The organism is Geobacillus sp. C56-T3 (genome assembly GCF_000092445.1).
Classification (GTDB): Bacteria; Bacillota; Bacilli; order Bacillales; family Anoxybacillaceae; genus Geobacillus; species Geobacillus thermoleovorans.
The window spans coordinates 3,421,994-3,479,664 of sequence record NC_014206.1; the positions used below are offsets into that span (position 1 = coordinate 3,421,994).

Annotated in this window: 51 protein-coding genes and 6 pseudogenes (1 of these 57 cut by a window edge); 11 read left to right on the plus strand and 46 right to left on the minus strand. The window is 51.0% G+C overall.

Annotation, left to right across the window (positions count from 1 at the left end):
* The 7 genes from GC56T3_RS16925 to GC56T3_RS16945 all read right to left on the minus strand — a co-directional run.
* Window positions 1–765 carry the 5' portion of a sugar ABC transporter ATP-binding protein gene (locus GC56T3_RS16925; protein WP_013146525.1) on the minus strand. 729 nt of this gene lie to the left of the window's left edge, so 765 of the gene's 1,494 nt are visible here — the first part of the coding sequence; its start codon is at window positions 763–765; its stop codon lies beyond the left edge, outside the window.
* 33 nt (window positions 766–798) lie between these two features.
* The gene (gene rbsD, locus GC56T3_RS16930) at window positions 799–1,197 is read right to left on the minus strand and encodes a D-ribose pyranase (protein ID WP_013146526.1); all 399 of its coding nucleotides are present in this window, start codon (window positions 1,195–1,197) and stop codon (window positions 799–801) included.
* Window positions 1,197–2,090: a ribokinase gene (rbsK, locus tag GC56T3_RS16935; RefSeq protein WP_013146527.1), complete on the minus strand. Its 894-nt coding sequence runs from the start codon at window positions 2,088–2,090 to the stop codon at window positions 1,197–1,199. The genes rbsD and rbsK overlap by 1 nt, the downstream gene beginning before the upstream one ends.
* Window positions 2,087–3,076, minus strand: coding sequence for a LacI family DNA-binding transcriptional regulator (locus GC56T3_RS16940; protein WP_013146528.1), 990 nt, complete (start codon window positions 3,074–3,076; stop codon window positions 2,087–2,089). The genes rbsK and GC56T3_RS16940 overlap by 4 nt, the downstream gene beginning before the upstream one ends.
* A 229-nt stretch (window positions 3,077–3,305) precedes the next feature.
* Complete coding sequence (locus GC56T3_RS19775; protein WP_013146529.1) at window positions 3,306–3,461, minus strand: putative holin-like toxin; 156 nt, start codon at window positions 3,459–3,461, stop codon at window positions 3,306–3,308.
* A gap of 149 nt (window positions 3,462–3,610) precedes the next feature.
* Entirely contained in the window at window positions 3,611–3,727 is a 117-nt protein-coding gene (locus tag GC56T3_RS20080; RefSeq protein ID WP_013146530.1) for a DUF3789 domain-containing protein, read from the minus strand.
* 86 nt (window positions 3,728–3,813) lie between these two features.
* Entirely contained in the window at window positions 3,814–4,266 is a 453-nt protein-coding gene (locus GC56T3_RS16945; protein ID WP_041468879.1) for a VanZ family protein, read from the minus strand.
* Window positions 4,267–4,791: 525 nt separating this feature from the next.
* Between GC56T3_RS16945 and GC56T3_RS16950 the strand changes: the two genes are divergently transcribed.
* The gene (locus GC56T3_RS16950) at window positions 4,792–5,061 is read left to right on the plus strand and encodes a hypothetical protein (protein WP_013146533.1); all 270 of its coding nucleotides are present in this window, start codon (window positions 4,792–4,794) and stop codon (window positions 5,059–5,061) included.
* 180 nt (window positions 5,062–5,241) lie between these two features.
* Here GC56T3_RS16950 and GC56T3_RS16955 read toward each other — a convergent pair whose 3' ends face one another.
* The 4 genes from GC56T3_RS16955 to GC56T3_RS19045 all read right to left on the minus strand — a co-directional run bounded on the left by GC56T3_RS16955 (window position 5,242) and on the right by GC56T3_RS19045 (window position 10,067).
* Window positions 5,242–6,426 (minus strand): M20 family metallopeptidase, encoded by a 1,185-nt coding sequence (locus tag GC56T3_RS16955; RefSeq protein WP_013146534.1) that lies wholly within the window; start codon window positions 6,424–6,426, stop codon window positions 5,242–5,244.
* A gap of 125 nt (window positions 6,427–6,551) precedes the next feature.
* Window positions 6,552–7,892, minus strand: a complete 1,341-nt coding sequence (locus GC56T3_RS16960) for a UDP-glucose/GDP-mannose dehydrogenase family protein (protein ID WP_013146535.1) — start codon at window positions 7,890–7,892, stop codon at window positions 6,552–6,554.
* 241 nt (window positions 7,893–8,133) lie between these two features.
* Window positions 8,134–9,480, minus strand: a complete 1,347-nt coding sequence (locus GC56T3_RS16965) for an N-acetylmuramoyl-L-alanine amidase (protein WP_013146536.1) — start codon at window positions 9,478–9,480, stop codon at window positions 8,134–8,136.
* 230 nt (window positions 9,481–9,710) lie between these two features.
* Window positions 9,711–10,067 (minus strand): hypothetical protein, encoded by a 357-nt coding sequence (locus GC56T3_RS19045; protein WP_255347872.1) that lies wholly within the window; start codon window positions 10,065–10,067, stop codon window positions 9,711–9,713.
* 183 nt (window positions 10,068–10,250) lie between these two features.
* On the opposite strand from GC56T3_RS19045, the gene GC56T3_RS16980 reads away from it, so the two are divergent.
* On the plus strand, window positions 10,251–10,961 hold the full coding sequence (locus tag GC56T3_RS16980; protein ID WP_013146538.1) for a plasmid pRiA4b ORF-3 family protein: 711 nt from the start codon (window positions 10,251–10,253) through the stop codon (window positions 10,959–10,961).
* A 184-nt stretch (window positions 10,962–11,145) separates the two neighbouring features.
* Here GC56T3_RS16980 and GC56T3_RS16985 read toward each other — a convergent pair whose 3' ends face one another.
* The 3 genes from GC56T3_RS16985 to GC56T3_RS16995 form a co-directional block, all read right to left on the minus strand.
* A complete protein-coding gene (locus GC56T3_RS16985; protein ID WP_013146539.1) occupies window positions 11,146–12,480 on the minus strand; it encodes an SEC-C domain-containing protein in 1,335 nt (444 codons plus the stop codon).
* Between the two features lie 597 nt (window positions 12,481–13,077).
* Entirely contained in the window at window positions 13,078–15,273 is a 2,196-nt protein-coding gene (locus GC56T3_RS16990) for a YecA family protein (protein WP_013146540.1), read from the minus strand.
* Window positions 15,274–15,572: 299 nt separating this feature from the next.
* A complete protein-coding gene (locus GC56T3_RS16995; protein ID WP_049775763.1) occupies window positions 15,573–16,889 on the minus strand; it encodes an SEC-C domain-containing protein in 1,317 nt (438 codons plus the stop codon).
* A 216-nt stretch (window positions 16,890–17,105) separates the two neighbouring features.
* On the opposite strand from GC56T3_RS16995, the gene GC56T3_RS17000 reads away from it, so the two are divergent.
* Window positions 17,106–18,749, plus strand: a complete 1,644-nt coding sequence (locus GC56T3_RS17000) for a hypothetical protein (RefSeq protein WP_013146542.1) — start codon at window positions 17,106–17,108, stop codon at window positions 18,747–18,749.
* Window positions 18,746–21,520, plus strand: a complete 2,775-nt coding sequence (locus GC56T3_RS17005; protein ID WP_013146543.1) for a DEAD/DEAH box helicase — start codon at window positions 18,746–18,748, stop codon at window positions 21,518–21,520. Before GC56T3_RS17000 ends, GC56T3_RS17005 begins: the two co-directional genes overlap by 4 nt.
* A gap of 372 nt (window positions 21,521–21,892) precedes the next feature.
* Here the strand turns inward: GC56T3_RS17005 and GC56T3_RS17010 are convergent.
* The 11 genes and pseudogenes from GC56T3_RS17010 to GC56T3_RS17060 form a co-directional block, all read right to left on the minus strand.
* A pseudogene (locus GC56T3_RS17010) lies at window positions 21,893–22,458 on the minus strand (Uma2 family endonuclease).
* Between the two features lie 533 nt (window positions 22,459–22,991).
* The gene (locus GC56T3_RS17015) at window positions 22,992–23,963 is read right to left on the minus strand and encodes a DUF1861 family protein (RefSeq protein ID WP_013146545.1); all 972 of its coding nucleotides are present in this window, start codon (window positions 23,961–23,963) and stop codon (window positions 22,992–22,994) included.
* 274 nt (window positions 23,964–24,237) lie between these two features.
* A complete protein-coding gene (locus GC56T3_RS17020; RefSeq protein WP_013146546.1) occupies window positions 24,238–24,726 on the minus strand; it encodes a macro domain-containing protein in 489 nt (162 codons plus the stop codon).
* Window positions 24,723–25,084: pseudogene (locus GC56T3_RS17025) on the minus strand (DUF488 domain-containing protein). Before GC56T3_RS17025 ends, GC56T3_RS17020 begins: the two are co-directional and overlap by 4 nt.
* A gap of 22 nt (window positions 25,085–25,106) precedes the next feature.
* On the minus strand, window positions 25,107–25,538 hold the full coding sequence (locus GC56T3_RS17030) for a hypothetical protein (protein ID WP_013146547.1): 432 nt from the start codon (window positions 25,536–25,538) through the stop codon (window positions 25,107–25,109).
* A 2-nt stretch (window positions 25,539–25,540) separates the two neighbouring features.
* Entirely contained in the window at window positions 25,541–26,854 is a 1,314-nt protein-coding gene (locus GC56T3_RS17035) for an AAA family ATPase (protein WP_013146548.1), read from the minus strand.
* An 85-nt stretch (window positions 26,855–26,939) separates the two neighbouring features.
* Window positions 26,940–27,827, minus strand: coding sequence for a UTP--glucose-1-phosphate uridylyltransferase GalU (galU, locus tag GC56T3_RS17040; RefSeq protein ID WP_013146549.1), 888 nt, complete (start codon window positions 27,825–27,827; stop codon window positions 26,940–26,942).
* Between the two features lie 281 nt (window positions 27,828–28,108).
* Window positions 28,109–29,167 (minus strand): glycoside hydrolase family 130 protein, encoded by a 1,059-nt coding sequence (locus GC56T3_RS17045; RefSeq protein WP_013146550.1) that lies wholly within the window; start codon window positions 29,165–29,167, stop codon window positions 28,109–28,111.
* 2 nt (window positions 29,168–29,169) lie between these two features.
* Window positions 29,170–30,117 carry a DUF1861 family protein gene (locus GC56T3_RS17050; protein ID WP_013146551.1) on the minus strand — a complete coding sequence of 316 codons (948 nt, stop codon included), beginning with the start codon at window positions 30,115–30,117 and terminating at the stop codon, window positions 29,170–29,172.
* Between the two features lie 40 nt (window positions 30,118–30,157).
* Entirely contained in the window at window positions 30,158–30,988 is an 831-nt protein-coding gene (locus tag GC56T3_RS17055; RefSeq protein WP_013146552.1) for a carbohydrate ABC transporter permease, read from the minus strand.
* Window positions 30,975–31,433: pseudogene (locus tag GC56T3_RS17060) on the minus strand (carbohydrate ABC transporter permease); the annotation flags it as partial. The pseudogene GC56T3_RS17060 and the gene GC56T3_RS17055, both read right to left, overlap by 14 nt.
* Between GC56T3_RS17060 and GC56T3_RS17065 the strand changes: the two are divergent.
* Window positions 31,422–31,973, plus strand: a pseudogene (locus tag GC56T3_RS17065) (substrate-binding domain-containing protein); the annotation flags it as partial. The pseudogenes GC56T3_RS17060 and GC56T3_RS17065 sit on opposite strands and share 12 nt — an antisense overlap.
* Before the next feature lie 60 nt (window positions 31,974–32,033).
* Here the strand turns inward: GC56T3_RS17065 and GC56T3_RS17070 are convergent.
* Both GC56T3_RS17070 and GC56T3_RS17075 read right to left on the minus strand, forming a co-directional pair.
* Window positions 32,034–32,345 (minus strand): annotated as a pseudogene (locus GC56T3_RS17070) (DUF4351 domain-containing protein); the annotation flags it as partial.
* A 169-nt stretch (window positions 32,346–32,514) separates the two neighbouring features.
* A complete protein-coding gene (locus GC56T3_RS17075; RefSeq protein ID WP_013146553.1) occupies window positions 32,515–33,447 on the minus strand; it encodes a DMT family transporter in 933 nt (310 codons plus the stop codon).
* Window positions 33,448–33,743: 296 nt separating this feature from the next.
* Here GC56T3_RS17075 and GC56T3_RS17080 point away from each other — a divergent pair, with 296 nt between their 5' ends.
* Entirely contained in the window at window positions 33,744–34,217 is a 474-nt protein-coding gene (locus tag GC56T3_RS17080; RefSeq protein WP_013146554.1) for a hypothetical protein, read from the plus strand.
* 43 nt (window positions 34,218–34,260) lie between these two features.
* Here GC56T3_RS17080 and GC56T3_RS17085 read toward each other — a convergent pair whose 3' ends face one another.
* On the minus strand, window positions 34,261–34,461 hold the full coding sequence (locus GC56T3_RS17085) for a hypothetical protein (protein WP_011232749.1): 201 nt from the start codon (window positions 34,459–34,461) through the stop codon (window positions 34,261–34,263).
* Between the two features lie 242 nt (window positions 34,462–34,703).
* Here GC56T3_RS17085 and GC56T3_RS17090 point away from each other — a divergent pair, with 242 nt between their 5' ends.
* A complete protein-coding gene (locus GC56T3_RS17090) occupies window positions 34,704–35,201 on the plus strand; it encodes a L,D-transpeptidase family protein (RefSeq protein WP_013146555.1) in 498 nt (165 codons plus the stop codon).
* 257 nt (window positions 35,202–35,458) lie between these two features.
* Here the strand turns inward: GC56T3_RS17090 and GC56T3_RS17095 are convergent, their stop codons facing one another.
* Window positions 35,459–36,784, minus strand: coding sequence for an ISLre2 family transposase (locus GC56T3_RS17095; protein ID WP_227456735.1), 1,326 nt, complete (start codon window positions 36,782–36,784; stop codon window positions 35,459–35,461).
* Between the two features lie 302 nt (window positions 36,785–37,086).
* On the opposite strand from GC56T3_RS17095, the gene GC56T3_RS17100 reads away from it, so the two are divergent.
* Entirely contained in the window at window positions 37,087–38,010 is a 924-nt protein-coding gene (locus GC56T3_RS17100; protein ID WP_013146556.1) for a hypothetical protein, read from the plus strand.
* A 357-nt stretch (window positions 38,011–38,367) separates the two neighbouring features.
* On the opposite strand, the gene GC56T3_RS17105 is transcribed toward GC56T3_RS17100, so the two are convergent.
* The 3 genes from GC56T3_RS17105 to GC56T3_RS17115 all read right to left on the minus strand — a co-directional run bounded on the left by GC56T3_RS17105 (window position 38,368) and on the right by GC56T3_RS17115 (window position 41,515).
* Window positions 38,368–39,246 (minus strand): IS982 family transposase, encoded by an 879-nt coding sequence (locus GC56T3_RS17105; protein WP_041468599.1) that lies wholly within the window; start codon window positions 39,244–39,246, stop codon window positions 38,368–38,370.
* A 91-nt stretch (window positions 39,247–39,337) separates the two neighbouring features.
* Window positions 39,338–39,592: a hypothetical protein gene (locus GC56T3_RS17110; RefSeq protein WP_013146557.1), complete on the minus strand. Its 255-nt coding sequence runs from the start codon at window positions 39,590–39,592 to the stop codon at window positions 39,338–39,340.
* Window positions 39,593–39,847: 255 nt separating this feature from the next.
* Window positions 39,848–41,515, minus strand: a complete 1,668-nt coding sequence (locus tag GC56T3_RS17115; protein ID WP_041468600.1) for an IS1634 family transposase — start codon at window positions 41,513–41,515, stop codon at window positions 39,848–39,850.
* 241 nt (window positions 41,516–41,756) lie between these two features.
* Here GC56T3_RS17115 and pdxA point away from each other — a divergent pair.
* Together pdxA and GC56T3_RS17125 are read left to right on the plus strand one after the other, a co-directional pair.
* A pseudogene (gene pdxA / locus GC56T3_RS17120) lies at window positions 41,757–42,572 on the plus strand (4-hydroxythreonine-4-phosphate dehydrogenase PdxA); the annotation flags it as partial.
* 112 nt (window positions 42,573–42,684) lie between these two features.
* On the plus strand, window positions 42,685–43,956 hold the full coding sequence (locus tag GC56T3_RS17125) for an MFS transporter (protein ID WP_013146558.1): 1,272 nt from the start codon (window positions 42,685–42,687) through the stop codon (window positions 43,954–43,956).
* A gap of 20 nt (window positions 43,957–43,976) precedes the next feature.
* Here the strand turns inward: GC56T3_RS17125 and GC56T3_RS20360 are convergent, their stop codons facing one another.
* The 3 genes from GC56T3_RS20360 to GC56T3_RS17140 form a co-directional block, all read right to left on the minus strand.
* Complete coding sequence (locus tag GC56T3_RS20360) at window positions 43,977–44,231, minus strand: hypothetical protein (protein WP_041468602.1); 255 nt, start codon at window positions 44,229–44,231, stop codon at window positions 43,977–43,979.
* A gap of 52 nt (window positions 44,232–44,283) precedes the next feature.
* On the minus strand, window positions 44,284–44,592 hold the full coding sequence (locus tag GC56T3_RS19785; RefSeq protein WP_013146559.1) for a hypothetical protein: 309 nt from the start codon (window positions 44,590–44,592) through the stop codon (window positions 44,284–44,286).
* 127 nt (window positions 44,593–44,719) lie between these two features.
* Window positions 44,720–46,486 (minus strand): DUF262 domain-containing protein, encoded by a 1,767-nt coding sequence (locus GC56T3_RS17140; protein WP_013146560.1) that lies wholly within the window; start codon window positions 46,484–46,486, stop codon window positions 44,720–44,722.
* Between the two features lie 289 nt (window positions 46,487–46,775).
* Between GC56T3_RS17140 and GC56T3_RS17145 the strand changes: the two genes are divergently transcribed.
* Entirely contained in the window at window positions 46,776–47,228 is a 453-nt protein-coding gene (locus tag GC56T3_RS17145) for an N-acetyltransferase (RefSeq protein WP_013146561.1), read from the plus strand.
* 16 nt (window positions 47,229–47,244) lie between these two features.
* Here GC56T3_RS17145 and GC56T3_RS19790 read toward each other — a convergent pair whose 3' ends face one another.
* The 11 genes from GC56T3_RS19790 to GC56T3_RS17190 form a co-directional block, all read right to left on the minus strand.
* The gene (locus GC56T3_RS19790) at window positions 47,245–47,409 is read right to left on the minus strand and encodes a hypothetical protein (protein ID WP_193568247.1); all 165 of its coding nucleotides are present in this window, start codon (window positions 47,407–47,409) and stop codon (window positions 47,245–47,247) included.
* 15 nt (window positions 47,410–47,424) lie between these two features.
* Complete coding sequence (locus tag GC56T3_RS19795) at window positions 47,425–47,580, minus strand: hypothetical protein (protein WP_013146562.1); 156 nt, start codon at window positions 47,578–47,580, stop codon at window positions 47,425–47,427.
* A 62-nt stretch (window positions 47,581–47,642) separates the two neighbouring features.
* Window positions 47,643–48,794 carry a DegT/DnrJ/EryC1/StrS aminotransferase family protein gene (locus tag GC56T3_RS17150; RefSeq protein ID WP_013146563.1) on the minus strand — a complete coding sequence of 384 codons (1,152 nt, stop codon included), beginning with the start codon at window positions 48,792–48,794 and terminating at the stop codon, window positions 47,643–47,645.
* Between the two features lie 40 nt (window positions 48,795–48,834).
* Window positions 48,835–49,467 (minus strand): acetyltransferase, encoded by a 633-nt coding sequence (locus GC56T3_RS17155; protein WP_013146564.1) that lies wholly within the window; start codon window positions 49,465–49,467, stop codon window positions 48,835–48,837.
* Window positions 49,467–50,096, minus strand: coding sequence for a sugar transferase (locus tag GC56T3_RS17160; protein ID WP_013146565.1), 630 nt, complete (start codon window positions 50,094–50,096; stop codon window positions 49,467–49,469). Before GC56T3_RS17160 ends, GC56T3_RS17155 begins: the two co-directional genes overlap by 1 nt.
* A gap of 14 nt (window positions 50,097–50,110) precedes the next feature.
* Window positions 50,111–51,133 carry a UDP-glucose 4-epimerase GalE gene (gene galE / locus GC56T3_RS17165; RefSeq protein WP_013146566.1) on the minus strand — a complete coding sequence of 341 codons (1,023 nt, stop codon included), beginning with the start codon at window positions 51,131–51,133 and terminating at the stop codon, window positions 50,111–50,113.
* A 301-nt stretch (window positions 51,134–51,434) separates the two neighbouring features.
* Window positions 51,435–52,763 carry a UDP-glucose/GDP-mannose dehydrogenase family protein gene (locus GC56T3_RS17170; RefSeq protein ID WP_013146567.1) on the minus strand — a complete coding sequence of 443 codons (1,329 nt, stop codon included), beginning with the start codon at window positions 52,761–52,763 and terminating at the stop codon, window positions 51,435–51,437.
* 53 nt (window positions 52,764–52,816) lie between these two features.
* Window positions 52,817–53,821: an NAD-dependent epimerase gene (locus GC56T3_RS17175; RefSeq protein ID WP_013146568.1), complete on the minus strand. Its 1,005-nt coding sequence runs from the start codon at window positions 53,819–53,821 to the stop codon at window positions 52,817–52,819.
* On the minus strand, window positions 53,818–54,978 hold the full coding sequence (locus GC56T3_RS17180) for a glycosyltransferase family 4 protein (RefSeq protein WP_013146569.1): 1,161 nt from the start codon (window positions 54,976–54,978) through the stop codon (window positions 53,818–53,820). The genes GC56T3_RS17175 and GC56T3_RS17180 overlap by 4 nt, the downstream gene beginning before the upstream one ends.
* A 25-nt stretch (window positions 54,979–55,003) precedes the next feature.
* Window positions 55,004–56,131 carry a glycosyltransferase gene (locus GC56T3_RS17185; protein WP_013146570.1) on the minus strand — a complete coding sequence of 376 codons (1,128 nt, stop codon included), beginning with the start codon at window positions 56,129–56,131 and terminating at the stop codon, window positions 55,004–55,006.
* A 46-nt stretch (window positions 56,132–56,177) separates the two neighbouring features.
* Window positions 56,178–57,659 (minus strand): O-antigen polymerase, encoded by a 1,482-nt coding sequence (locus tag GC56T3_RS17190; protein ID WP_013146571.1) that lies wholly within the window; start codon window positions 57,657–57,659, stop codon window positions 56,178–56,180.
* Window positions 57,660–57,671 lie beyond the last annotated feature (12 nt).

Genomic DNA, 57,671 nt, shown 5'->3' on the forward strand with positions numbered 1-57,671 from the left:
TCCAATGGTGACGCGCCGTTTTGGAAAACGTTCCCCAATTTGCCTGCCGACCATCATTTGAACAATTTCATCGAAGTTCGTTTCCTTTACTCGTTTCGTTCCGATGAACTGGCCATCGCGGAGAACCGAAATCCGGTCGCAAATGGTAAAAATCTCTTCCATCCGATGAGAAATGTACACGATCGCGACGCCTTGCTGCGTCAATGTGCGAATAACAGAAAATAAAGCCTGAATTTCCCGTTCCGTCAGCGCCGCTGTCGGTTCATCCATAATAAGGCACTTCGCATTCGTCGAAATGGCCCTGGCAATTTCGATCATTTGCTGTTTTCCGACAGACAACCGACCGGCGAATTCTCTCGGGTCAAGGTCCATCCCTAATCTCCGCAAATAGGAAGCGGCCTGTTGCTCCATTTCTTTATAACGAATGACACCCGTTCTCCCGATTTTCGGCTCGCGGCCAAGAAAAATGTTTTCGGCCACCGTCAATGTTGGAATGACGTTCAACTCTTGATGAATCACGACAATCCCGTCGCGTTCCGCCTCTTTCGGATGACGGTAATGCACTTCGCTCCCGTTGACAACAATCGTTCCCCCATCCCGCTCATAAATGCCGGTCAACACCTTGATGAGCGTCGATTTCCCCGCTCCGTTCTCTCCCATCAACGCATGCACTTCTCCAGGAAGCACTTCAAAATCAACGCCATTCAGAACGATATTGGCGCCAAACGATTTTTGAATCGACCGCATTTCAATCAAGGGCCTCATCGCTTCTGCCCTCCTTTTCCTTCAGAAATCTTTCTATGAAAAACTTACACCGGAACGCAGAATGATATTGGCATAGGGAGTTGCCTCCCCTGTGCGAATCACTGCTTTCGCCTGCTTCGTCATCGCTTTGAATTGTTCGTGGGGAACAAACTGCACAGGCACGCCATCCATCCTTTGTTTGATGCGTTCATATAGATCCGGATTCTCGTCTTTGATCTCCTCGGCTAGTACAACCGCTTCAGTTTCCAACTCATCCATAACCGCATCCAATACGGATAAAAAGGGAGGGAACCCTTTGACGAGAGACAAGTCGATGCGCGCCTGTTCATTCGGAATTGGCAGCCCGCAATCGGCAATCACGATCGTATCGGTGTGCCCGAGCGAGGCAAGCAGCGTGTTTAATTCTTTATTCAAAATCCCGCGTTTTTTCATCAGTGACTCTCCTTCTGTCTGGACAAAAATGATTCGACCTCTTGCCGTCTCGGCATCCCAGCTTGCGCCCCAAGTTTCGTCACCGACAAGGCCGCCGCCGCATTGGCAAACCGACACGCTTCATCAAGTGGCTTCCCTTCCGCCAGCGCCACGGCAAGCGCACCGTTAAACGTATCGCCCGCGCCCGTCGTATCCACGACGGGAACGTGAAAACTTGGAATGAGCCGTTCTTGTCCATCTTGCCAAATGCGCACCCCTTTTGCCCCTTCGGTGACAATCAGCTTATCGGCAAACGCTTCTTCGTCCATCTTGTCAAACAAAATGGCCCGTTCATGTTCATTCGGCGTCAAGAAACTCGCCTGCTCAAGCACCACGAGCGGCAGCGGCTGGGCTGGAGCTGGGTTCACGATGACGCGCACGCCGTGGCGATGAGCGATCGAAACCGCTCGTTCCACAACGGGAAGCGGAATCTCGAGCTGCAGTAAGCACACATCGCTTTCGGCGATCACGGATTCATATGGATCCAGATCCTCCGGCGTAAGCGCATGATTCGCCCCGGGGACGACAATAATGCGGTTGTCCTGTTGCGAAATCGTAATCGCAGCAATGCCGGTATGTTGATGTGTAACCGGTTTCACATAATCAACGGAAACGCCTTCATTTTGTAACGAACGGATGAGCTCTTGACCAAACGCATCATCCCCCACCGCGCCAATCATCCGTACATCGGCGCCGAGGCGGGCGGCGGCCACCGCCTGGTTCGCCCCTTTGCCGCCGGGAGTGGTGAGAAACTGTTCGCCTAAAATCGTCTCTCCTTGGTTTGGAAACCGCGCCGCCACGGTGACTAAGTCCATGTTGATGCTGCCGATCACCGTAATGGTTGGTTTGTTCAAGTCAATCCCCTCCTTGACGTCGACTGCCGCACCACAAGTTGAACCGAAAGTTGATAATGGAGCTTCTCAAGCGGCTTTCCCTCAATTTGTTTAATTAAAATTCTTGCCGCCATGGCCCCCATTTCGTAAATAGGCTGAGACACGGTCGATAGTTCGGGTGTTGTCATTTCCGTCAGCGGGATGCCGTCGTAGCCAATAATCGCAATATCATCCGGAACCCGCAGCCCGCATTGCTGAACCGCTTTCAAAGCACCGACCGCCATCGCGTCGTTGCCGGCAAAGATCCCGTCCATATCATGTTCAGCCAACGCGGCCATCACCGCTTCTTTCGCCTGCTTCAACTGGTAATTCCCTTGAATGACGAGCTGGCGATCCCCTAGCCCCAGCTCCTTCATTTCATCTTGATAGCCGCGGAAACGCTCCATGGCGTTCACCACATGGGTGGGCCCTTGAATATGGGCAATCCGCCGGCAGCCCACTTCATACAAATGCCGCGTCGCTAAACGAGCTCCTCCATAATTATCCGCGACCACCGATGGATAACGTTCATGCAACGGACGGTCGAGCACGACAATCGGAACATCCCATTCCTCGACTTCTTCCGGCGCGAACTGATTCGTGGTCAAAATGACGCCGTCCACATATTTTTGCTTTAACACTTCGATGTATTCTCGTTCTTTTTCTACTTTCTCATCGGAATTGCATAGAATGACCGTATAGTCATAAATATTCATCACATCTTCCACCGCGCGCACGAGCTCGGGAAAGAACGGGTTGGTAATATCAGGGACAATGAGTCCGACTGTTTTCGATGTCTTTTTAAACAGAGCTCTCGCCACTTCATTCGGTTTATAATTGAGCTCTTTCATCGCCTGTCTAACCCGTCTTTCCGTTTCCTCATTAACATATCCATTTTGATTTAACACCCGCGAAACGGTGGCGACGGAGACACCTGCACGCTTTGCCACATCACGAATCGTTGCCATGTTCGATTCCTTCTTTTCTGTCTATGTGTAACCGGTTACACATAGTATATCCTATTTTTTGTGCGCCATCAAGCTATTTTTTGCGCTGATCCTCCGTCATGTATACGCTCTTTTCCATGTGAGCCGTGTTGTGATTTCCCAAGAACATGGTTGTAATAAGAATAGAAAAGCATACGATACAAAACAGGACATTGGCAACCGCCAATGCCCTGACCAACACGCACGGTTGCTACAAGAAGTGCAGTGGCCCAGAAACAGGCAGAAGTAACCCACCCTCACCTAGGCCGAGCAAGGTGGGTTGCTTTTCTTTTGATACCGCAATGAATGCCACGACCAGCGGCGCAAACGAAATCATTAGCGACAACGCCTCCGCAACAGTCATCATCCAGCAGCCCCCTTTCATCAAGGGAGTGGCCACTGCCCACCCTGCATCAAACCGTGCATCTTTATTCGATCATTTTTGTTCCTAGCAACCAATATGTCTTGGAAAATTTAGGACGTTCGGTCATTGCCTAACGTCCCTCTGCAAGCTTCTCACTTTTCCCTCCACCGTTCGCTCGCTTCATCCGCCCGTTTCGCGGCCACCATCATGCTCATGATGACGAGCATCACGAACGAGCCGACAAACATTCCCGCGATAAACGCGACCATGACTCTCTCTCCCTTTTCTCGCAAACTTGTTATTTGCCATTCTTTCCTTTTACATCTAAGCCGATACATCGGGAGAGCTTATTCTATTATACGCCGCGTTTGACCGCACGATGCTTTGTTCTTACCCAACAGCGGCAAACAAAGACGATCAAAAGCGCAATCAGCGCCCCGCACGAATCAATCGCCACATCTTTTGGCGTCGCCGTCCGCCCTGGTTCAAACGATTGGTGCCACTCATCGGTCGCCGCGTAGGCGGTCGCAAACAGCCAAGCGCCCGCATACGCAAACCGCTTGGGCAACAGCGCTCGCCACACAAGCGCGGCCAAAATGCCAAACTCGGTCAAATGCGCCGCTTTGCGAATCAAAAAGTTCAAAAATGACGACCCCTCTTCATCCCCGCCGCCAAACGGCAAGTACGATAAAATCATCTGCAGCACATGTGCCGTATTCGTCCCAGTGAACCAGGAAGACTCGCTGAAGCTGTAAATGACGAGGCACCAGAGAATGACAGGAAGCCAGCGGGAAAGGAAAGCTCTCATCGTTTCACCTGCCAACAACCTTTTGGCCAACAAAACAAGGTACCTAAACAACAAACGAAAGTAGACACCTTGTTCGCTAAACCCTTTACCATCATAACAGGGAGGGTGATATTTTTCCATTTTCTTTTTTGAAAGCTGCTTCACCATTGTTTTAAAATCGTTCGCTCACAGGCTGGAAAGAAGACTTCTTTTCCGTTCCCCCCTTTTCTTTCACCCATTCCCCTTTTAAGGGAGATTCTCTCCCTAGTTTATGTTTTCATGAACAAGGGTATGGGTATAGTAGTAAAAGGAAAATCTGTACATTTTTTTCGTTCAGCATTATAATTTTTAGAAAGGAGAATCAATGAGGTGATCAATATGCCCTCCGCTTTGGAAACGAAAATGAGGGTGACACTGTCTTGCACGGAACAGGCCAACAAACCGGACAAGGATCTTTCATTTGCCGAATTACGGAAAAAAATAGCCAAACCTTCTCCCTTTGGCAAAAAATTAGTGGACATCTACAAACAAGGACGGTAGCCGATTATGTCGTTTGTGATGACATATGAAGATGCCATAGATGAACATTTTGGGCAAGCGTCTATACACAACACATCGATGCTTGTCAACATTCAAGATCTAGCCTTGGCTCAAATGCGACTCCTTCAGCTCGAAGCCTATGATGCCTTGCACTACGCCATTGCAACATACCATCATTATGACTACTTCGCTACGCTTGACGGCGATTTTGTCCATACTCTTTACAACCAAGACCCCGACCCAGCGTCCATTACAAAAATTATAAAAATCGCCTAGCCTTGACGTCTTGATCGAGTCGGGGCTGAAAAAGTAAGGGAGGCAGAGAACTCCATGCCCTCCTTCATTTCTTCTCCACTCACGTGAGCTGCACCAAGTTCAACCATGTGAATTGGTGACAAAGAAAGAGTAAGCAATATATCGATCCGCCTTTATGATGTACAAAAAAGCGGAAGCATCCTACTCTACTTCCACCAACAGTTTCAACGTCGCGGCGACAAACATTTGCACGCCAATCTCAAGCGCGTCTTCGTCAATCGTAAAGCGCGGGTGGTGGTGCGGATAAACGATGCCTTTTTCCACATTGCCCGCGCCGACGTAGAAAAAGCTGCCGGGCGCTTTTTGCAAAAAGGCGGAGAAATCTTCGCCGCCCATGTTCGGTTTCAAGCGGACCACTGCCTCTTCGCCGAACAGCTCGCGCGCCGTTTCTTCCAGAACGCGGGTCACTTCATCGTAGTTAATGACCGGGCGGTAGCCGTAGTCAAATTGAAACTCATACGAGGCGCCGTGCGCTTCGGTGATCCCTTTGACAATGCGCTCCATCCATTGCGGCACCGTGCGCCGCAGCGTCTCATCGAACGTGCGCACTGTCCCTTGAATTTCGACTTCCCCAGGCAGGACGTTATGCGCCGTACCCGCCACAAATTGCGTCACGGACACAACGAGCGGCTCGAGCGGGTCGACATAGCGCGAGACGATGTGCTGCAAGTTCGTCACGACTTGCGCCCCGATGGCGATCGCATCGATCGTTTGGTGCGGCATCGCTCCATGGCCGCCTTTGCCGATGATGCGGATGAAAAAGCGGTCGGGTGCGGCCATCATCGGCCCATACACAATGCCGATTTTTCCGCGCTCAAGCGGCGACCAAAGGTGAGTGCCGATGACGACGTCCACCCCGTCCATGACGCCGGCTTGCACCATCTCCTCGGCCCCGCCGGGGAACAATTCTTCCGCGTGTTGGAACAAAAAGCGAATCTCGCCATGAATTTGATCGCGAAGCTGGGCGAAAATTTTCGCTGCCCCCAAAAGCATCGCCGTATGGCCGTCATGCCCGCACGCATGCATGACGCCTGGGTTTTTGGAGGCAAATTCAAACGTGTTTTCCTCTTGAATCGGCAATGCGTCCATATCCGCGCGAATGGCGACGACTCGGCCTGGCTGTTGGCCAATGAGCCGCGCCATGACGCTCGTTTTCGTCGGCCGCGACAACTCAAGATGGCCGAATGATTGCAGCGTCTCGTACACAAATTGCGCCGTTTTCTCTTCCTGGAACGACAATTCGGGATGGGCATGCAAGTGGCGGCGCCAGGCGATGACGTCCGTTTTCACTTCATCGACGAGCCGTTTGATTTCTTCCTTTGTCATCACGTTTCCCCCTCTTTTCCGCTTTCCTAGTATTATAAACGGAAATTTTGAAATTTTCATTCCTCCATATTCATGAAGAAAGGCAGCCCGCTGCACGTTTAGTGAGTGAGCTGCTGTCCCAAACGTCATTCGTGATGCTCCACCGTTTCCTTCATCGCGCTTTGCCATCCGACCACCACCGGCCGCCCGATCGACTCGTAGATTAAGCCGGCGGCTTCTGCCGCCTTCGGGTCGTAGCAATTCCGCCCATCCACCACAACCGGTGTTTTCATCAGCGTCTTGTAGCGGTGAAGGTCAAATTGCAGCACAGCCGGCCATTCGGTGAAAATGAAACAAACATCCGCGCCGCGAATGGCTTCCTCTATTGTCTCGCAACAAACAACCGCATCGCCAAAACGGCGGGCGACATGTTCGAGAGCGGCCGGATCCCAGACGCGCACGGCGGCCCCTTCAGCAATGAGCCGTTCGATGTTCGCCAATGCCGGCGATTCGCGCACATCATCGGTGCCCGGCTTGAATGCGGCGCCAAGCACGGCCGCTGTTCGATCGCTGAACACACCAAGGTGGGCGCGCGCTTTCTCGAACAGTTTCCATTTCTGTTTTTCATTGACGTCCATTGCCGCCCATACCGTTTTGAGCGAATAGCCGTGGGAAGCCGCCAACGAATAAAGCGCGCTCGCATCTTTCGGCAGGCATGAGCCTCCATACCCGACGCCTGCGCGCAAAAAGCGGCGGCCGATGCGCGGATCCATGCCGATTCCTTCCGCCACCGCCTGAATATCAGCGCCTACCAACTCGCATACATTGGCGATCTCGTTGATGTAGGAAATTTTCAACGCCAAAAACACATTGGCCGCGTACTTGATCATCTCAGCGCTTCTCCGGTCCGTCACGACGTACGGGAGCGCAAACGGGGCGTAGAGGTCCTTCATCATCCGCTCAGCTCTCTCCGATTCGACGCCTAACACAATGCGCGGCGCTTGCAATGTGTCGCGCACCGCCGTTCCTTGTGACAAAAACTCCGGGTTGGACACAATGTCGATACGCACCCCGCCGCGTCCGTGTTCCGCCAAAAAGCGAGCCGCTTCGTCTCCCGTACCGACTGGCACGGTCGATTTGATGGCCACAAGGCAGTCGCGCTCCACCGCCATCGCAATGCGGCCGAGCGCCTTCCAAACGGCGTCAAGCTGCACAGAACCATCCGGCAGCGGCGGGGTGCCGACCGCGACCATGATCACTTCCGCCCATCGATACGCTTCCGCATCGTCTGTGGTAAAGCGAAGGCGGGCGCTGTTCCGTTGGATGAGCGGTTCGAGCCCCGGTTCATAAATGGGGACGATTCCTTCATTCAACCGCCGAATTTTTTCCTCATTGACATCCACGCATATGACATCATGACCTTTATCAGCCAGGCAGGCGGCGGTCACAAGCCCAACATACCCCGCCCCGGCGATCGTGATTTTCATCGTTCCTCACACCTTTTTGATCCATTGCGGCTATTGTCGCTTGTTCTCATTATAGCGAATCGCCTGGGGATTTTCATTGTTTTCGCCTAGCCGCTGAGTCCACCGGTTGTGCTCTGCAAACAAAAGAAAACCGGGAGGAGCCACCCCCCGGTTGCACGGCGTGTTTCCGTTTGCTTGATGACGGCCGATTGATCACAAAAACGAACAGACCGCCGATCAACGATTTCTCCACGATCATTTCTTATTCAAAATAATGCCGAACCGCATCCGCGATCGCGGTCGTCACTGCTTCTTGATAGCCGTCTGTTGTCACCGTCGCCGCATCTGTGCGGTTGCTTACATAGCCGAGCTCAAGCAATACAGACGGTCTGTCGTTTTCCCGCAACACGTAATAGTCGCCAAACGCAACGCCGCGGAAAGGCAGTGCGGCCAATCGGGAAAGCGGGTCTTCGAATGATTGCGCTAAGCCGTAATCGGCAAAACGGTCATAATAATAAACGGTGATGCCGCTCGCCTGTTGGTCGTCTGCGCTGTCATAATGCAGGCTGATAAACGCATCCGCTTGATACAGGCGCGCCATCGCCACGCGCGCGGACAGCGGCACATACTCATCGCTGGAGCGCGTCAGCACGACGCGGGCGCCGTAAGATTGCAGCTTGTTTTTCAGAAGCTTGGCGGTTTCCAACGTCAACTCCTTTTCCTTGATGCCATCGGCACTTTGGGCCCCGCCGTCTTTGCCTCCGTGGCCAGCGTCAAGAACGATCGTTTTTCCGGCCAGCGCCTGAACAGGACCGCGCGTCCAGCTGTCTACATAAAGGCGCGAGTCGCTAGGCGCGATGATGGAAAGCAGCGAGCGGTCAGCCGACTGGGGCGCTTCCGCTTCCTTTTCATTGGCTTGTCCACCCTTTACCTGCACATACGCGGACGAAACCCAGCCATCAAGCCCTGTTGGGGAGGCAATTTTGTACCATCCCGGTTTCTTTTCTACAATCTCGACCTCTTCACCACGGACAAGGCGGCCGATCCGCAGGGCGTGAAGCGACGGTTCAGCTCGCACGTTGAGCAAATCGGCGGCCACCGTTCCAGTCTGTTGTGAAATAGAGCGGGCCTCAGCTGGCGCCAAATACGATGCAGCGGCCCAACCGATGGCGTCTTCCGTCACGACCTGTTTCCAGCCGCCTTCTTCCCCAATCACAAACACCGTTTCCCCTTGCGCCAAATGCCCAATAATTCGCCCATCTCGGCTCGGTTCTTGTCGAAGGCGGAGTTGGTTTTCTTGCACGACGGCCGTCTCTTTTGCCAACGCGACGTACCGCGCAGCGAGCCACCCGGTTCGATTTTTCTCCCATTCAATTTTCACCCAACCATCTTTCATGTCCACCAACCGGTACACTTCGCCCCGGTGGACGTTCGCCAATGGACGATACGGCACTCCCGGCCCTTGGCGGACATTCACGCGATCCGCCGTCACCACAGCCAGACGCTTCGTTTCCTCCATTTCCTTTTCCCCTTTCGCCCCCACCGGCCAAGCAGCCGCAGCCAGCCATAGCAAACAAAACGACAGGGCGAGCCATGTCCCACGCCTCATGCGCATTCCCTCCCCCGTTGTCCCCAATTTGTCTACTATAATCGTTCGCGCACAACGGGGCATTTCCTGTCTGCCGCTTCGGAAAACCGCTCGACAAAACTAGCGAGGCGGCATCCATCAACCGACAACGGCTCTCCTTTTTCTGCATGATGTCTCTTCATACGACAGCAGCTACAACGCGCAACCTAGTCGAACCATCCAGCTACGGCCGACATACCACCATCGCTTCTCTAACCGATGTCCGAATGGATAAGCCGTCCCCATGAAGAAACACGCAGAAGCGCCAAAAGCGCTCCGTGCTCCAACGGGAGACGGTGTCTTTTGTCGCGCTGGAACCATTCAATGCCGCGCATTCCATTTGGAAAACGGTGAATGAACAAGTACCAAAGTGTTTCAAACCATTCCAGCTCTTGCCGATGCTTCATTTGCCCTATTTTTTGGCGAAACGACCGTCTCACTGCTGTTTGTTCGTTGTAAGACAGCGATTCATCCAAAAACCGCTGCACCATTTGCGACAGCTCATATTTTTGGTCAAAAAAGCGGCACTGCCGCACCCGTTTGATTTCATGCTTTTGCTGTTTGTTCATGCAACACTTCTTATACTTTTTCCCACTTCCACACGGGCATGGGTCATTCCGGCCGATCGACATGCGTCATCCTCCCCTCCCATCTTTCTTTTTTCAATATTTCCATCAATAATGTTTAAATTCTACTATGGACAGGATAAACTACTATTATACAAAACGTTTATCCGAAAGGAGACGAGGGCTATGAACCCCGACAATCTTGCTAAACTGATCGACGAATTGTCTGCCATGTTCCATCCGACAGAGCGGGACCGTCCACACGGCAGATGGGTTGAGGCGCCAAAGAGCGCATCCCCTTCCAAACGGCGGCGGTCCAAAACAGCCTACCAGCTGAAAATCACATTAAACGGCATCCGCCCGCCGATTTGGCGGCGCGTCCTTGTTCCCGGACATGCGACATTTCACGAGCTTCATCTCATCATCCAAGAAGCGATGGGATGGGAACAAGCCCATTTATACGAATTCGATTTCGGAAGCGTTCTCATCGGCATCCCTGACGGCTGGGATTCGTTTCAGCTGGAAAAAGAACTGATGGACGCCCGCCGCATCCCATTACAGCAATGGCTGACGGAAGAAAAACAAAAGTTTCTATATATTTACGATTTTGGCGACTACTGGCGCCATACCGTCACCGTTGAAAAGATTGAAACACTCCCAAAACCGTTGGAACGCGCCGCTTGCCTGAAAGGAAAACGGGCGTGCCCTCCCGAGGATTGCGGCGGCGTCTATGGCTACCTGGAGCTGCTGGAAGCGGCGGCGCAAAAAGACTCTCTTGCCGACCCCGAATTGCGCGAGCTGGTGGACTGGATGTACGACATGAAAGGTGAAGATTTTGACCCTGATGCCTTTGACGTCGAGGAAGCGAACGAGCGGCTGGCCTATATCCGATTGTAACGATCCAACCGCCACAATCCGGCCTCCGCGATGCCGGTTCCAATCCATTCAGCAACCGTCGCGGCACCCGGAAGCAGCAACAGCCAGACATGTATATGTGCACGCGAAAGAAGGGTTCTGGCATCTCTCAAGGGCACCTTCTTTCGCACCCATCTGCGCTTCGTTGCCTGCTTTGTCCGCCGCCTTACAAAAATCCCCGTTCGGCAAACGTCTCCCAGACGAGCTCCTCGAGCTCCTTGCGCAACTCAGCTGCATCGACTCCTTCAAGCAACCCGTCCTTTTTCCATGTTCGGACCGCTTTGTCGATCAAGCGATGGACTTGATCAACGTCCCAGCCCTCGCGATCAAACAACTCCTCAACTTGGTCAAGCCATTCCTCAATCGCACGGTCCAGCTCATCCCCATCCTCCATCCCACCGTCGTCGAACCAGATCTCATCACCGTCATCCCCATCGTCAAAGAGCCACTCATCATCATTCTCGCCCTCATCATCTCCATCATCGAGCAACTCTGTTCCAAATAAAAACAATTCCATCACAGTGGCTTCCACTTCCTCTACAGGAACACCGTAGCGTTTGGCAACATCCTCCATATTGACAAATTCTCTTCCAGCCATTTCACTCGCCAAATAACGGAGTGCAGCCGCATACACAGCAGGATTCTCGATGACCGTTTCATTCATTTCGCAGTATGCGCGCCAGAGGAACGCAGCCTCGCTGAGCACTAGGGAGGAGGTTGTTTCTTCCTTTTTCTTTAATTCGCGAAAAACATCATCTTGATCTCGATCCCCCCAGTCTTTTTCGCTCAGCAGCTGCCACAACAACTCATGGACCGCTATTTCAAGCAATTCCGGAAACGACTCGCGCAAAAACACTTCACACGTTTTCGTATCCGGATTCCATTCCGCTTGAAGCGCCCGCGCAAGCCGATCCTTCCCGCTCTTTGGAATTGGCAGCACCTTCATGAAGTACGCCCACTCGTCCCCATGCGGAACGAGGCATCCTACTAACACGTCCCCCTCCCTAGCAGACGGAAGCTCCTCCGGCGTCAAAAAACGGACGTATTTTTCTTTTCTGGTCAACAGATCGCGCACAAGGAAACGCCGCTCATCCTCGATATGAATGATCTCGTCAAACGACGGAACCACCTCGGCCCATCGCTTCAAATGAGTTTGCACCGCTGGACGCCATCGCGTGCGGCGCCGACTTCTCATATAGGCCGAAAAAATTGTCATCCCTTTGTCATCAACGTGCCGGTGAAAAATCGCCCAGTTCGTCAGCAATAAATTGGCGCTGGTCTCCAGCTCGTTAGGAAGCCCTTGAAATGGAGAACCAGACATCATGAATGCAAGCTCTTCCTCATATCGCTCTAACGCAAACGAAAACACATCTTGCATACATTTGGCCACTTCACGGTCAATTAGAGACTCTATCGGTACTGCTTCTTTCTTCCCACAACAATGCTTGTACGTTTTCCCACTGCCGCATGGACAAAGATTGTTTCGCGATGCCTTCGCCATATAGCTACCTACTTTCTTTGTATCATAGTCATTGAACGTTCTCCCCATCTACGCTAACGCTCGGGCCAGCCAAACACTTTGGGGAGACATTAACGATCAACGTGTGATGGAACTGCTTTCAGCAATACATATCACAAGCACTTTGGGACTTCCGCCGCTCGTGTCGAGAACATCGATTCGCATTCCATTTTTTATGCCTAACCCAAAATCCTGGTTCTTCACCAAACGTTGTACTTGACCATTTCAAAACATGTCATATTTCCTTCTCCCAAGAAGGCTGGTGATTTCGTGAAAAGTCGCGGAAAACGGACTCTCTTCTCAAATGGAGAAGTCCTGTAAAATCAACGCTTCTCTTTCAACCGAAAGCAACGGGTTCGGCGAAATCGGTCGTTTTTCACCAGCCCTCAAGAGAAATCAGCCAATCAATGATTTTCATACGGGGTAAAACGAGAAAAACCTTGCTTGTCAAGCACACGTTGTGGTGATGGACCAAAATCCTAAGAATATGACTGGCTCTTACCATTGGTCTTGCCTGCATAATGGAGAATCATAGAGGCCGAGCCGACAGAAAAAGCGCCCCGTCATCCGTCGGGACACCTACGGCCGGCGAATCAAACGGGACAACGAGGCAAGCAGGCGCTCTTGAAGCGCAGCCCATTCTGTCTCCGCCTTGTCTGGCCACTCTTGCAGCGCCTGAAGCCACGGCTCTACGTACGGAGAGAAAGACGGCGGATACACGCGGGCAAGATCGTCCATCTTGCCATTGCGATCGGTCGAGGCGACGATATACATGCCCGGCAACAGATGCGGCTCTGCCCGCTTCGGAATGTCCCATGTCACCGTTCGGTTATGGGAAAGCCAATCCAGCACCGCCTTCCCCTGTTCCACACGCTTGACGCGGAAAAACGAGAAACCGACGGAAAGGGGAATAGGCAAGCCAAACAAATGAGCAAGCTGCCAAGCCATCAGTTCCTCATCCGCCTTTCCTCTCTCGCCCCCCCATTCATCCAGCAGAGCAAAGCAATGTTCCAATTCGCTTCTGACCTCTTCCAGCACGGCGCAAACGACAGTTCGATGATTCGTTCCATAACGGCGGTCCAGCCAATCGGCCCACTCAAGCAGCATATCGAGCGCTCGGCTCACCACTTCCCATGGAAACGAACTCCATCTTGACGGGATTTGCTCGACGATGCATTGTTTCCAGTCTTCTTCTCCTACGTCCTCCCACGATGAAAACGTCCGCCCGTTCATATATTCACACACGAGCAAAACCACGGCCCAAAACGCCTCTTTGGCTTCTTTTTCTCCGCTCACGATGACCTCGTTATAAAACGCCAATGCGTCATCGGTGAAATACATCCCTTCCCATTCCGCGCGGATCAACAATGTCTCGGTTCTTTCCGGCCCCATCCATTTTATTTTCCATAAGTCCGAAAGACGATGTGATGAGCTAAACGGAGATGGGGGCAATCCATAACGGGAGCGAATGGGATTCACTCCGATGAGCACCGGCAAATTGGCTCGTTCTTGCATGTTAAACAAATGGAATTCATACTCTTTCAGCCACTCATCCACTTCCTGAACACGCCCCTCGCGCGCCATTTCGTGAGGGGTTTTTCCATTCCATTTCTCAAGCGGGGTGTGAAGGGCTTTTTCCATTTGAACATCCAATCCGGCCAGCGTTGCCACCCAAGGGGGAGAGTCTGGGTCTGAATCAATATGAAGCGAAACGTTTTCGATCCATTTTCGGCGCAAAACGGCTTCTGTCCGCCGTTTTCGTTCTTTTGGGGAATACCCGAACGCTTGCAGCAGCGACACGAGCTGTTCGGCCGTTCCTTCCTCCTCGGTAGACAACACGAGACGCGACCGATGAGCCGATAATGACCCGCCTAATTCAAATACACGAATCAGCTTGGGGGAAATCATCCCGACATAATGGTACACATTGGTGCACCATGAACCTTCCACCTTCTCCCCATCGTCATGATCAATGTGAGCGCGTCCAATCGAAGCAAGCTTCCTCATCGCCTCAGCGGCTTCTTGGCATTCGTATTCATACGTCCAACGCGTGCGCTCCTCTTGTACATCGTCCACCTTCGGAGGATAGCCTGCATCGACGATATCGAGAAAATGTTCAACGGCTACCTTGTCATACGGCCAATCGGTTTGCGTCAACAAGACGCGAATGTTCTCTTCCGCCCGTTCCACACCCTTCGGATCCACAATCGATGATACACCGCAAACGTAATAGCCGCCGTCAAATGGCTCCAAAAAGGCAAACATGCCGCCCCATGGGCGCACAACCTCCAATGTCTCGCAATACGGCATGAGAAATTTCTCGCCCGTCAGCCGGTCGACCGCCACTCCTCCTTCATCATGCAAATCGACAAATTGCACAAGGCGCGGCACAAGCCGAACCCAGCGGTCCAACATTTCCTTAAGCTCTGGAGACAGACGACGTCCTTTTTCCTGTTGAAACCATTCAACGCCGCGCAATCCATTCGGATAACGATGGAGGAAAAAACGCCAAAGCGTCTCAAACACCTTCAACTCTTCACGATGATCCTTTTGTTCGATCATTTGGCGAAATGTACGGTTGACCGCTTCGCGTTCATCATAAGACAGCGCTTCATCCAAAAACCGCTGCACCATTTGCGACAGCTCATATTTTTGGTCAAAAAAGCGACGCTGCCGCACCCGCTTGATTTCATGCTTTTGCTGTTTGTTCATGCAGCACTTCTTATACTTTTTCCCGCTTCCGCACGGGCACGGGTCATTCCGACCGATTGCCATGCAAAATCCTCCCTTCTAATCTTTCCTTTCCAAAACGGCGACCAAGATGTTAAAAAACTGGCGGAATCGCGCACAAAGCCATTTTTCCCAATCCATCATGGATTCGGTCAAAACCGATCGTTCCCCGCCGCCTTTTTCGGAGTTTCACGAATGGAACGCATTCCATTCCCTGTTTCTGCTTATAGAGGGCTTGGGTTGAGCCCAATGATGTTTGAATGAGAGAGCCCTTGTGGAACCGGCTTTCCTTTCTGACGAAATGCCGCTGACTTGGGCGCAGCGCCCGTTTTTCCGCCAGCCTTTTAGATGAATCCCCGATCGGTGAAGATCTCCCACGCTACATCGCGGAGTTCTTTACGCAATTCTTTTTCATTCACTTCCTCAAGCAGGCCTTCATTCCTCCACGAACGGATGGCGCGGTCAATATGACGGTTGACTCGCTTCTCGTCCCATCCTTCACGCATCAACATAAGATCCATGTCATCGATCCATTCATTGATGCGCGCATCAAGCTCATCCCCTTCCTCTTCGAACCAGTCTTCCTCCCAGTCATCGAGCCATTCCTCGTCGTCTTCATCATCAACAGCCATCAGGAAAAAATCCAACGCCGCCGATCGCACATCTTCTGGCATCACGTCATACCGATCGGCGATGTCTTCCACCTCCGATCCTTCCGCCTTCATCAAATGTCCAGCCACATAGCGGAGCGCCGCCGCGTAGACGGGAACCGAATAAGGGAGACGGGATGTTTTTCCGCAATAGATCGCCCATATGGCGAACGCTTGATTGAGCAGCGCCGCTGGCGCCTCCGGCTCGTTTTCATCGAGCTCGCGAATGACGGCCGCTTGTTTCGGATCATTCCATTTGAACTGTTTGGCGAACTGCCAAAGCCACTCCAAAACCACGTCGGAAAGCACAGCGACGAACCGATCGCGCATCCATGAAGCTGCTGGCTGACCGCTCCACTCCCCTTCTTGTTGAATCGCCCGAAGCAATCGCTCTTTCCCTGACGCGGGGAGCGGAAACACCGCCGTGAAATACGTGAACACGTCCTGGTACGGCACAAGGAAGCCGAACACCACATCTCCTGTTTCGATCACGCTCGGCCATTGATAGGGAGCCAATAAATGGACGATCTTTTCCTCTCCCGTCAACAAATCCCGGACAACGGGGCGATTGTCGTCATCATAGCTGATGAACTCGCCAAGCGACGGAACGGCTCCTTCCCACCTCTCGATGTGAGCCTGAACGGACGGGCGCCACCGCTCCCAATGACGGCTTTTCCGGTAAGCGGAAAAGATCGTTTGTCCTGTTTCATCAAGCGGCCAACAAAACAACATCCAGTTCACCGCCATGATCTGCACGCCAAGCTCGAGTTCCTCCGGCATCTCATCAAGCGGGAACTGGTCTAAAAGCTCCTCCGCCTCCCTCTCATACCGCTGCAAGACAAACTGACGCATATCATTCATGCATTCGATCAACTCGCGGTCAATCAATGACGAAATCGAAACCGCCTCTTTTTTTCCGCAACAATGCTTGTACTTTTTCCCGCTTCCGCACGGGCATAACGCGTTCCGCGGCGTTTCTGCCATATTCGATGCACCTGCTTTCTTTTCCATTTGGACTTTTCTTATTACTATTATACCATCATCGATAGACGTTCAACCATCACCAGCTTTCTTTCTATCAAAACGCGTACACGTTCAAAAGCTCGCAATGTCCTTTCATGCCGGCTCGAGAACAGACGCGTTTTGTCACATTGCCCCTCTTTTTTCGACACGCTATCACATGCTATAATAGGATGATAAGGAATGGATCGGAAAGGACGGACCGACATGTTGCAGACCACGATCTCCAAACCGCTTTTGCGGCAAGCGGCAGAAGAATTGGTGAAAGAATTGCCGTATCCCATTTTCCACAATCTCATTCAAAAAGGACGCGATTTGTCCAGATACGGGTTCGTCTATAACGTGATGGTCATCAACAGCCATGAAGTGGAAGGGGTCGTTTCCGACATCACCCCCCATGATGTCATGCTTGATTTGGCCAACATCACCCGCCGCCATCGCTGCCCGTGCGGGACGGAAGGGCTGTGTCCACACGTTTTGGCGCTGTTCTTTTATATATACGGCAACGTGTTCGACGTTGGCGAACTGTTCCGCCTTTGGAAAAAAGGGCAAATCGGCGCGTTGCGGAAAGAATCCGCTGTCCATGAACCAAAAACGCCTGCTCCAAAACGCGGGGGGAAAACGGCGGGCCTTTCGATCATAGCCAATGAAACGGTTGAAGATTGGCGGGGCCAGTTCGAGAAACAGTATGAAGACTTTTTCTCCCGCCATCAAAACGGCCAAAACTGGCCGTATCGTTTAGCCTTCCAACTCCTCCCGAAGCTGGGCAAAAACGAAGGAAAGCAAGCCGGCGCCCGCCCGCTGCGGGAGCTTCATGCCGCTCTATTTTTATTGGAGAAGCTTCGGCAGTACGGGGAGGCGCAAGGGTGGAATGACGTCGTATTCGCCTCTTACGGACAGTTTTCCTGGCAGCAGGACGTCAACTATGTCGCCGACCGCGCCTTTGACGCCTTGGAAAAATTGTCTGATCAATCGCTGCCGCGGTCGCTCAACGCGTTGATTGAACAGACGATTCCGTATGTTCGTGATGTATTGTTTTTGGACGGGGCGCTGTCATCATTCGGCTATGACTTTTACACAACCGCGTGGGAATCGCTGTTCACCAAGCCAGCATGGCGGCAAGAGGAACGGGCCGAACTCCTTCGGCTCGCCAAAGACCGAGACGACATCCGCGCCGCTATGGCGGCGGCTCATCTTTCCTTTTTGCTTGGCGAAGACGACGAAGCGATGGCGCTTTACCGCGCGTTCCCCGATCAGGCAGGCTTGTTTTTGGTGGAATGGATCGGGCGATTCATTCAAAACGGCCTCTTGAAACGGTTTGAAGCCGTTTGGGAAAAAGCAAAAGACGATTGGCCGCTTTATCTTTCGCATATACCCGCTCCCATCCGAAGCAGTTTTTTGGACGAAACGGCGCACTGGTTTGAAATGTACGCCCGCCAACGAAACCGCTCGGACGCATGGGAAGATTTTTTGCAGCGAAGCCTTCCGTACAGCGTCAACTATTATACCAACTTTTTGTATCGGCAAGGACGCTACCGGGAAGTCGTGGATCTATTCTTATGGGCAAACATCACCGCCGATGAATTGCATCCACAGCTGCTTAAAACATTGCAAGCGCGCAATCCAGAACTCGTGATGCCGTTATATCACCGGGCCGTGATGAGGCGGCTGGAAGAAAAAAACAGGGCGAGCTACCAAAGGGCGGTCCGCCATTTGAAAACGCTGCGGACCCACTACCGTTCGATGAAGCGGCTCGACCAATGGGAAGCCTATCTCGAACAACTGCTCGCCAAAACGGCGCGCATGCGCGCGTTTCATGAAGAATTGAAGAAAGGAAAATTGCTCTCATGAACGTGTTGCAGACGATTCGGCTTTCGTGCAAGTGGGACGAAGAAGATCAATGCTTCGAACTCTCAAGCTCCACGCCTGTCTCGTCATGGGCATCGACTTTGTTCGCTTGGCACGAAGAGACGTTTTACGGCACCTTGCTCGATATCGACCATGACGGTGAAAACGGGACCGTGCGGCTGTCGCCGTGGCAGACGCTCACCCTGTTCGCGTTGCGTCTGCACTCGCGCTTTTCCGCCATTGAATGGGCAGACGAGTTCACCGCCCGATTGGAAGAGTGGGCGAAGCACATTTGGAACGGTTTGCGCGAACGCCGCTTCCTTCCAGATGCTTCCTTATGGAAAAACACAGGCGGCGCATGGAGCGAAGCGAAGCGCACCCGCTGGCGCGGCGCGGATGACGATCCCGATCCGTTCGTCGCCACATGGCGGTCGCTGGCGATTGCCGACTGGCTCTCCCGCGATCCGGAGCTTCGCGGCATTTGGGGCGAAATCGTTCGCGCTTATCCATTGATCGCCTCCCCCAGCGGCCAATGGACCGGAACGGAAGACGATTGGCTTGAACAAATCGGCTGGCTCGGCGACCGGCCGCCGTTTACGGTCGGGCTTCGCCTCGTCGAGCCGCCCGAGGACGGCGACGTATGGACGCTTGAAGCGGTGTTAATCGCCATCGACGACAGCGTCATCACACCTGCGAGCGACATTCCGCGCGCCTGGCGCCCGTATGAACCATCGATCCAGCGCGCCATTCGCCGCATTTGCACGATCGTGCCGTGGCTTGGCAATGGAAGCGAGTCGTTGCTTCATGAACTGTCTGACGAACAAGCGTGGCGCTTTTTGTCCGAAGAAAGCTTAAAGCTGACGGAAGCGGGCGTGCGCCTCTTGCTTCCCGACTGGTGGCACGACATCCGCCAGGCGCAGCTGTCGATCAAAGCGAAACTGTCGCCTTCCGTCAACGCGGAATCATTATTCGGCCTTGAGCGCCTCGCTGATTTCGATTGGCGCGTCGCGACCAACGGGGTTGAGCTGACGGAAGAGGAGTTTGCCGCTTTGGCGGAACAAAAGCGGCGCCTCATCCGCCTGCGCGGCCAATGGCTCATCCTTGATCCCGCCCTTGTCCGCCGTGCGCAGGCGCTCATGGAAAAGGCGAAAAAAGAAGGCGTGCCGATCCACGATATCGTGGCGCAAACGCTGCTTTCAGAAGCAGAGGAGCGCGAAGAGGCAACGGATGAATCGATCCCGATCCACATTGACGTCCACGACCAATTCCGGGCGTTTATCCGCCAGCTCCAGCAGCTTGATGGATTGCCGAAAGCGAATGTGCCGCCGTCTTTTCACGGCACGCTCCGCCCGTATCAGCAGCGCGGCGTCGATTGGCTCGTCTTTTTGCGCCGATTCGGCTTTGGCGCCTGCTTGGCCGATGACATGGGGCTTGGCAAAACGGTGCAGCTGCTCGCCTATTTGACCTATGTAAAAGAAATGGAACGGCCGGACACGCCGGCCTTGCTCATCTGCCCGACCAGCGTGATCGGCAACTGGCAAAAGGAATGCGCCCGCTTCACCCCAGACTTGCGCGTCTACGTGCACCATGGACCGAACCGGGCGAAAAACGATGCGTTCGTGCAAACGGCAGGCGAGGCCGATCTCGTCATTACGTCTTACAACCTTGCTCATTTGGACCAAGACGATTTAAAACAGATGCACTGGCACGTCATTTGCTTGGATGAAGCGCAAAACATTAAAAACGCGCAAACGAAACAAGCGCGCGCCATCCGCCGCTTGAGCGGAAAACATAAAATCGCCTTATCCGGCACGCCGGTTGAAAACCGTCTCGGCGAACTTTGGAGCATCTTCCACTTCCTCAACCCGGGCTACCTCGGCAGTGCGGCCGAGTTTGAACGCCGATTTGCCGGACCGATCGAAAAAGAAGGAGATGCCCGCAAAAAAGCGGCGCTGCAGGCGCTCATCCGCCCATTTCTCTTGCGGCGGACGAAAACGGATGAAGCGGTTGCGCTCAACTTGCCGGATAAGCTTGAACAAAAAGAATATTGCCCGCTCACGGCCGAACAGGCTGCCTTGTACGAGCAGCTCGTCAACGACACACTCGAACGGGCAAAGGAAGCCAGTCCGTTTGCGCGGCGCGGCTTGATTTTGCAAATGCTAAACGGTGTGAAGCAAATTTGCGACCATCCGGCGCTGTATTTAAAAGAACGCCGCCCCCGCCAGCTCGTTGAACGGTCGCACAAGCTCGAAAAGCTCATCGAACTGATCGAGCAAATTCGCACCAACGACGAATCGTGCCTCATCTTCACGCAATACGTGCGAATGGGCGAGATGATCCAAGAGCTGCTTTCCGACTTGTTTGATGAGCGGGTGTTGTTTTTGCACGGAGGCGTCCCAAAACAAACGCGCGACCGGATGGTGGATGAGTTCCAAGCGAAAAAAGCGCCGATTTTCCTTTTGTCGCTCAAAGCGGGCGGCACCGGGCTCAACTTAACAGCGGCCAACCACGTCATCCATTTCGATCGCTGGTGGAACCCGGCTGTGGAAAACCAAGCGACCGACCGCGCCTACCGCATCGGACAGACGAAATTCGTCCACGTCCATAAATTGATCACCATCGGGACAATCGAAGAAAAAATCGACGAGATGCTCGAACAAAAACAAGCGCTCGCCGACATCATCACCGGAGGCGAGGCGTGGATCACCGAACTGTCCGATGACGAACTGCGCAACTTGCTCGCCTTATCGGCCGCGGCGAAAGGAGGCGCTTAAGCATGGCGGGAGAAAAACCGAAGCGCAAGAAAAAAACGGCGGAAAACCCGTGGGAAAAGCTGCTGAAGCGGATGGAAGAAAAGTTGAAAGAGCGGGAAAAGCGGCAAAAGCAACCGTAAAGGGGCATCACCCGGGCGATGAACATCCTGTTGGACACAGAAAAACTCCATAAGCAAGTGTTGCTCTTTGTCCAGCCATGAAAATGAAAAGGGCCAATTCAGGCGCGCGTATTTTCATCGAAAAGTCTCATGGGCAACGTTTTGCCCTTCATCCGGGCATGAAAATGACCCATCAAGACGCGTGCATTTTCACGGAAACAGCGTGGGATTGATCCCACGCTGTTCGCTTTCAAGCAGTCCTCTCGGCATCTTGTCAACGAAACAATTCGGCCATGTCGATTGCAACCCCCGAAAAATACACGGAGCGAGCCATTCCCATTTTCACTTGAACATCCGCCTGCTCATACAGCCGTTCCTCATTGAGCACATACACCGTCACAGCCTGCTTCATCGGATTGACAATCCAATATTCATGGACGCCGCACGCCATGTACAAATTGAACTTGGTGACAAGATCATGCGCCTGGTTCGACGGACTTACAATCTCGACGATCAGCGGCGGCACTCCGATATACTTCGTTCCATCCAGCCCTTTTTCGCCGCCAATGACCATCAAGTCGGGAACGACCACATGTCGTTCCTCTGTTTGCTCATCGACAAGCTCCACATCAAGCGGCGCCGCCAACACATATAGCACGGCTTTCCTCGAAAAAACAAACTGAACTGAAAATGAAGCCGGCTCGAGATGAGCTGATGCCGAACGCTTGGCGACGGGGCCATATACACGGCTCCATCAATATACTCTAAACGATCATCACTTTGTTCACACAGGACCCCATAGCGCTCATACGACACACCAGAAGCAAGCGGCAAAGACAACGAAGGCCCCTCCCCATTCCCTTTTTTCTCAGTATACCGGATGGCTTGCTTCGGAAGGGGCAATGGGAGGAGGAAAATGGTCTTCCCTAGAAGGCTGTTGATTTATTGAAAAGTCGCGGAAAACGGATTCGTTTCTCAAATTGAGAAATCCTTTAAAATCAACGCTTCTCTTCCATCAGAAAGCAACGGGTTCGGCGAAATCGGTCGTTTTTCACCAGCCTCCTAGGAGTCTGTCCAATGGATTGAAGCCAGCGAATATGGATGCAAAATCTTCCGTTTTATACAATTCGAACATTCGTTTATTTCACTGTTTTGGATCCATATCCGCCAAAATGGTTTCGTCCGACCGACTCCTAGGAGAGCAACGCAGCTCCGACTGCTGCTGGCTATTGTGCTCTATCGAGCAAACAAGTCACGTTTATGTCAAACCGAAGCCCTTCGCACAAGGCAAGAAACATGGCCGGCCAAATGTGAAAAAGGACCGGCCGCCAACCTTCCCCATCAAGAGAAGGTCTATCGCACCGATCCTTTCGCTAAACGGAAGCATACATCCGATCGAGCTCTTGCGCTTCGTATTTCGCAAACGGGTCGATGAGCGAAATTTTTTGCGCTTCGGCATCGCCAACGCCGGCGTACAGCTCAGCCGTGCCGTCGCCTTTGCGGATGAGTCCGCCGCTGAAAACGACGTTCGCCAAATCCGGCCGTTTCGCCGGCCCGTCTAAAAAGTGGGAGCGAAGCGCAAGCAATTCCAGCTCCGAACGCTCCATCGTCTCGGGATTCAACACGAACACCATCGGGTAGTAATGGCGGTTGCCTTGCTCATCAAAGCAAGCGATATGGCCGAGCGCCCCAACAAGCCCGTTTGCAAGCAAATGCGCCTCGTTCACGCCGCCCCATTCTTCATCCGTAAATTGGGCATCCAAAATCGGCGCGGCCTCGATCACGTCCGGCGTCAACTCATCGAGCGAGAAAATGCGGGTGAACCCGATTTTCCCGCGGCCGCCTTTTTCCCCTTGCGGCCGGGTGAACACGCCGATCGAGCCATCTTTCAGCTCGACGAGGCGAATGTCTTTCATCCCATCCGGCCCTTCGGCAAACTTTTCTAAGCGGCGAATGTTCGGTCCACGGTAAAAGACCGTCCGCCAGCTATGCTCGCCAACAAACACCGGATGCGGAAACGTCTCCACGCCGCCAAACACAAGCTGACCGTGAATCCGCGACACGAACGGGTCTTGCAAGGCGAACACCGGCGCCCCTTCACGAGGAACCCAAACGCCGTCGCGCTCGACGAAAAAGTACACTTCCGATTGCTCGCTGTCGCGCGCCTCGACGCGCCCAGCGATCACCCATTCTCCTTCATCCACAAACGGTGCGGAAATATTATAAACGTCCCGGTCCCCGACACCCGCAAAGCGGAGCTTTTCCGGCTCAAACGGCTGTGGGGCCAGGCGGAATTCATCGACTAATACTTGACATGTCTTTAATGTTGGCGTTTGGAATAACATAATCATCCCTCCGGATGGCGCCCAAAACGCTTGCATAAGCGTTTTGGCCGTTTTTCCTGGTCGCGGTTCGAACAGGAAACCCCACTCCCTTTTCACACCGGCTTCGTCATTCGGACACCAACGATGATGCCACCCCCCGTCGCCGGATCAGGAAGTCAATGAAACTCATTCATTCGTGTGTTCCTATTATAATATGATATGAGAAAGAAGGAAACACGTTATTCATTGCCAAAAAAAGAAGGACCAAGACGAAGTCAAGGCCCTTTTTCTCCCTTTATTGGCGCTGTTGGACAAAATCGATAAACGCTTGATCAATATCCACCACCACAAACTCCACATCCTCGACCGGACCAAGCACCTTGACAAACAACTGCGCCACTTTTTCTTTGTCAAGCCTTCCGACGCCTGTCCCCAACGCCGGCAGCGCCACCTTCTTGATTCCGTGCTCCCGACAGTGCGCGACAAGCCGCTCAAGACACGCCCGGACGATGTCATACGACGTCGCCCCTGCAGGTTGCTTCATCGTCACTAAGTGAATCACCCCACGAAACGGCAGCGAGCCTGCCCCTGTCACGTACAAATCGCCGGGCTTAGGGTCTTGCGCTTGACAGACGCGGATCGCTTCCTCTTCAATCACGCGCCCGCCTGCCCGACGGATCGCCGCTGCCACCCCACCGCCCATCGGCCCGATGCCGTTGGCGGCATTGCAAATGTACTCGACCCCTTCGATTTTTGTCAAATCGCCGACGATCGCACGAATCATCCCAACCCCTCCTTAGCGGTTTTGCGCAAAAACTCCCTAAGAACGACGGCATGGTTATGCTGCTCGTCTTTTGTCGCATACAACAGCGTCACCGTTCCCGAAAGCAGCTCTGTCACGAGCGCTTGCTTCGTGGCATCCGTCGCCAGCTCCTGTTCATACATTCGCGAAAACTCGGCAAATCGCTCGGGCTGATGGCCAAACCATTTCCGCAATTCAGGGCTTGGCGCGATATCCTTCATCCAGCGGTCGATGCGCGCCCCGGCCTTTGACACCCCGCGCGGCCAAAGGGGGGGGCGATGAGAATGCGAAGGCCGTCATCCCGCTCCACTGGAAGGTAAATTCGCTTTGTTTGGAACACAGGTCCGTTTCCCTACTTCCCTTTACACCTCTACCTCGTCCCAGTTCACTTTCACCACTAACGAACCGCCCGTTTTTCTCAACATTTTTTCCAGCTTGATCCTATAGGTCGATTTTACAGCGGGCGTCCTCACACGCGTCATGATAATTCGTCCTTCAAACCGATATCCAGACAACTTCTTGCCCAATTGTTCTACCGTTCGCGTTATTTGTCGCACAGCTTCCTCGAGATCAGACCCTTTTAACTCGACAAAAAACGCTCGGCTTTCTTCTAACACCAAAAATAAGAAATCACAACGCTTTCCCTCCATGAGCAAACAATCATCCACACGGTACAAAGCGACGTGCTTTTGCTGCTTGTTGACGAAACGGACTCCCCTCCCATTTTCTTCAACAACAGCCAACCTTCGATGATCACAGTATTGCAAACAATGTTCCCACTCTGCAAAGGCCATGTTTATTTTCCCTCTTCCTCCGCCTCCATAAGCTCATCCAGCACACGATTGATAGAAGATGATGCTTCATCGATCGCTTCGGCCTGTATGAACTGTAATTCATTATCAATAATGCTTCGATAGCGGAATCTCCCTCCTTCACTCTCCAGCATGTAGGCCTTTACCCGCTCTGGAGAAAGGCGCAGCTTTCGGTCCACAATTGGATGCGCACGTTGATCCAGTTTGTTTCCGATTTTGGCAGCGTACAAATAAATATTAAAAGCAGACAAAATGTACGGGCTATGAGTCGTAATCACTAGCGTACTATTCGTCACATTTAGCAACAACGCAAATAAGGCAACCATTTCTTTTTGTGCGTTCGGATATAAGTGTGCCTCGGGTTCTTCAATCACCATAAACACTCGCTGCCGTTCCAGGATGATTGTAAAGATCAGCAGCAAAATCCAAACGACTTCCTGTTGTCCAGAAGATGAAAATTTCAGTTTTGTATACTCTCTTTCATTAAAAAAAATCCTTTCCCCATAATCAGAGAACATGTATTTCCCTTTCATCACGCCTTCGATCATCTTGATGGCCAGTCGGATTGCCTCAAAGTCAATTTTTTCTGTCGAGAATTTTTTTCGATCTTCGATGATTTCCTCAAACGAATGCGAAAACATCTTCTTTAGCAGATTAATTCGCTCGATAAACTGTTCTGTCAACACATCGAGTTGCTGCGGGTTAATATCCTGAAGCTGATCCGACAATGTGGCAACTAAACTCCTCCCTGCAGGGATAAAAATGGGTGTTTTGGAATCGCCGAATACCTCAGCGATCGCTGCTTTGACCTTTTCCAACACATTTTGTTGACGCACTTTCCACGAGGAGACATTCCAAAAATCATCCAACTGTTGTTCTTCGTATTGCATTTCCTTTTTCATCTGCACAACATGTTTAAAATTTTCCTGAATCTCCCGTTTTAGCGGATCGCTGAAATGGATTTGTACATAACCGTCCTTTAAATCAAGACGGACAAACTTTTCAACATCATACTCATAACGTATATGAAACGGTTTCATATGTTTGGTTGTGCCAAAGTACCCAACAAATTTTCTCCGAAGACGTTTATTGAACTCAAAAAATGGGTTGTTTTCTTCCGTTTGACGTACTGAAAGCAAATAGTTTACCCACTCATCAGGAATCGATTGAAAGAAAAAAATCAATTTGCTGATCGTACTTTTTCCGCTCGCTTGGGGGCCAATCAAAACGGTAACATCCGTGATCTCCTCATCAAACAGCTTCACAGGACCAAAATGTTCAATCCGTATGCGCGCCACATCCTACCCTCCTTTTTTGTCTCCATCCTCTAAAAAACGACTAACAGTCATTAAGAGCATTTCAACACGAACGACTTATCTTTGATTAGCTGCTCTTCGATCCCTTCGCCTCTGCCACCACCCGCTCCAAAAACGAAAGCAAGTCATCCCGCAACTCCTCGTTTTGCAAGGCAAACTCAATCGTCGTTTCGATAAAGCCGAGCTTTTCGCCGACATCGTACCGCTTTCCTTCAAATTCATAGGCAAACACGCGCTGAATTTCATTCAGCCGCCCGATCGCATCGGTGAGCTGAATCTCCCCGCCCGCGCCGGCTTCCTGTTTCTCTAAAAACAAGAAAATTTCCGGCGTCAACACGTAGCGGCCGACGATCGCCAAGTTCGACGGCGCCGTTCCTGGAGCTGGTTTTTCCACGAAGCGGCGCACTTGGTAGCGCCGGCCTTGCTGCTCGAGCGGGTCGATGATCCCGTAGCGATGCGTTTCTTCCTCCGGCACGCGCTTGACGCCGATCACCGAGCTGAACGTTTGTTCATACTGCTCAATGAGCTGCTTTAAACAAGGCTTTTCCGCCTGGACGATATCATCGCCCAACAACACCGCAAACGGCTCGTCTCCAATGAAATTGCGCGCGCACCAAACCGCATGCCCCAGCCCTTTCGGCTCTTTTTGGCGAATGTAGTGGATGTCCACTTTTGATGGCTCTTTTACTTTCTCAAGCAAGTCCAATTTTCCTTTTTGCTTCAGCAGCTGCTCGAGCTCAAACGCGTAGTCAAAATGGTCTTCAATCGCCCGCTTCCCTTTCCCGGTGACGATGATGATGTCCTCAATGCCTGATGCCATCGCCTCTTCAACAATATATTGAATCGTCGGCTTATCAACGATCGGAAGCATCTCCTTCGGCATTGCCTTCGTCGCCGGCAAAAACCGCGTCCCAAGCCCGGCCGCCGGAATGATCGCTTTGCGTACTTTTTTCATCTCCGATGGTTCCTCCTCTATCCGATGATCATCTGTTCTTTCGAGTCATGGCCAGTGTCTTTCATTGCCCAGCCGCAAACCGCTCTGCCAACCTGACCGATGAATCGGCGTTGTTTTTATTATACCAAATCCTGTTGAACGGAAAAGAAACGAAACGACGCAATGAACGTTGAACGCTCTCCCACCTGCGCTCACGGTATGTTCGCGGCAAACCAAAAAAGAAACGCCCGGCCATCCAGGCGTTTCCGTTCTTACACCGCAACGTGCGGGCAATTTCGCTTTCATACTTTCACAAGCGAATCCAAAATCTCGTCCAGCTTCAGCTCGACGCACGCCATCGACGTATCGGCGGCGCCGTAATACATTTTCACAATATCACCGTCAACAATCGCCCCGCATGAAAACACGACGCGGCCGAAAAAGCCGTTCACCTCATAGTCCGCTTCCGGCTCAACAAGCGGCCGCTCCGAGCGGGCGATGACTTTTGCCGGATCGTTCAAATCGAGCAGCACCGCCCCCATGCAATAGCGGTGGTCATCCGACGCGCCGTGGTACAACTCAAGCCAGCCGTGCTCCGTTTTGATCGGCACCGCCCCGCCGCCGATGCGGGCGCTGTCCCACTTTCCTTCGCGCAGACCGAACAAAAAGCGGTGATTCCCCCAATGAAGCAGATTCTCCGACTCCGCGATCCACACCTCGGGGCGGCCGTTGCTTCGCGGCACTGGGCGATGGAGAGCATAATATTTGCCGTTGATCTTCTCCGGAAAAATGAGCACATCTTTGTTTTCCGGCGCGAAAATCATACCGTGGTGCGTCACCGTCCGGAAATCCGTTGTTGACACCATCGCCTCGCCGACTCCTTTTGGTGAGACGGCGCTGAAATAAATGTAATACGTGCCGTCAATGTACGTAATGCGCGGATCTTCAATACCGAATGTCTCGAGCTCATTCGATGGATAGACGAACGGGCGGTCGTCGATCGTAAACCGCCGCCCGTCTTGACTCCGGGCGAGGCGCAAATAGGAGAGCGACGTCAAATAGGCGAACCGCTCCGCCCCCGCCTCTTTAATAACGCGCGGGTCGGAAAAATCGTAGCGCGGATCGTCTTGGCGAAATTCGTAAACCTCGACCTTCCCCGTCTTTGGATTCCATACCGGCGCTTTCACGATATTCGGGTCATCCGACACGGGGCGCTCCGCCACCCGAAGCAGCAGCAACACCTCCCCTTGGAACGTCGCCACCCCGGCGTTAAACGCCCCGATCACTTCAAACCCGTCGTGATACGGCGGCACATCGTTCGGCGTAATGAGCGGGTTCTCTTCATAGCGGTAAAGGTGCATCGTCACCCCTGCCTTTCGTATTTCGTAAATGGATCAACGATTGTTAGTTTTTGCGCTTCTGCGTCACTTGTTCCAGCGTAAAAATCGGCCGTGCCGTCCCCTTTGCGAATCAGTCCGCCGCTAAACACGACATCCGCCAAATCCGGACGCTTCGCCGGGCCATCGAGGAAATGGGCTCTTGTGGCGATCAACTCCATGTCCGACGCTTCCCCCGTATCTGGATTGAACGCAAACACCATCGGATAATAATGACGGTTCCGCTCCTGATCGAAACAAGCGATATGGCCCAAGACGCCGACGAGCCCATTGCCAAGCAAATGCACTTCGTTGGCGCCTCCCCATTCTTCATCGGCAAATTGGCCGTCAATCAATGGGGCATTCTCAATCGCCTCCACCGTCAACTCATCGAGCGCACCGATGCGGGTGAAGCCGATTTTTCCGCGTCCGCCTTTTTCCCCTTGCGGACGGGTGAAGACCCCAACCGACCCATCCCGCAGCTCGACAAGACGAATGTCTTTCATCCCGTCGGGACCGGTGAAAAAATGCGCCAATTCATTGATCGTTTTTCCGCGGTAAAACACCGTCCGCCAATACAGCTTCCCGTGAAGCACAGGATGCGGAAACGTCTCCACGCCGCCAAACACGAGATGCCCGTGCACCCGCGAAACAAACGGATCCTGCAAAGCAAACACCGGCGCCCCTTCCCGCGGCACCCATGTCCCTTCACGCTCGACGAAAAAGTATACTTCTGATTGCTCGCTGTCTCTTGCCTCCACCCGTCCGGCAATGACCCACTCGCCATCGTCTTCAAACGGCGCGGAAATGTTGTACACGTCCCGCCCCCCAACGCCGGCAAACACGAGCTTCTCCACCCGAAGCGGCTGAGGAGCACGCTGAAATTCCTCAAGCAGTGTCTGGCATGTTTTCATCGTCGGCGTCCTTGTCTGCATAACGTCTCTCCCTGCTCCCTCTTCCATCATGATGTTTTTATTATTTTAATATGAACTGCATGCCTTCTTTAAAATTCTTGCTAAACAAAATGAACAAAATCAAAATCGGCAGCGTGAGAAGCACTGAGGCTGCGTACATCGGCCCCGGATATCCGCCGTACGGTCCAAACATTTGCGCCAACAACACGTTTAACGTCAACATCTTTTCGTTATTCACAACAAGCATATCCCAAAGCAGTTCCACCCATCGTTCCATAAAAAGGAACAAGAAAATGATCGTCGTAATCGAGCGCGACATCGGCCAGACAATGCGGCGAATGATGGTGAAATGGCCCGCTCCATCCATCTTTGCCGCTTCGATCAATTCATCGGGAATGCTGCGGAAAAAGTTCGTGTACATAAAGATGGCCCACAAGTTGACGGCCTTCGGCAAGATCATCGCCCAATACGTGTTGTACCAGCCGAAATACCGGACGATCAGGAACAGTGGAATAAGCAAAATGATCGATGGATAAAACATTTGAAACAAAATCGCGTTGTTGACCCATTGTCTCCCTTTAAATTTCACTTTCGACAACGCATATCCAACCATCACGGCCGTCACAAGCATGAGCAGCGTTGACGCCGACGTGACGAGCAAACTGTTGAAAAACGCCCGAAGCCACGGCCGCGGCACGACATCTTCGCCGCCTTGAAACAGCCATTCATACGAGCGAAGCGTCAATGACGACGGGATGAGCTTTCGGTCGACCTCATTCCATGGGGCAAGAGAGCCTAACACCATATACAAATACGGAAACACCATGACGAACAAAACAGCAAACGCCAAAACATAAAGCAGTCCGACCTTCCATGTTTTACTCCCAGCCATGTTTGCCACCCCATTTTTCCAACACCTTGCGAAAGACGAAAATCGACGCAAAGGTGACGATCGAATTAATGATCGCGACCGCGGTTCCGTAACCCGCATTCAATTTTTCAAACGCTTGGTTGTAAATCTCGAGCTGCCACGTATGGGTCGCATACTCCGGCCCGCCGCCCGTCAGCACATACGGTTCGGTGAAAATGCCAAACATCAAGCCGACCGCCAAAATCGTCACGGTATAAAACGAAGGATACAGCATCGGAATCGTCACGTGCCAAACCCGCTTCCAGCCGACCGCCCCGTCAATTTCCGCCGCTTCATACACTTCTTTCGGGATGCTTTCCAAGCCGGACAAAAACAGCAGCGCATAATATCCGACAAACTTCCACGCCATCATGAGCGCAATGACGAGCGGGGCTAAGATGGGCGAGCCGAGCCAGTCAATACCGATGCGGTGCTGACCAACAATCGGTTCGGGGCGTATGTGGCCGTCCAGCATTTGTTGGAGCTCCACCATACCGACATCGCGTTTGTCGGCGACGTCCACTATTCGCCGAGCTATCAAGAGCGGTATGAAGGGTACTTATTGGCGCTGAAAGACTACGGAGTGAAACCGAACGAGGAGTGGATGTTCTGCCAGGCGCAAGAGGACGAAACGGTCATCGCAGGCTACATCCGCGAGCTGAAGCGGCAGCCGACCGCCTGGTTTTGCGTCAATGACGGGCTTGGCTTTTTCGTCAGCACCGGCCTGCAGCAATACGGGCTAAAAGTGCCCGATGACGTTTCCGTCTGCAGCTTTGACAACGGGCAGCTGTCGCAAATCGCGACGCCGAAAATCACAACCGTCGACATCGACCTGAAGCGCTACGGCAAACGAGCGGTGGAATTGCTGCGATGGCGGTGGGACAACCCGAACGAACCGTTCCAAGAGGTGCTGCTGTCCACAAAACTGATCAAACGGGAATCAACCGCAGCGAAACAGAAGCGCTAGGGCGGGGCTGGCCTTTTGCCCCGCCTGTTTTATGAGCGGCGTGTGGCGATTCATTTCCATTCACTTGAAGCCGCCTTGTTTCATTTCCTCAATCTCCGTCACAGGCAATCCGGTCAGTTCGTGAATCGTCTGCGCATCAAACCCTTTCATCAACATCCGTTTCGCAATGTGCCGTTTTTCTTGTTCCGCTCCCTCTTTGCGCCCTTCCTCCCGTCCTTCCTTTCGGCCTTGAATTTTTCCCTTTTGCTCGTACGAAATGATCAATTCCAGCACGCGTTCTTTTTCTTTCGTCTCCATTTGTTCCACCTCGCTTCGGAGCTGTTGTTCTTCTTCATCGGACAGCTTCACATACGTTTCAAAAAAGCCCATCAACTTTTCGACATCATCAGGCAAAATCCTGTCCATGGTAAAAAAAATGGCCGTCCCTCTTCAAAAAAGAGACAGCCAAGACGCCGACCGCAATGTGAAGCCCCCTCCATTCCTGTATATGAATGTTTCGCCACTTGCACGCAAGGCCTAGAAGTAGGGGATTCCAAGGCTACTACATCCCCACCTTCCTTCCCCCAGCCGCCACTTTCGCCCGGCGGAAACGGGCGATCACGTCATCCATCCCCCCGCTGCCGAACATCACGCCCGCGACGATGAAGAGAAAACCAGCCAGCTGCATCCATGAAATCGGCTCACCAAGCAGCCAATGCGCCCCAAGCAACGAAAAGAGCGGATTCAAATTAATGAACACCGCTGACTCGGCGGGCCCGAGATGCTGCACAGCCTGATTGTAAAACATATGGCCAAGTGCCGTCGCGACGACCGCCGAAGCAAGGAAAATCATCCAAAGCGGAAGCGTGCCCTCTTTCAAACTCGATAGGCCGCTCGGCTCGAGCACAAGGCTTAAGACAAACAGCCAAAGCGACCCGAAGACGAGCATCCACCCTGTCATCACCCGCGCCTCGACCGTCGCCTTTTTGATCATAATGAAGCTGATCCCTTGCGCCAAGACGGCCAAAAAGATGTACACATCCCCGATTGACAAATGGCCGAGGCCGCCGTCGCCGTTCGCGACGACAAACACGACGCCAAAAAACCCGAGCGCGATGCCAAGCAAACGAAACAACGTCGGCCGCTGCCCCAAAAACACGATCGCCAACAGCGCCGTCACAAGCGGGACGAGCCCCAGCACAAGACCCGCATTCACCGCCGTTGTTCTGGTCAGTCCTACTGCCAAAAAGAAATGATGGGCCACAACACTGAACAATGCGGCCACGCCAATCTGTTTCGCCTCCTTCCAACTGACTCTTTCCAGCTTGCCGATCCCCCATAAAAACAAAAGCACGACCAACCCGGCCGTTAAAATGCGCAACGCCGTCAACGCGACGGGCGAAAAATGCTCGACCAAAATTTTCAACGCCGTCACATTCAATCCCCACGCCACCATAATCGCCACTAACAGCACATACGTAAATGACTTCCTCATCTTTCTCTACCTCTCCTGCCTGTTCGATTTTCAGCGGAACGGCAAAGGAAAAACGGAGCCGATTGACGCTCCGCCTTTCCATCCTCCTCCAAATAGGACAAACCACCGTTTCTCACGCTAGTGCATCATTTCCAACAACCCCTGCCATCCATTTTACTACACTCTGATGAATTTTTTGACTAAAAAATGCGGCCGTATGTCTATCCTGTGACACATGCCACGGCGCTTCCGCCCTTTCCCTGCCCATATCCGCCGCCCATCGTGCATATGGTATAACAGAGAGGAGAGGAGACCCCATGTTCCCACGCTACCGCCAAAAGACGATCCGAGCCAGGACTGGGGTGGCGGTTCTCACTGCCGTCGCCGTGTTGGTGGCGATCTTGTCTCTGTTTCTTTCGAACGAACGGAACGAGGCAAAGGAAATCGTGGACACGTTTTACCGCTACGAGCAGGCAGGGGATTTTGGCAGCTCTTGGGAGCTGTTTCACCCGCTTATGAAAAAGAAATTCCCAAAAGACGTCTACATCCAGCGCCGCGCCCACGTCTTTATGCAAGACTTCGGCGTCGAGACGTTCGACTACCGCATCGATGAGGTGGAAAAACTGTCGTCATGGTCGATGTCTGATGAGGACAAACCGCTTCACGACGTGTATCGCGTCCGCGTCATTCAGACGTTCCATAGCGTTTTTGGCGTGTTCGAAATCCATCAAGACGTCTTCGTCGCCAAAGAAAAAGGGGAAAAGAACATTTTGTTCCCTTACCGCCCGTAACCCCCAACATCGATGCGGCCCCGATATCGAATGGGCGCCGCTTTCACCGCTCCTTCCATTCCTCGATGATCTCAAGCGTCCGATTAATGCCGACATTGTATATCAACAGCTTAAGCAAGTTTTCCCGCTCCTCTTTCGTAAAAAAGAGATCGCCGTCAATGATCTCAAGCGGGACAGGGGAGAGCTCGGCATACAGCTCATAATCAACCTTCTGTCCTTCCGGTTTTAGGACAAACGTTCTCATTCGCGCCATCCTCCTTTTTCACCTACACGTTTTGACAAGAAACACCCGTTAGGCAACGCTCCCTGTCAAGTATAGACTAACGCACAGCGCGTTCATGCGACTGGCGGCCGCACCGTATTCACATGCCATGCGCATGAGACTCTCTTCCTATTTGAGCAACCTTATTCGAATCTTCTCATACACTAATGTATCATCAATCGGAGCTGTTTTCTCCATCCAGCGAAAAAAAGGAGCGAAATGCCATGTACAAACATATCGTCAAACGCGGGGAAACGATCGCCTCCATCGCCCGCGACTACCGCACATCTGTTGAGGCGCTCCTTCGCGCCAATGGTTTGACCGCCGCGTCCGTCATCTTTCCCGGGCAGGAGATCGTCATCCCCCACCTTCCGCCGAAAGGATCGATTCCCTACACGATCCACATCTCGATCAGCCGCCGCCAGCTGACGTTAAAACACCGGGGACGAACGATCCGCACGTATCCGATCGGCGTCGGCAAAATGGTCACCGCCACACCCGTCGGCGACTTTGTCATCGTCAACCGCCAGCCGAACCCAGGCGGGCCGTTCGGCGCGATGTGGCTCAGTTTATCCAAAATCCATTACGGCATCCACGGCACGAACGATCCGTCCTCGATCGGCAAATACGTATCCAAAGGCTGCATCCGCATGCATAACAAAGACGTGCTCGAGCTCGCCTCCATCGTCCCGAACGGAACGGAAGTGTTTATCCGGCCGTGAGGGCAAAACAGCGCCATTCATCCATCTGTTCCGGGTCGCAACCCGTTTGATTTTTCAGGAAGATGTCATTCACTCCCATCGAACGAACACCGTGTTTCCGCTCACGGAGTCAGTCAAGACTTTGTGGAGAACATTTTTTCGGTTCACTACGGGCGTTGTCAATCACTAGTTAGCGAACCATTTTCAGGAATTAATATCGTAAGCGCTTTCGGACTCTCATCCCTCATCTTGAGGCGATGATACGATATTCCATTTTTTTACACCCAACCACCATCCCGGAGCGCCGACAACGCTTGATGGATCGGCGTCCCGGATGACCGCTGCAGACACGGTAGATTCTGACGCACCACATCTGCCCATAACCGTCCGGCCTTCCGTTTGGCCTGTTCGATCCGCTTGGACTTTGTTGAGGCCGAGACGGCCGACTGGGGCTCTTGCTCCTCCCACCGTCCCTTTCTCCACCCGATCCCGTCGATTCGGGCCGCCATCGCCCTCAGAAACGCCCGAAGCCCTTGGTCTTTCCAGCTGCGGCGGGATTTCACCCGATGCGCAAACCGGCTCATCACGCTCTCGGCGTGGCCCATCGGACGCATGCCGGTCGTCTCCACCCCTTGCTCCGACAGCCACTCCCGATAGTCCCGGATGCATCCCGGCATCGACTCGATCCGGCGGATCATGGCAGCCATCTGCTTCTCTTTCGCTTCGTCCTCCAACGTGCCGACCGCGCTGTTCAGCTCCACCAGAAGCCCCTCTTCGTCTTGTTTCGCCAGCTTCTTCCGCACCTCCCGCCAACGCGGATGGCCGGACAGACACTGACGCAGCTCCCGCGCCACATGAAATCGATCCAGCTGAAAGCACGCCCGCTTCCCAAAATACTCCCGGCAGGCCGTGATCCACGACGCCGCGTCGCCGTTGATGATCAAAAGGTCCCGGCACGGATCATAGGCATATTCGTTCATCAGCCACTCTTCAAACCGTTCCCACACGTCTCCCGCCCCTTCATGGAGGTAGTGGCGCCGGTTTACCAGCTCAAGCTGCGAACCGTTTCGTTTCCATCCCTCGTGAATCGCCAGGATTTTCTCTTCTTTCGCCCGTTTCCCTTTCCCCTGGCGGGAAATGAACAGCCCATCCGCCTCCACAAACAGCACTCGGCCGTGCCGTTTGGAAACAGGGTGGTGCAGCGAGACAGGGGCCTCCAGCACCAGTTGGCGAATCGCCTCGTGGCTCATGACCGCATACCCTACGATCGACTCGAGTGTGCGAGCCGCTTTGCGGTAGGAAGAGCACTCTACGGCCAACTCGACCGCCGTTTCCTCGAGGCAAGGACTGATCGATCGGGCCCCATCAAAGCCTAATTCGGCATCCAGCAAGAAGGTATAGTTCCCCGTTTGCCGGTCATAGTAGTAGTTCCGTCGAAACGTCACTTCTCCAAACAGCGTTTGGATCGTAGTCGGCCGTTTGTCTTTCAGCTGATGCCGGCGCTTGTCCCGCGCTTCCGCCAGTTGTGGATCGATCTCCTCCAAAAGAGCGGCCAACAAGACAGCGAACACCTTTTGAAGAGTTCTGACGAATTGCTCCTCCAGCTCTTTTAATAAAGGCTATTCTGTGGTAAGATGTTTCATGGACTCTCTCCCTCCTGTTTTCGGTTGGTTTGCCAATCACCATCATAGCAGGGAGAGAGTCCTTTTTTCACGACATTTGCTTTTTCTACCGCGCTTCGCTTGGTGGCCCCGACGAGCGTCGCGAACAAAAGTTCGCAACCCTCGTCGGGGATCATTTCGGAATGTCACCCACAAATATTTTACTCACACCCGCTCACGATGGCAGCTGACAACCGATCGGGCAAGTAGTATAATTGAGATAAAAAGCGAATGGAGTGGAGACGATGCCAGGCGAGATCTCGCATCACGCCAAAGACATTTTGTTCAAGTCGCTGAGCGCATTGTACCAAAACCAAGCCCTCGATGTATACGGACTTCACGGACTCCCGCGGATCAAAGCACTGCTTCCAACCGAATTTCCGTCTGTACGGGCGGATGAACGGCGCGCCGACACTGTGTTTCTTCTCGAAGACGATTCCATTTTGCTTCTGGAGTACGAAAGCAACGACCGATTTCTCGACAACCATTTAAAGTATCTTGATTATGCCTGCCGCATCCTTCACACATACTATCAACAGGAAAAACGAATCCATCCGGTTCGCATTGTGGTTATTTACACAAGCGATGTCACGAGTGCCCGCGAACAACTTGACGCCGGCGATGTGTTTCTTTCATCCAAAGCGGTGCTGCTTGGCGAATTCAACGGCGATGCGATTTTCCATGCCATTGAAGAAAAAGTCCACAACGGCGAACCGCTCACTCCGGAAGAAACGATGAAACTCATCCTCGTGCCGCTCATGCACACCCGCTTCGACCGGCAAACGATGATCGAAAAAACGATCGAACTGGCCAAAACAATCGGCGACGAACCGAAACAGCTGCACATTATCGCCGGCGTTCTGACCGCCACAGACAAATTCATCGATCGGCCATATGCCGAAAAAGTAAAGGAGTGGATCAAAATGAACAAAGTGTTTCGCCTGTTAGTCGAAGAACTTGAACAAGAAAGAGAAGAAATGTTGAAGAAAGTGATGCAGGAAAAAGAGCAAGCGGTTAAGCAAGCCGAAAAACAGAAAGCCATTGAAATCGCCAAAAACTTCCTTGATGTCTTGCCCATCCACGAAGTGGCGAAACGGACCGGCCTGACCGTCGCCGAAGTCGCCGACCTTGCAAAGGAAATGGACAACCATCAGACGCCCTCCTCATAACGTCAAAGAGCCGCCACTGTGCGGCTCTTTTTCCCCGTAACTGATCTCAGCGCCCAAAGCAAACAAGAGCGAAACAGCCATGCGAACACACGTCACCCCGCTACTGGTCACTTTCCAGTTGCTGGCGAGCCTCATCCGTTAACACCAAATACGGACGGCGCTTTCCATCCTCGTGACGTTCCACTTTCTATGTCCATGAGTGAAACCACTTTACTCAAACAGTGTCCTGCTCCCCTCCGTCATCTCATGCCAGGACTTACATGCACCGCAAACTCTGACTGCATCTTGTTAATATCGCCTTAATCTCGGAAACTCCTTTCCGTTCACAAACAAATAACCCGTGGTGCTAGTTGAGCGTCAGCGCTCAACCAGCCCTAGTGTGACCAGGGAATAAGCCACCAAGATGCCATCGAGTGCCACTTCAAACCCGGCAATGGAATTCGCCCGAATGTCGGTGATCCGGTATTGGTCCACGAGAATCGAAAACACCGTCTCGATGACTTTGCGTTTTTTCCTGATCCATTCTTCCCATGCCTTGGATGGGCCGTGCTTTTGATTGTGTCGAGACGGTGTCCAGAACGCGGCTTGGTGTTCTTCATACAGCTTTTCTCGAAGAGCGCGGCTGATGTACCCTTTGTCTCCAAAGTTGTCAGGATGAGGGATTTGAGTCATCACCGTTTCAGCCGCTTTGACGTCGTGGCAGGACGCTTCCGTCACGACATAGCCCATGGCCAGCCCTTGATTGGTCACTTGAAGATGCAGCTTGAAACCGTAGTACCATTGCTTTTTGGAAGCACAATACCCCATATCCGCGATCCCTCGAAATCGCTTGACGCGCTGCATTCTCGCGGGATGGCACAACGGAAGAGGCAAACTGTCAACAACGGCATAAGCATGGTGTTGGCCACGTTTGGCTAGTTCATGACGAATCCATTTGACCGCGAAGCCAAGCGCTCGGCAGCGGCGGTTGTATCGGGAGCGTTCAAGAAACGAGCCGTTTGTGAACAAATTTCCCGTGACAAAGCGATGCCAGGCTCGTTCAGAAGAAAAGCCCAGCAGCTTCCCCAAAAGGTGAACCGCCATGACCACTTCGTCTTTTTGCTTGACCAAGTGACGGTTGCGGCGATGAAGATACATTTGAATCAACGACAGTTGAGCAGAAACAAAACAGAAAATAGCGGCATATTGTTTTTGAAGTTTGGCTCGATCTGTAGGAAAATGAAAGTGCTCTTGCATGGGGGATCTCTCCTTTCGAATGTTGGGTGACACTTTCATTCTACTGGAGATCCGCCAGCAAGGGCTATTTTTATGCTTGTCTGAGTTTTATCTAGCACCACGGGTACAAATAATATTTTCGCACCGCATTTTGATAAGCATTATGGTATAGCTTATCATTAAGCCTTTCTTGAATTTGCAGCAACAAATGATACATGGCTTCATCATTTTTCACAATATCATCTAAATTGACGTTCAGCTCTCGTTCGACCCTTAAAGCCTTTGCTACTCTTGAATGAACTGCTTTCACTTTGCTTTTTATATTGCTGTCGTTCATTAAGAATCTTCGAAACTCTTCTTCTCTCATTCTATACTCCTCCCTTCTTTATTTAGAATATTATCACAAAAAACAGCAGCCTGATTTAGCAAATTGCTGCTTAAACATTTCTCTTTATTAAGGTGGGTCAAACGCAATGGCATTTTCTCTTTTCAGCAATATATCAATCACTGATTTTCTTGCCCATTTCAATCCCGAGTTCGACAGTCACTAGGCAAACAAAATGCCTCTCGCCCCTTGAGGCAAAAGGGACGAGAGACATTTGGGCACACTTTGGGCGTGTATCTAGGCGCGAGGATGGATGCCTAGGATCTTCGGAGGAGGCTCCAGCCCTAGAGCCGCAAAGAATTGAGCCTGTTTGGCCGTCAGTTCGGTTCGTTGATAAAGGTCGCCGTTTTTGGAAGAAAAATGTCCAAGCATAAGACGCTCACATTCATCCCTTACTTTCGGCCACGATTCATGGGTTCGGATCTCCACGATCCGAACTAACAAGAGAGCAAGCCAACTGAGTAGCACATGCGCCCGAATGCGGTCTTCCAAGCGATGATACATAGGTCGCAATTCCAATGTAGACTTCAATGTTCGGAAGGCCTGCTCAATATCCACCAGCTGCTTATACCCGATGGCGACATCTTCGGCAGACAAGGTGTCATCGGATGTCCGGATGAGATATTTGCCGTCGTACTTTTCCGCGTCACGAACCGCTTGCTTGTCGATGCGAAGGGTTCCGTCCTTCAACTGGCGCAAGTATTTTCCGTAGGACGGATGGGAACGCAACCGGCAGGTCGCCTTATGATGGGCTTCGTTTGGGAGTTGGCGAAGCCCTTCTAACTCCTCTTTCAGCGATTCGAGCAGCTTTTCTCGCTCCTTGCGTTGGCGTTCGGCTTCGCTGGGATTGTACACGAGAACATAGCGCTGACGCGCTTCTCCGTCGCCCACGATGATTTCTTTGATGTGCAAATTCTCGTCCACTTCATGATAACGTCCGCGACGGCTTAAGGCCTCTTCGACGGCGGCTTTGCCGGATCGCATTTTTTCGCCGACAATGTAGTGTCCCCCGGCCTGTTGCAAGATTCGCAAATTCTCTTCAGAGGAAAAGCCGCGGTCCATGACGCTGATCACACGTCCAAGCTTCCAGCCAATCAAGTCTTGTTTCACCTGTTTGATGACCGTCATGTCCATGGTATTGCCAGGCCATACCCAAGCGCGAATCGGGATTCCTTCCCGGGTGACAGCCAGCCCAATGACGATTTGAACCAAGTCTGGGCGTTTGTCTTTCGAGAATCCTTGTTTTCGAAGCGATTCTCCTTCCGGTGTTTCAGAGGGATCCACTTCGAAGTACGACGAAGTCGTATCGAAGTAAATCAAGTCGACTTCCAAATTCAATAAATCGGCCACGGCATGGAACACTTGGCGCTCCAATTCCGGCTGTACGGCCATCAGCTCATCCATCGCCCGGTACAACTGGTGGCTGGCGACTTGAGGAAGGTGAGGGATATACACGTCTTTCTCCACCCACTCCTCCATCGCCAACTTGCTTGACGGATGAAGGGTGCGATTGGCCACCATGGCAAAAATCAGCCGTTCCAGCGAAATCTGGTGATGTCGGGAGGTAAACAAGGAGTGGAGAATCTCTCCCAACCCCAGTTGTCTCCAGAGCTGATCCAAGAGCCAAACGCCGCCGAGGTGTTTGCATGACTGGAATTGAAAGTCATCGGAAGCTTCTCCTGTCAACGTTTCGACTTCCCAAGCCTGCTCAGGAGAAAGGAATCGCGAAATGCTTTTGGCCAGACGTTCCAAGACGGCGCGATCCACTTCATCTTCGCGCCCGAATGAATAAATCACCTTCGCTTTCGCATATTTGGCCTTTGGATCCCATTCATTGTGAGCAAGCTGGAGATAAGCAACGGTTGTTCCATTCTTGTTTTTGCGTGTGACTCGTCGTATGTACATGCCTATATTATAACGTATAAACTTTATTTTTAAAAGAAAAAATTAATAAATCGTGTGCCTATGAAATTCGGCGTTTTTTCCTAGGATCCGCATTACGAAACCCTTGATATAACAGCATTTTGGTCATTTCCATTTGCCTAAAATGACCTCAAAACTGTCGAACTCGGGTCAATGTTCATGCAATCGATTGATCAATGTTTCCCATCTCCGTCGATCTTCGCTTCCTTCGACACAGAAGATCGAAGGGAAGTATGAACACGGAACGATTGATGTTATTTCACTGAACAATGTAAATGTGGACACCCTTGAAATGGGAAAAGTCCAAGCACAATGTGGCAAGGCAGCCTATGAATATATTGAAACGGCTGTTCGTTTGGCATTGAATGGAAGCGTATCAGCTTTAGCAACCACACCGATCAATAAAGAGTCGCTGAAAGCTGCCAATGTTCCTTTTATCGGCCATACAGAGATTTTAGCTGCTTTGACCAACACCGATGATCCGCTGACGATGTTTGAAGTAAGAAATATGCGCATTTTCTTCTTAACGAGACATCTGTCCTTGAAAGATGCCATCGCTGCCATGACAAAAAAAAGAGTTTGCGACTATCTCATTCGTTGTGATCAAGCCCTACAACGCTTGGGAGTAGAAAATCGGAAAATCGCCGTTGCCGCATTAAACCCACATGGTGGAGAAAATGGGCTGTTTGGAAGGGAAGAAATCGATGAGATTCTCCCAGGCATTCAAATGGCGCAAGAAAAGGGAATCAACGCGATTGGCCCTGTTCCTGCCGATTCAGTATTCCATCATGCTTTAAACGGACGCTATGATGCCGTTCTTTCCCTTTATCATGACCAAGGTCATATCGCCGCAAAGATGGCCGATTTTGAAAGAACCATTTCGATTACCAATGGACTTCCATTTTTACGCACATCCGTTGACCACGGAACCGCGTTCGACATCGCAGGAAAAGGCATTGCAAGCAGCATAAGTATGGAAGAATGCATTAAAGTGGCCGCTAAATACGCTGGACGGTTTCGCTCCTTACAAACAGCATAAACCGTCCAGCTGACCGAAAGCAATCGGGCAGTAGTTTTGTCTGTATTGCTTTCCATCACACGCTATTTGAAAGCGGTTGCGAAAAAATCTTCATGTAAAATGGGGGAGTACGATGAAATCAAAATGGGCAAGAATCATTCCTGTCGCCTTTATCATGTACATGCTTGCGTATATGGATCGTATTAACATAGGTGTGTTGATGCCTTATATACAGGAAGATTTAAATATTTCTTCTTCTGCAGCTGGAGATATCGCTGGAATCTTCTTCATTGGATATTTATTATTGCAAATCCCTGGGGGCATCTTAGCCACAAAATGGTCAGCCAAAAAGTTTATTTTTATCTTGATGATCCTTTGGGGATTGGCCGCTATGGCCTCTGGTTTTGTTCAAACCGAGGGACAGCTAAAACTCGTTCGATTCTTGCTAGGCGTAGCTGAAGGAGGGGTTTGGCCAGCGGTTCTCGTATTGCTCGCCAACTGGTTTACCCTTCAAGAACGAGCGCGGGCTAACGCATTTTGGATGGCTTGCTTGCCTGTTTCCGCCATCCTCATGGCGCCAATCACAGGCATTTTATTGAAGCATTTCAGCTGGAAGACAGTGCTCATTTTGGAAGGCATCCCACCCATTGTTTGGGCGTTTGTATGGTATGCGATGATTAAAGACCGTCCAACTGAAGCTAAATGGATGGATGAGAACGAAAAACAGCAATTATTGCACGCCTTGACTGCTGAACAAAGCCAATCCGCCAAATCTCAAGGATATGCGGCTGCATTTAAAAACAAAGCCGTTTGGGGACTTGTCATCATGTACTTCCTCTGGATGACTGGATTTTACGGTTATACGATGTGGGTGCCTAGCGTTGTCAGTGAGTTCACCGACGATTCATCTGTCATGGGGTGGTTGACCGCCATTCCGTTCACATGCGCGCTCGTTGGCATGATTGTGAACTCATCTTGGTCGGATCGGCGCATGAACCGCACACAACACGTCGTCATCCCGTTGTTTGTAGCAGCTTGCGCTATGATAATGGGACAGTTTGTAGAAACACCTCTGTTAAAAATGATTCTCTTATCCATCACAGCAATCGGCGTATATGCACCATACGGGCCGCTCTGGGCGATCCCGACAGCCATTATTCCTGCTGAAGTAGCCGGTGCAGCCATGGGCTTGCAAAACGCCATCGGCAACCTTGGTGGTTACAACGGACCAAAATTCTTTGGTGTACTCAAAGACCTAACAGGGAACCACCATGCAGGCTTTTATTTCTTAGCCTTGTCTCTCGCATTGGCAGGCATTGTCACCTTCTTTTTAGGAAAAACCATACCGCAGAGGCAAGCTTCGGCTACCTCAGCAAGCAATCAAAAAACAGTACATTCGAACTGACATACGTTCGCCTGCCATTTTTAGCGAGCAAGAACTTCACCGTCGTCCTCAAGAACGGTATCATCCGCATCTCGGTCGACCACGGCACTGCCTTGGACATTGCCGAAAAAACTTAGCCGGCGAGCAAAGCATGCTCGAGGCCATCCGCGTCGCTGTTGAACTGTCTCCAGAAGCAAATGCGTAAACACGGAAATCGGCAGCCTATCCTTGGGGCTGCCGTCTTTTTGAAAAACAAAAGATGCATAAAGATCAGAAGAAGGATGTTTCTCCTTCACCCATAAACAGTTTCCCCTCCTTTGTCCATACATATTTGACAAACAGGGGCTCTCATTTCCCATCACCATGATCCCGTTTCCGCTGGCGGCACCATTTCCGGATCTTTTTCAATTCCCACTTGACGTTGATCATCTCATTATGTATTTTTACCCAGTCTCTTTCCCCCAACAATCTTAGGTCGATCATTTTCAAATGATCCCATGCTCGTTGAACCGTTTGTTCATCATAATTCCCAGGGTTAGTAATGATGTCTAAAAGCCTCTCCTTCGTATTGCCTAAACTTCTTATGATTTCTTTTAAATATTCTATTTCCATTTGTCTGCTGTCCAGCAGCCAATGTATCTGTTCCTGTTTTTCCATCAAGCTTTCCCCCTTTGATCTCCCCGCGGATACGTCGTTCCAAGGCATTTGCCAAAAAAGGTCCTAAAGGTCCTTTTCCTTGAAATATAAACCAAAACCTCTCCCCTACAACATCCGCCCATCCCACTCACTCCACTTTCTTACCCATCACCCGCTCGATCATCGCAAGCAGAGCCAGCCTTCTTTTTTCAAAAAACTGGTCAAAATCATCCGCTCTTATGGATGCCACATCAATGACATGCGTTTGCAGGATGTCATCCAACACCGTTGCCGAAACGCCTTTCCTCTTCTCCAATTTCTTCAAATATACACTTGGAGCATCACGGCCAATCATCCGATTCGTTTTATAGGACAATGGGGTTTTATTTATAATGCAATCGTACTTCGCTTTCTCAATCCCTCGTTTTTCACAATAGTCACGAGGGAAAATATGGTGAATATCAATCGACTCGCCATAATACGTCTGAATATCGATCGGCACCCCAGATAAGAAATCCCGCGCCCCTTCCCTCATGAGCAAGGCGTGCAACCCTTTATAAGCGGCGCTGTTCCGCGTGCGCAGCGTGAAGAGGCGGTCAGCGGCGAAATGGGCATCCCGCACCGTCGTCGGCTCAACGCCTCCGCGAATCCATTCGACGACTTCCACCAAGTCACGGGCAATCCGCGTCTCCGTCGCTCCTCCATACAATTCGCCCAACACACCGCACCAATACCAACGGGCGATTCGGTCACGGACACAAACATTATGCGCCTCTTTTCCCAGCTCGACAAAAATGGCTGCCAGCGGAATCAACTGGGTGCCGTACGGCAAGTCGCGCGCGGAAAACACATGCTGCTCATGCAAAAATTGAGCCGCCTGAATAAACCCTTCCGTCACCCGATCCGCCCATCTTTGGTAATCCGCCAACGTCAACTGCAAGATGTCGCGCCGCTTGCAGCTGACCGCCACGCCGTCCCCCGCTTTTCGTCGATTGTACGTGGCCAACAACGCAACTGCCTGCAGGAAATCGGTGCTGCTGATATCGGCCAATACTCTGTTGTAAATTTCTCCAGATCTCTTTAATTTCGCTTCCTTCTCTTCCCAATCATCCCTCAACTTGAAATCTTCCGCCGCAAACGTAGCCGTAAGAAGCTCGAAGACGGTCAGAGAGACGCCCCCTGTGTTCACATTTTCAAACACTTGGCAAACCGCCTCTTTCGGAGTCGGCTTCCGAAGCATAATGACCGGCACTTGATATTGCTGAAAACGGGGAAATACATCCATCATGAGCTTTTGCCATTTCAACGACCGTTCCGCAAGCCTCGCTGGATCCGAAAAATAGCACGTCTGCCACGCCAACAACCCCGCAGGATCGAAAAGCAAATTCACCGGAAGCATTCCCGCTTCGCATTCTTTCTCCAAGTCAGAACAATCAAGAACGACTCTCCCTCCCGGCCCGCGAATGATCCGGTCTTCCGGAACACTGACGATCGTCTCTTCCCGGTCGACGTTCGGGTCTAACATTTTGTCAATGTCAATATAGTAGAACCGTTTGATTGCCTTGTCCCTCTTGTCTCTTGTCGCTACAGGCGCTTTCAATTTCAATGATTGAAACAACGCCGTCAGCCGCTGTTGACCGTCAAGAATCAGCCGTTCCGGCTCAACTTGGTTCACGTTATCGACCCCTTCGATCGGCCTTGAGGCAAAACGGACATTCGGATTTCCCGTCTGCAGCATCATCACCGCACCGATCGGATAAGAGAGAGAAACACTGATCAACAGATTTCGAATCCGCTCGTCATCCCAAACCCAGCCTCTCTGAAAATCAGGAAGCTGTGTTCGGCATTCCTGAATGCTTTCAAGCAAATCAAGCAAACTTTCGACTGTACTGTCAAACGTGGTAATCGTGCTCATGTCCTTCCCCCTCGTTTCACAGAAAATCCTCCTACACACCACAATACGACTCAATAGTTTACGAATATTCCACCATTCAATCCATATGATTACTGCTGTTCTATTAAATCCATTACTCCCATGCTTCCAACAAACCACTTTATTGTTTCGACAATGGCATTCTTGTTCCTCCTGCCGCGCAACGTTTGGCAGAAACATCCCCAAGCCAACGAAAATCCGTAGTTGAATATAAACACAAAATGCTGTATATTTATAAACATACAATGACGATTGATCGCGAGGGATCCAAATGCAAATCGACCATGCCGTCACGAGCGATGTCAAAGACATGCACGCGCTCATCCAACACTATGCGGAAAAAGGATTGGTGTTGCCCCGTTCGCTGCTGTCCATCTACCAGCACTTACAATGCATGTATGTCGCCAGGGAGAACGGCCAAATCGTCGGCACCGCTGGGCTGCATATCCTAGGGCACGATCTCGGGGAAGTGCGTTCGCTCGTCGTATCTCCTGACCATATGGGGAAAGGAATCGGCCGCCTGCTCGTTGACCATATTGCGAACGAAGCGGCCAGACTCGGGGTGAAGCGGTTAATCTCCTTCACGTACCAAGTGGAGTTTTTTCGAAAATGCGGGTTTGAGATCGTAGACAAATCAACACTGCCGGAAAAAGTGTGGATTGACTGTGTCAATTGCCCGAAACTCGACTGTTGCGATGAAACGGCGATGGTGAAATACATTTGATCCCCTCCCACCCGCATCACGGGGAAGGGGGAAATCCCTTGGAAAAACCTTTTCCCTTCGCTGTTTCGTTCTCCATACCCTTCACTAGAAAAGCGAATGTTCGAAACTGACAAGCCATCTTTTTTATGCCCTGAAGTTCCACGGCTGCGCAGAACGGTTGTGTTCGTTTGGCTTCAAACATCAGCCCCGCCCCCATTCAAGAGGAGATAATGCGCGTTTGTTTCAATTGTTCAATCAAATGTTGCACCATATCTTTTGCGGTCATGTGAGCAACCGTTTCTCCATGCCGATACGCTTCCAGCAAAATATGTTTCAATTGCTCGGCTTTGGAAAGTGTATGCTTTTTCCCCATCGATCCTCACCCCCCCAACGATCAAACATCCCCCTGCAACATCATCACAGGGGGCATATTGGCTATGATGATGTCAGCACATGCATGATGACATCAATGACGCGTTGCTGCTGCTCAACCGTCATACTCGACCCCGACGGCAGACAAATGCCGTTCGCAAACAGCTCGTCCGACACACTCCATCCTTCCTCATGCGGATAATACCGCACCCCCGCAAACAGCGGCTGCAAATGCAACGGCTTCCACACCGGACGGGCTTCGATATTCTCCGCCGCTAACGCGTTGATGATCTCCATCGGCGTCACGCCAAGCGCTTGCTGATCGATCGTCAGCGCCGTCAGCCAGCGGTTGGACATCGTGCCTTCCAGTTCAGGCATGAAATGAATGCCTTCGATATCCCCCAACGCCTGCACATAGCGGTCAAACACCGCCCGCCGCGCCTTCACCCGCTCGTCCAGCACCTGAAGCTGCGCCCGCCCGATCCCCGCGACGATGTTGCTCATGCGGTAATTGTACCCCATCTCGCTGTGCTGATAATGCGGGGCAGGGTCACGCGCCTGAGTCGCCAAGAAGCGGGCTCGTTGCAGTGCATCGACATCATCAGAAACCAACATCCCCCCGCCAGAGGTCGTAATAATCTTGTTTCCGTTAAACGAATAAATGCCGAACGTCCCAAACGTCCCGCTCTTCTTCCCTTTATAGGCAGAACCAAGCGACTCCGCCGCATCTTCCACAACAGGCACGCCGTAGCGATCGCAAATCGCCAAAATCTCATCCATCTTCGCACTTTGGCCGTATAAATTTACGACAATCACAGTCTTCGGAAGCTTCCCTTCCCGCTTCGCCTCTTCCATCGCCCGCTCCAATGCCTGTGGGGACATATTCCACGTCTCTGGTTCGGAATCAATGAAAACAGGCTCGGCACCTTGATACAAAATCGGATTCGCGCTGGCCACAAACGTCAGCGAGGAACAAAACACCACATCTCCCCGCCCAACGCCAAGCAGCCGCAGCGCCAAATGAATCGCCGCCGTCCCTGAACTGACTGCGGCCGCCCCTTTTGAACCTACATATTCCGCCAACTCTTTTTCAAACGCATCGACATTCGGACCAAGCGGCGCAATCCAATTTGTTTCAAACGCTTCATTGATGTACTTTTGTTCGTTCCCGCTCATGTGGGGAGGGGAAAGGTAGATTCGTGGTTTGTTTGACATTCTCTCTCATCCTCTTATCCAAAATCAATATTCCGATGAACTATTCCAGCAACCGCGCGGGGCATCCGACCGCTTTCTTCCCATCGAGGATATCCCGGATCACCACCGAACCCGCGCCAATCAAGCTCCAACTCCCTATCCTAATTCCTGGTATTACCGTAGCAGCCGCTCCGACATGAGCACCTTCTCCAATCACCACATTCCCGGTCAACGTTGCATTAGGGGAAATATGGGCATAATCCCCGATGCGGTTATCATGCTCTACAATCGCTCCTGTATTGATAATGACATGCTTCCCGATTTCCGCATGAGCATTGACTACACAATTCGGCATCACGACTGTACCCGCTCCGATTCGGGCGGACGGACTTATGACAGCAGAAGGATGAATGATCGTCGCAAATCGTTCATGATCGACTTGAATACGCTCAACGATATCAGCCCGCACCCGGTTGTTTCCAATCGCAATGATCAGTTTCACATCCGGATCTTCATCAATTAGATCCGAAACGACGGAAACGGGGCCGTACACCATCCCGTCCCGCTCATTCATTTCTTGGTATTTGTCATCTAAAATCGCAACGATTTGATAGCGTCCATCAGCGGCAATCATATCTTGAACGACTTTGCTATGGCCGCCTTGGCCGATCACAACAATTGGATTCATCGTCATCATCCGCTCTTTTGTTCTTTCACACCTGTGAACTTTTCCATCGTCACATGTCCTTGATGGTTAATCCCTTCAGACTTCAGCACTTTCCATACGGTCAAAAAAAGAATTTTCACATCCAGCCAAAACGACTGATGATCCACATACCAAACATCCAACTGAAACTTCTCTTCCCACGAAATCGCATTGCGCCCGTTTACTTGCGCCCAACCCGTGATCCCCGGCTTCACTTCGTGGCGGCGGGCTTGTTCTGGTGTGTACAGCTCTAAATATTCCATGAGTAGCGGCCGCGGGCCAACGAGGCTGAGATCCCCTTTCAACACATTCAACAGCTGCGGCAACTCATCCAAACTATACTTCCGCAAAAACCGTCCAAACGGCGTCAATCGCATATGATCGGGAAGCAGCTCTCCGTTCTCATCCCGTTCATCCGTCATCGTGCGAAACTTATACAAATAAAACGGCTTGCCGTGCAGCCCAGGGCGCTGTTGTTTGAACAACACTGGAGATCCGAGCTTCCAACGAACAAGGACGGCTGTTGCCGCCATAATCGGCGACAGCACAATGAGCGCCATCAGCGCAACGATGAAGTCAAACCCTCGCTTTAGAATAGACGATCCCCCCTCTGTCATCGCAATGGCAAGGTCTATACCTTGACACGTTCATATCCATTCGGATTTTGCGACTGCCACCGCCACGCATCGCGGCACATGTCTTCGATTCCCCGTGCCGCGATCCAGCCAAGCTCCCTCTTCGCCTTCGTCGGATCGGCGTAGCACACTGCCACATCCCCTGGGCGGCGATCCACAATTTTGTACGGGATGTTCACCCCTGTCGCTCGTTCAAACGCTGACACGACCTCAAGGACGCTGTATCCCCGCCCCGTGCCGAGATTGTACGCCTCCACCCCCGTTGCCGCCAGCACCTTCTCCAACGCCTTCACATGCCCGATCGCCAAATCGACGACATGAATGTAATCACGCACCCCTGTGCCGTCAATGGTCGGGTAATCGTTGCCAAACACGCGCAATTCTTTCAGCTTTCCGACGGCAACTTGGGTGATGTACGGCATCAAGTTGTTCGGAATGCCGTTCGGGTCTTCCCCGATCCGCCCGCTCGGATGGGCGCCGATCGGGTTGAAATAACGAAGAAGGGCGATGCTCCAAGAAGGATCGGACACATAGAGATCGCGCAACATTTCCTCAATCATCCATTTCGTCCGTCCATACGGATTCGTCGGACGCAGCGGAAAATCCTCCCTAATCGGCACACGCTCTGGCATGCCGTACACCGTCGCTGACGAGCTGAACACGATGTTCTTCACCCCGTATTGGCGCATGACGTCAAGCAGCACCAATGTCCCCGTGATGTTGTTATGATAATAAAGAAGAGGAACCGCCACCGATTCCCCCACCGCTTTCAACCCGGCAAAATGAATGACCGCCTCAATCGAATGCTTCGCGAAGACGGATTCCAACGCATCCCGTTCCAACAAATCAGCCTGGTAATACGGAAAATCCCTTTGCGCAATCTCTTGAACTCGCCGCAACGCTTCGGGTTTGCTGTTGGTGAATGAATCGACGACGACAATGTCATACCCTGCGTGCAACAGCTCCACGCACGTATGGCTGCCGATATAACCCGCGCCGCCGGTGATTAAAATAGGCATGTCTGCTCCTCCGTTTTGACCGAAAGATAATTCTAGAAGGTCGGTGATTTAGTGAAAAGTTGCAAAAACACCCTCCGCTCAAATTGGGAAGTCCTGTAAAATCAACACTTCTCTTTCATCCGAAAGCAACGGATTCGGCGAAATTGGTCGTTTTTCACCAGTCCCCTAGAAGGCCGGTGATTTAGTGAAAAATCGCGGAAAATGGACTTTTTTCTCAAATAGAGAAGTCTTGCAAAATCAACGCTTCTCTTTCGACCGAAAACAATGGGTTCAGCGAAATCAGTCGTATTTCACCAGCCTCCTAGATGCTCACCATATTCGTCAGAACACTTTCTCTACCAATCGAATGATATTCAATCGAATGCTTTTTCACTTCTTCCAACAGATAACAATTGCGCCCATCAAACACAATCGGTGTTTTCATGCATTTGGCGTACAACTCAAGCGGAAGCTGCTTAATCTCCTCCCACTCCGTTATGATCATGGCCAAGTCGGCGCCGGTTAATGCCTCTTCAACCGACGAAGCATACACCACCTCATCGCCGATGATCCGTTTGGCGTTTTCCATCGCCACCGGATCATACGCTGCAACGGAGGCGCCTTCCCGCAATAGCTCTCGCGCAATGACAATCGAAGCCGCCTCGCGCATATCATCGGTATTCGGCTTAAATGCCAACCCAAGCAGCGCCACTTTTTTCCCCTGCAAACTTCCGAAGCGGCTGCGCGCCTTTTCCACCAGCTTAAGCTGTTGCTTGTTGTTCACCTTAATGACCGCTTCTAACAATTCAAATTGATGATCAACATCCCCCGCAATTTGCACTAGCGCTTTTGTGTCTTTTGGAAAACACGAACCGCCATAGCCAATTCCCGCCCGCAAGAACTGAGGACCGATCCGCGTATCAAGCCCCATGCCGTATGCGACATCCTCGACATTGGCGCCGACTTTTTCGCAAATATTTGCGATCTCATTGATAAAGCTGATTTTGGTGGCTAAAAAGGCGTTGGAAGCATATTTGATCATTTCCGCACTATGAATGTCCGTATGAAAAATCGGAATGCCAAACGGCTTGTTCACTTCCTCCATCACCGCCGCCGCCCGCTCATTGTCCGCCCCGATCACGATACGATCCCCATGGAACGTATCGTAAATCGCCGAACCCTCTCGCAAAAACTCGGGGTTGGATACGACATCAAAGCGGATAGGACGTCGAAGGTGCTGCTGAATCCACGCTCGGATTTTTTCATTCGTCCCGACCGGAACGGTGCTTTTCGTGACAACCACCACTCCATCTCGTTCGATATGCACCGCAATGTCCCTAGCCGCTTGCTCGACAAACCGCAAATCTGCCGAACCGTCCTCCTTCTGCGGCGTGCCGACGGCAATGTAAATCACCTCGGCATCACGGAACGCTTCTTCATGGCTGGTCGTAAAATGCAGGCGGCCTCGGTCGATGTTTCGTTTCATCAACTCGTCCAACCCAGGCTCGTAAATCGGGGAAATCCCTTGTTTCATCTTTTCCACTTTTCGCTCGTCAATATCGACGCATGTCACATAATGGCCGATATCGGAAAGGCAAACGCCAGTGACGAGTCCTACATATCCAGTTCCCACGACAGCGATTTTTTTCACTTTTGCTCCCCTTCCAAATCAAAAGAACCAGCACCTCGAAAAAGCACTGGCGGTTATTGATAGTACGCTTTATACCAATCGACAAACCTCTTGAGTCCATCCTGAATCGACGTGGAAGGCTGGAAGCCGACAGCCTGATGCAAGTCATCAATATCCGCATACGTCGCTTCCACGTCGCCTGGCTGCATGGGCAAAAATTCTTTTTTCGCCTCCACGCCAAGCAGCGATTCCAACGTTTGGATAAAATCAAGCAGTTTAACAGGCTGGTTATGGCCGATATTATAAATCTTATACGGGGCATAACTGGAACTTGGATCTGGATGAAAACGATCCCACTGTTCATTGGGAAGCGGCGGACGATCCAACAGACGAGCCATTCCCTCAACAATATCATCGATATACGTAAAATCGCGCTTCATATTTCCATGGTTGAATACTTTGATGGGCTTTCCTTCCAGAATGTTTTTGGTAAACGAAAAATACGCCATATCTGGGCGCCCCCATGGTCCGTACACCGTAAAGAAACGAAGTCCGGTCGTCGGGATGCCGTACAAATGGCTGTATGTATGCGCCATGAGCTCATTCGCTTTCTTCGTCGCCGCATATAAACTCACGGGATGATCGACATTGTCGCTTGTCGAAAACGGCATTTTCGCATTCGCTCCGTACACCGAACTTGAAGAAGCATAGATCAAATGGTTGACGGGATTATGGCGGCATGCCTCTAAGATGTTGACAAACCCGACGATATTCGAGTCGACATAAGCGTAAGGATTTTGCAAGCTGTACCGTACCCCTGCCTGCGCGGCAAGGTGAACGACATGCGTAAATGCGTAGTTGCGAAAGAGCGCAAAAAGCCCCTCCCGATCCGCCAAATCAAGCTGAACAAACGTAAAACGGCTATACTTCTTTAATTCTAACAAACGATCCTCTTTCAACTTGGGATCGTAATAATCGTTCAAATTATCGATCCCGACCACTTCATATCCTTCTTCTAAAAGCCGTTTCGAAAAATGCATTCCAATGAACCCCGCTGCACCTGTGACAAGAATGGTCATATCGATGCCTCCGTTTTCTTTACTTGCCATAACTGTTGATACATGCTCACGATCCGTTCCACAACGATTTCCTCCGTAAAACTCTCTTCAATCCTTCTCCGGCCGTTATTTCCAAACTCTTTTCTCTTTCTTTCATCACTCAACATCATATGGATGCTTGAAGCCAATTGTTCCACATCTTCGTATTCCACTAACACACCTGTTTCTCCATCCACAACCAATTCTCTCGTCCCTAATACATTCGTAGCCACGACAGGTTTAGAAAACGCCATGGCTTCCATAATGATTCGGGGAACGCCCTCCTTTTCAGAAGTTAACACAATGAGATCCGCCATTTTAATATAAGGATAAATATCGGTTTGAAATCCTATGATTTTGACGACATCCGAAAGGTGATCGTCTTTGATTTGCTGCTGAATTTGCTCTCTCAACGGTCCCTCTCCTGCTAAAAGGCAAACAAAATCGGATCTGTGCTGTTCTTTGACCCTCTTGATCCCTTTTAGTAAAAAAAAGTGATTCTTTACAGGCTCAAATCGCGCCCCGACCAAAATGACTTTTTGATCATTTGGGATGCCTAACCGATTTTTCAAGGCCGTAAGCTGCTCACAGCTTATATGGTTATTTCGATCATCCAACTTGGATAAATCCACCCCGTTCCCCTCATAATACACACGTTGGCGCGGAGCATATTCCTCGATTTTTTTCATATCTTCCCGATTTTGCGAGGCGATCGCGTCACAAAACCAAGCGCCGATTGTCTCAAGAAAGCGGTACGTATAATACTTAAGCCTGCCCTGTCCCTCATAAAAAGGCAACCCATGGCTTGTATGAACCACAACGGGGACACCAGCCAATCTCCCCGCCATACGCCCGATGATCCCTGCCTTGGCTGTATGAGTATGAACAATTTGATACTTCTCTTTACGGAACAATTGGGTCATTCGAAAAATAGACACCATATCATCGAACACATGAATTTGGCGATTCATCGGAATAAAATGCAGTTTGAAATCGTAGTTCTGCATCAATGCTTCGTTGTACCCTTCCTCAGAAGAAACAAGGTGAATCTCATACCCTTTTTGGTTTAATAACGCTAACTTGTCAACCAATATTTTATGACTGTAACTCGACGTACAAACATGGGCGACTTTTATCATCGCTGACGCACCTTTTCACTGAATTTTACAACAAGGATTGATAAACATCCTCGTACTTCTCCACTACTAAATCCAACGCAAAATGCGCCTCCACCCGCTGTCTCGCCTTTTTTCCCAGCTGTTTGCGCTCTTCAGCTGGGAGGCTAAGATATCGTATGATGGCATCCGCTAGAGCTTGCGGATGTTCAGGAGGCACAACAAAGCCTGTATCACCGACAATATAAGCTGAATCCCCAACGTCTGTCGTGACGCACGGGACTTCGCAAGCCATAGCTTCGCCCAATACGATCGGGAACGCTTCTCCTTTTGAAGAAGAAACATACACGTCAAATTGGGGCATTAACGTATGAATGTCATTTCTTCTCCCCAGCAAATGGACATGTTTTTCGATTCCTTCCTGTCTGATAAGAGCTGACAATGTTTCATTTTCGTACGTGACCCCATCTCCACATAACACAAAATGGACATTGGGGAGCTGTTCCACCACGAATCTCGCCGCTTTGATTAAAGTAGGATGATCTTTTTGGCCATGCCAACGCGCCGCATGGCCGACCAACAAACAATCATCCGCTAGGAAAAGCTCCTTCAATAAGGATTTGGAATGACGATTCGGTTGAAACAATCCTATATCGAAGCCGTTGGGGATGACCATCATTTTGTCCCTGCTATACCCTAATTGTTCGTGACATTGGAGTGAGGCATGGGAACAACATATGATTTTGCTAGAGAAACGAGACAATACACCGCACCATTTCGCCACGGCAATCGTTTGTCTTTTCTCGATTTTGGGATCCAAGTTGCTGTGGTGAATGCCCCAGATAATATTCTTAACGCCTGCCAATCTCCCAGCCAAAAGGCCCAACAAGTTGGCATGATACATCCATGTTTGCAATACATCGGGCTTTTCTTTTTTTAAGATGCTGGCCAATTTCAACAAAAAAATCGGGTTCGGGACTCCTCGTTTCATCCCCAACCCAATGACTGGAATATCTAATTCTTTAATCTTTTCCCCCACCGGGCCGACATCGGTTAACGAAATCACGGAAACCTCGAACTTGTTACGGTCGGTTTTGGACAACAACCGGTACAGCATCATCTCTGCTCCGCCCGTGTTGAGGCCGGTGATGAGGTGGATTAACTTTATGCTTTTCATTTTCTTACACTCATTCCTTTTTACAAATGGTAAAATCGGATATCAATCACGTAATCCGCCTTTTCTTCTTATAAAACCGGTTGTTTAATACAATATGAATAAAGAATACAGAGAAAAATAAAATAAACAAATTAATTACAGACTCCTGCACAACAGAAGAAAAATTTATCCTGTTTAGGTTAAAAGCCTGAGGCATTAGCGAACCCACAATCATAATCCAATAGCCATTAGCTCTATGCTTAATTTCTGATATTTTTCTAAACAAAAGGGATAATAATAAAAATACGATAAAAACACCTGCTACACCAAAATTCACGTATGCTTCAGCTATCGGACTAAACCCCCATCCGATAATAGAGCTCCTAAACGGATAATAAACATCGTGAATATAATTCGCAAAATCTTGCGCAATGGTAAGAGGTTTTTCACCTGGATATAAACTTCTAGGCAATATATTAGGTATAGACATCACATACGAGTAACCATACAAGGTGGAAAAACCAAATTTTAAGTGCCAAAGCAGAGTAAAATAAGGACCAGCAGCCTCGTTCGATACAGGCAACAGCCATTCTATATTAAAGTCTTTTCGCACTTTGTTGACCAAGTCACTAATTGAAGCCTCACTATTTAAAATCAGAGGGATCATATATCTAACCTGTTGAAACACGGAAAATAAAACATATAATAGTATCAAGGAGAAAAGCACTCTTTTTATATTTATTTTTTTACCATAAAAATATATAGTAAAGAAAATCAAAAACGAGTAGAGCAAAAAACGCCGATCTCCTTGTATAATTAACAATGTGCACCAAGCCGCTAAAAGAACCATTAAAATAATACTTTTAAAGCTTTTTATGCTCAGTCTTCGAAGACTAAACGCTATTAAAGCTAACCCAGTAAAGATAAAAGAGGAGTAAGGTAAATTCCCCCTACTTTGAGAGAGTAAATCCATCCTAACTCCCCGGTCTAGTTTCAATGCATAAAAAAATCCTCCTATTCTATTGTAATCAAAGAATAAAAGAATGATACCTATCACAAATAGCAAAACCCCACTTACATAATATACATTGTTACCTGAGTTAAACAAAATTTTTTCTATTTCATATCTTTTTTCATTACTCTGCTTAAAGATGGTTTCTCCGACTAATAACCCTGAACACGCTAGAAACACTAATAAACTGGCCTTAATATATATATCAGCTTCAAAACTAATAGGATATTGGGTCTTAACTAAACCTTGTTGACTAAAACTAACGCCAACATTTAGTAGTAAAAAAACGTTGTATACTATAAAAAATCCGGAAAATATGAATCCAAAGTCCATAATATCAGCGGTTTTCTTTAATCTCTGTCTCATATAAAGTAATAGGATGGAACCATTGATACAACTCAATAAGATAATAATAATCCCTTTTCCAAATACTCCTTCATTTATATACCCGACTAATACGGAAAAAAGACCTATTATACTTGATAATACAATTAACAAAAAAGTTTTCAAATACCGATAAGTATCTATATTAAGCATAATTGTATGCTA

What these genes read in the sequence shown, in the direction of transcription:
- GC56T3_RS17190 (WP_013146571.1), bottom strand. Translation starts at nt 57,659, where the DNA reads ATGCTTAATATAGATACTTATCGGTATTTGAAAACTTTTTTGTTAATT.
- GC56T3_RS17015 (WP_013146545.1), bottom strand. Translation starts at nt 23,963, where the DNA reads ATGTTATTCCAAACGCCAACATTAAAGACATGTCAAGTATTAGTCGAT.
- GC56T3_RS16950 (WP_013146533.1), top strand. Translation starts at nt 4,792, where the DNA reads ATGTCGTTTGTGATGACATATGAAGATGCCATAGATGAACATTTTGGG.
- GC56T3_RS16980 (WP_013146538.1), top strand. Translation starts at nt 10,251, where the DNA reads ATGAACCCCGACAATCTTGCTAAACTGATCGACGAATTGTCTGCCATG.
- GC56T3_RS17090 (WP_013146555.1), top strand. Translation starts at nt 34,704, where the DNA reads ATGTACAAACATATCGTCAAACGCGGGGAAACGATCGCCTCCATCGCC.
- GC56T3_RS17055 (WP_013146552.1), bottom strand. Translation starts at nt 30,988, where the DNA reads ATGGCTGGGAGTAAAACATGGAAGGTCGGACTGCTTTATGTTTTGGCG.
- GC56T3_RS17125 (WP_013146558.1), top strand. Translation starts at nt 42,685, where the DNA reads ATGAAATCAAAATGGGCAAGAATCATTCCTGTCGCCTTTATCATGTAC.
- GC56T3_RS16955 (WP_013146534.1), bottom strand. Translation starts at nt 6,426, where the DNA reads ATGACAAAGGAAGAAATCAAACGGCTCGTCGATGAAGTGAAAACGGAC.
- GC56T3_RS16965 (WP_013146536.1), bottom strand. Translation starts at nt 9,480, where the DNA reads ATGAGGCGTGGGACATGGCTCGCCCTGTCGTTTTGTTTGCTATGGCTG.
- GC56T3_RS17115 (WP_041468600.1), bottom strand. Translation starts at nt 41,515, where the DNA reads ATGTACATACGACGAGTCACACGCAAAAACAAGAATGGAACAACCGTT.
- GC56T3_RS17045 (WP_013146550.1), bottom strand. Translation starts at nt 29,167, where the DNA reads ATGCACCTTTACCGCTATGAAGAGAACCCGCTCATTACGCCGAACGAT.
- galE (WP_013146566.1), bottom strand. Translation starts at nt 51,133, where the DNA reads ATGCCTATTTTAATCACCGGCGGCGCGGGTTATATCGGCAGCCATACG.
- GC56T3_RS17075 (WP_013146553.1), bottom strand. Translation starts at nt 33,447, where the DNA reads ATGAGGAAGTCATTTACGTATGTGCTGTTAGTGGCGATTATGGTGGCG.
- GC56T3_RS17030 (WP_013146547.1), bottom strand. Translation starts at nt 25,538, where the DNA reads ATGGCCTTTGCAGAGTGGGAACATTGTTTGCAATACTGTGATCATCGA.
- GC56T3_RS17180 (WP_013146569.1), bottom strand. Translation starts at nt 54,978, where the DNA reads ATGATAAAAGTCGCCCATGTTTGTACGTCGAGTTACAGTCATAAAATA.
- GC56T3_RS17105 (WP_041468599.1), bottom strand. Translation starts at nt 39,246, where the DNA reads ATGCAAGAGCACTTTCATTTTCCTACAGATCGAGCCAAACTTCAAAAA.
- GC56T3_RS17160 (WP_013146565.1), bottom strand. Translation starts at nt 50,096, where the DNA reads ATGACAGAGGGGGGATCGTCTATTCTAAAGCGAGGGTTTGACTTCATC.
- GC56T3_RS17005 (WP_013146543.1), top strand. Translation starts at nt 18,746, where the DNA reads ATGAACGTGTTGCAGACGATTCGGCTTTCGTGCAAGTGGGACGAAGAA.
- GC56T3_RS16990 (WP_013146540.1), bottom strand. Translation starts at nt 15,273, where the DNA reads ATGGCAATCGGTCGGAATGACCCGTGCCCGTGCGGAAGCGGGAAAAAG.
- GC56T3_RS17150 (WP_013146563.1), bottom strand. Translation starts at nt 48,794, where the DNA reads ATGTCAAACAAACCACGAATCTACCTTTCCCCTCCCCACATGAGCGGG.
- GC56T3_RS20080 (WP_013146530.1), bottom strand. Translation starts at nt 3,727, where the DNA reads ATGGTCGCGTTTATCGCGGGAATGTTTGTCGGCTCGTTCGTGATGCTC.
- GC56T3_RS16940 (WP_013146528.1), bottom strand. Translation starts at nt 3,076, where the DNA reads ATGGCAACGATTCGTGATGTGGCAAAGCGTGCAGGTGTCTCCGTCGCC.
- GC56T3_RS17175 (WP_013146568.1), bottom strand. Translation starts at nt 53,821, where the DNA reads ATGACCATTCTTGTCACAGGTGCAGCGGGGTTCATTGGAATGCATTTT.
- GC56T3_RS17185 (WP_013146570.1), bottom strand. Translation starts at nt 56,131, where the DNA reads ATGAAAAGCATAAAGTTAATCCACCTCATCACCGGCCTCAACACGGGC.
- rbsD (WP_013146526.1), bottom strand. Translation starts at nt 1,197, where the DNA reads ATGAAAAAACGCGGGATTTTGAATAAAGAATTAAACACGCTGCTTGCC.
- GC56T3_RS17050 (WP_013146551.1), bottom strand. Translation starts at nt 30,117, where the DNA reads ATGCAGACAAGGACGCCGACGATGAAAACATGCCAGACACTGCTTGAG.
- GC56T3_RS19045 (WP_255347872.1), bottom strand. Translation starts at nt 10,067, where the DNA reads ATGAACAAACAGCAAAAGCATGAAATCAAACGGGTGCGGCAGTGCCGC.
- GC56T3_RS17155 (WP_013146564.1), bottom strand. Translation starts at nt 49,467, where the DNA reads ATGACGATGAATCCAATTGTTGTGATCGGCCAAGGCGGCCATAGCAAA.
- GC56T3_RS19785 (WP_013146559.1), bottom strand. Translation starts at nt 44,592, where the DNA reads ATGGAAAAACAGGAACAGATACATTGGCTGCTGGACAGCAGACAAATG.
- GC56T3_RS16985 (WP_013146539.1), bottom strand. Translation starts at nt 12,480, where the DNA reads ATGGCGAAGGCATCGCGAAACAATCTTTGTCCATGCGGCAGTGGGAAA.
- GC56T3_RS17140 (WP_013146560.1), bottom strand. Translation starts at nt 46,486, where the DNA reads ATGAGCACGATTACCACGTTTGACAGTACAGTCGAAAGTTTGCTTGAT.
- GC56T3_RS17110 (WP_013146557.1), bottom strand. Translation starts at nt 39,592, where the DNA reads ATGAGAGAAGAAGAGTTTCGAAGATTCTTAATGAACGACAGCAATATA.
- GC56T3_RS17020 (WP_013146546.1), bottom strand. Translation starts at nt 24,726, where the DNA reads ATGATTCGTGCGATCGTCGGCGATTTGACAAAAATCGAAGGGGTCGAG.
- GC56T3_RS17100 (WP_013146556.1), top strand. Translation starts at nt 37,087, where the DNA reads ATGCCAGGCGAGATCTCGCATCACGCCAAAGACATTTTGTTCAAGTCG.
- GC56T3_RS16995 (WP_049775763.1), bottom strand. Translation starts at nt 16,889, where the DNA reads ATGGAAAAGAAAGCAGGTGCATCGAATATGGCAGAAACGCCGCGGAAC.
- GC56T3_RS19795 (WP_013146562.1), bottom strand. Translation starts at nt 47,580, where the DNA reads ATGGGGAAAAAGCATACACTTTCCAAAGCCGAGCAATTGAAACATATT.
- GC56T3_RS19790 (WP_193568247.1), bottom strand. Translation starts at nt 47,409, where the DNA reads ATGTTTGAAGCCAAACGAACACAACCGTTCTGCGCAGCCGTGGAACTT.
- GC56T3_RS16945 (WP_041468879.1), bottom strand. Translation starts at nt 4,266, where the DNA reads ATGAGAGCTTTCCTTTCCCGCTGGCTTCCTGTCATTCTCTGGTGCCTC.
- GC56T3_RS19775 (WP_013146529.1), bottom strand. Translation starts at nt 3,461, where the DNA reads ATGATGACTGTTGCGGAGGCGTTGTCGCTAATGATTTCGTTTGCGCCG.
- GC56T3_RS16960 (WP_013146535.1), bottom strand. Translation starts at nt 7,892, where the DNA reads ATGAAAATCACGATCGCCGGGGCGGGGTATGTTGGGCTTGTGACCGCC.
- GC56T3_RS17080 (WP_013146554.1), top strand. Translation starts at nt 33,744, where the DNA reads ATGTTCCCACGCTACCGCCAAAAGACGATCCGAGCCAGGACTGGGGTG.
- GC56T3_RS17000 (WP_013146542.1), top strand. Translation starts at nt 17,106, where the DNA reads ATGTTGCAGACCACGATCTCCAAACCGCTTTTGCGGCAAGCGGCAGAA.
- GC56T3_RS17085 (WP_011232749.1), bottom strand. Translation starts at nt 34,461, where the DNA reads ATGAGAACGTTTGTCCTAAAACCGGAAGGACAGAAGGTTGATTATGAG.
- GC56T3_RS17145 (WP_013146561.1), top strand. Translation starts at nt 46,776, where the DNA reads ATGCAAATCGACCATGCCGTCACGAGCGATGTCAAAGACATGCACGCG.
- galU (WP_013146549.1), bottom strand. Translation starts at nt 27,827, where the DNA reads ATGAAAAAAGTACGCAAAGCGATCATTCCGGCGGCCGGGCTTGGGACG.